Source organism: Kitasatospora sp. NPDC059408 (assembly GCF_042751525.1).
In the GTDB taxonomy this organism is placed as follows: Bacteria; Actinomycetota; Actinomycetes; order Streptomycetales; family Streptomycetaceae; genus Kitasatospora.
In genome coordinates this window covers 1-40442 of the sequence record NZ_JBHYWI010000082.1, presented here as the reverse complement: position 1 = coordinate 40442, position 40442 = coordinate 1, and the positions used below count along the sequence as shown (strand labels likewise).

34 protein-coding genes and 2 pseudogenes are annotated in these 40442 nt (G+C 74.7%); 19 read left to right on the top strand and 17 right to left on the bottom strand.

Annotation, left to right across the window (positions count from 1 at the left end; genetic code table 11):
• Positions 1-145 precede the first annotated feature (145 nt).
• Positions 146-1597, bottom strand: coding sequence for a sensor histidine kinase (locus tag ACFXDE_RS36225; protein WP_380498662.1), 1452 nt, complete (start codon positions 1595-1597; stop codon positions 146-148).
• Between the two features lie 296 nt (positions 1598-1893).
• On the opposite strand from ACFXDE_RS36225, the gene ACFXDE_RS36220 reads away from it, so the two are divergent.
• The gene (locus ACFXDE_RS36220) at positions 1894-3420 is read left to right on the top strand and encodes an APC family permease (protein WP_380498661.1); all 1527 of its coding nucleotides are present in this window, start codon (positions 1894-1896) and stop codon (positions 3418-3420) included.
• A 32-nt stretch (positions 3421-3452) separates the two neighbouring features.
• On the opposite strand, the gene ACFXDE_RS36215 is transcribed toward ACFXDE_RS36220, so the two are convergent.
• The 4 genes from ACFXDE_RS36215 to ACFXDE_RS36200 all read right to left on the bottom strand — a co-directional run bounded on the left by ACFXDE_RS36215 (position 3453) and on the right by ACFXDE_RS36200 (position 6750).
• A complete protein-coding gene (locus ACFXDE_RS36215) occupies positions 3453-4178 on the bottom strand; it encodes a DUF2470 domain-containing protein (RefSeq protein ID WP_380498660.1) in 726 nt (241 codons plus the stop codon).
• A 120-nt stretch (positions 4179-4298) separates the two neighbouring features.
• Positions 4299-4706, bottom strand: a complete 408-nt coding sequence (locus tag ACFXDE_RS36210; protein WP_380498659.1) for a RidA family protein — start codon at positions 4704-4706, stop codon at positions 4299-4301.
• A 32-nt stretch (positions 4707-4738) separates the two neighbouring features.
• Positions 4739-5488, bottom strand: coding sequence for an IclR family transcriptional regulator (locus ACFXDE_RS36205; protein WP_380498658.1), 750 nt, complete (start codon positions 5486-5488; stop codon positions 4739-4741).
• Positions 5485-6750: a sugar kinase gene (locus tag ACFXDE_RS36200; RefSeq protein WP_380498657.1), complete on the bottom strand. Its 1266-nt coding sequence runs from the start codon at positions 6748-6750 to the stop codon at positions 5485-5487. The genes ACFXDE_RS36205 and ACFXDE_RS36200 overlap by 4 nt, the downstream gene beginning before the upstream one ends.
• Positions 6751-6973: 223 nt before the next feature.
• Here ACFXDE_RS36200 and ACFXDE_RS36195 point away from each other — a divergent pair, with 223 nt between their 5' ends.
• The 5 genes from ACFXDE_RS36195 (at position 6974) to ACFXDE_RS36175 (ending at position 13541) form a co-directional block, all read left to right on the top strand.
• Entirely contained in the window at positions 6974-8290 is a 1317-nt protein-coding gene (locus tag ACFXDE_RS36195) for an alanine racemase (RefSeq protein ID WP_380498656.1), read from the top strand.
• The gene (locus ACFXDE_RS36190; RefSeq protein WP_380498655.1) at positions 8290-9969 is read left to right on the top strand and encodes an amidohydrolase family protein; all 1680 of its coding nucleotides are present in this window, start codon (positions 8290-8292) and stop codon (positions 9967-9969) included. Before ACFXDE_RS36195 ends, ACFXDE_RS36190 begins: the two co-directional genes overlap by 1 nt.
• Positions 9966-10598 carry a bifunctional 4-hydroxy-2-oxoglutarate aldolase/2-dehydro-3-deoxy-phosphogluconate aldolase gene (locus ACFXDE_RS36185; protein ID WP_380498654.1) on the top strand — a complete coding sequence of 211 codons (633 nt, stop codon included), beginning with the start codon at positions 9966-9968 and terminating at the stop codon, positions 10596-10598. The genes ACFXDE_RS36190 and ACFXDE_RS36185 overlap by 4 nt, the downstream gene beginning before the upstream one ends.
• A 136-nt stretch (positions 10599-10734) precedes the next feature.
• A complete protein-coding gene (locus ACFXDE_RS36180; protein WP_380498653.1) occupies positions 10735-12312 on the top strand; it encodes an alpha-amylase family glycosyl hydrolase in 1578 nt (525 codons plus the stop codon).
• A gap of 155 nt (positions 12313-12467) precedes the next feature.
• Positions 12468-13541 (top strand): hypothetical protein, encoded by a 1074-nt coding sequence (locus tag ACFXDE_RS36175; RefSeq protein WP_380498652.1) that lies wholly within the window; start codon positions 12468-12470, stop codon positions 13539-13541.
• A 129-nt stretch (positions 13542-13670) separates the two neighbouring features.
• Here ACFXDE_RS36175 and ACFXDE_RS36170 read toward each other — a convergent pair whose 3' ends face one another.
• Entirely contained in the window at positions 13671-14402 is a 732-nt protein-coding gene (locus ACFXDE_RS36170; RefSeq protein ID WP_380498651.1) for a (2Fe-2S)-binding protein, read from the bottom strand.
• A gap of 209 nt (positions 14403-14611) precedes the next feature.
• Positions 14612-15181, bottom strand: coding sequence for a hypothetical protein (locus tag ACFXDE_RS36165; protein WP_380498650.1), 570 nt, complete (start codon positions 15179-15181; stop codon positions 14612-14614).
• A gap of 210 nt (positions 15182-15391) precedes the next feature.
• On the opposite strand from ACFXDE_RS36165, the gene ACFXDE_RS36160 reads away from it, so the two are divergent.
• On the top strand, positions 15392-16585 hold the full coding sequence (locus ACFXDE_RS36160) for a sensor histidine kinase (RefSeq protein WP_380498649.1): 1194 nt from the start codon (positions 15392-15394) through the stop codon (positions 16583-16585).
• Positions 16586-16727: 142 nt separating this feature from the next.
• Here ACFXDE_RS36160 and ACFXDE_RS36155 read toward each other — a convergent pair whose 3' ends face one another.
• Positions 16728-18311 carry a purple acid phosphatase family protein gene (locus ACFXDE_RS36155; protein ID WP_380498648.1) on the bottom strand — a complete coding sequence of 528 codons (1584 nt, stop codon included), beginning with the start codon at positions 18309-18311 and terminating at the stop codon, positions 16728-16730.
• 99 nt (positions 18312-18410) lie between these two features.
• Between ACFXDE_RS36155 and ACFXDE_RS36150 the strand changes: the two genes are divergently transcribed.
• Positions 18411-19094: a response regulator gene (locus ACFXDE_RS36150; protein WP_380498647.1), complete on the top strand. Its 684-nt coding sequence runs from the start codon at positions 18411-18413 to the stop codon at positions 19092-19094.
• Positions 19095-19492: 398 nt separating this feature from the next.
• Here the strand turns inward: ACFXDE_RS36150 and ACFXDE_RS36145 are convergent, their stop codons facing one another.
• Together ACFXDE_RS36145 and ACFXDE_RS36140 are read right to left on the bottom strand one after the other, a co-directional pair.
• Positions 19493-21157 (bottom strand): peptide-N4-asparagine amidase, encoded by a 1665-nt coding sequence (locus ACFXDE_RS36145; protein WP_380498646.1) that lies wholly within the window; start codon positions 21155-21157, stop codon positions 19493-19495.
• A 163-nt stretch (positions 21158-21320) separates the two neighbouring features.
• Complete coding sequence (locus tag ACFXDE_RS36140; RefSeq protein ID WP_380444916.1) at positions 21321-22226, bottom strand: LysR family transcriptional regulator; 906 nt, start codon at positions 22224-22226, stop codon at positions 21321-21323.
• A gap of 138 nt (positions 22227-22364) precedes the next feature.
• Here ACFXDE_RS36140 and ACFXDE_RS36135 point away from each other — a divergent pair, with 138 nt between their 5' ends.
• Positions 22365-23324, top strand: a complete 960-nt coding sequence (locus ACFXDE_RS36135) for a pseudouridine-5'-phosphate glycosidase (RefSeq protein ID WP_380498645.1) — start codon at positions 22365-22367, stop codon at positions 23322-23324.
• A 3-nt stretch (positions 23325-23327) separates the two neighbouring features.
• Positions 23328-24200, top strand: coding sequence for a carbohydrate kinase family protein (locus ACFXDE_RS36130; RefSeq protein WP_380498644.1), 873 nt, complete (start codon positions 23328-23330; stop codon positions 24198-24200).
• 43 nt (positions 24201-24243) lie between these two features.
• Here ACFXDE_RS36130 and polX read toward each other — a convergent pair whose 3' ends face one another.
• Positions 24244-26019, bottom strand: coding sequence for a DNA polymerase/3'-5' exonuclease PolX (gene polX, locus ACFXDE_RS36125; RefSeq protein WP_380498643.1), 1776 nt, complete (start codon positions 26017-26019; stop codon positions 24244-24246).
• A gap of 385 nt (positions 26020-26404) precedes the next feature.
• On the opposite strand from polX, the gene ACFXDE_RS36120 reads away from it, so the two are divergent.
• The 4 genes and pseudogenes from ACFXDE_RS36120 to ACFXDE_RS36105 form a co-directional block, all read left to right on the top strand.
• A complete protein-coding gene (locus ACFXDE_RS36120) occupies positions 26405-27223 on the top strand; it encodes a hypothetical protein (RefSeq protein WP_380498642.1) in 819 nt (272 codons plus the stop codon).
• Positions 27224-27352: 129 nt separating this feature from the next.
• Positions 27353-28003, top strand: coding sequence for an ArsR/SmtB family transcription factor (locus ACFXDE_RS36115; RefSeq protein WP_380498641.1), 651 nt, complete (start codon positions 27353-27355; stop codon positions 28001-28003).
• Positions 28000-29349: an MFS transporter gene (locus ACFXDE_RS36110; RefSeq protein ID WP_380498640.1), complete on the top strand. Its 1350-nt coding sequence runs from the start codon at positions 28000-28002 to the stop codon at positions 29347-29349. The genes ACFXDE_RS36115 and ACFXDE_RS36110 overlap by 4 nt, the downstream gene beginning before the upstream one ends.
• A gap of 99 nt (positions 29350-29448) precedes the next feature.
• Positions 29449-29826, top strand: a pseudogene (locus tag ACFXDE_RS36105) (hypothetical protein); the annotation flags it as partial.
• 46 nt (positions 29827-29872) lie between these two features.
• Here ACFXDE_RS36105 and ACFXDE_RS36100 read toward each other — a convergent pair.
• A complete protein-coding gene (locus tag ACFXDE_RS36100) occupies positions 29873-30631 on the bottom strand; it encodes a DUF6629 family protein (protein WP_380498639.1) in 759 nt (252 codons plus the stop codon).
• Positions 30632-30915: 284 nt separating this feature from the next.
• A pseudogene (locus ACFXDE_RS36095) lies at positions 30916-31755 on the bottom strand (DMT family transporter); the annotation flags it as partial.
• A gap of 424 nt (positions 31756-32179) precedes the next feature.
• Between ACFXDE_RS36095 and ACFXDE_RS36090 the strand changes: the two are divergent.
• Complete coding sequence (locus ACFXDE_RS36090; RefSeq protein ID WP_380444924.1) at positions 32180-32443, top strand: dsRBD fold-containing protein; 264 nt, start codon at positions 32180-32182, stop codon at positions 32441-32443.
• Positions 32444-32536: 93 nt separating this feature from the next.
• Here the strand turns inward: ACFXDE_RS36090 and ACFXDE_RS36085 are convergent, their stop codons facing one another.
• Positions 32537-34006, bottom strand: coding sequence for an MFS transporter (locus ACFXDE_RS36085; protein ID WP_380498638.1), 1470 nt, complete (start codon positions 34004-34006; stop codon positions 32537-32539).
• A 290-nt stretch (positions 34007-34296) separates the two neighbouring features.
• On the opposite strand from ACFXDE_RS36085, the gene ACFXDE_RS36080 reads away from it, so the two are divergent.
• Both ACFXDE_RS36080 and ACFXDE_RS36075 read left to right on the top strand, forming a co-directional pair.
• On the top strand, positions 34297-34908 hold the full coding sequence (locus ACFXDE_RS36080; protein WP_380498637.1) for a TetR/AcrR family transcriptional regulator: 612 nt from the start codon (positions 34297-34299) through the stop codon (positions 34906-34908).
• Entirely contained in the window at positions 34905-36368 is a 1464-nt protein-coding gene (locus ACFXDE_RS36075) for a PE-PGRS family protein (protein ID WP_380498636.1), read from the top strand. Before ACFXDE_RS36080 ends, ACFXDE_RS36075 begins: the two co-directional genes overlap by 4 nt.
• Before the next feature lie 76 nt (positions 36369-36444).
• Here ACFXDE_RS36075 and ACFXDE_RS36070 read toward each other — a convergent pair whose 3' ends face one another.
• Complete coding sequence (locus ACFXDE_RS36070; protein ID WP_380498635.1) at positions 36445-37344, bottom strand: alpha/beta fold hydrolase; 900 nt, start codon at positions 37342-37344, stop codon at positions 36445-36447.
• Between the two features lie 119 nt (positions 37345-37463).
• Between ACFXDE_RS36070 and ACFXDE_RS36065 the strand changes: the two genes are divergently transcribed.
• Positions 37464-37898 (top strand): MarR family winged helix-turn-helix transcriptional regulator, encoded by a 435-nt coding sequence (locus ACFXDE_RS36065; protein WP_380444932.1) that lies wholly within the window; start codon positions 37464-37466, stop codon positions 37896-37898.
• Positions 37899-38014: 116 nt separating this feature from the next.
• On the opposite strand, the gene ACFXDE_RS36060 is transcribed toward ACFXDE_RS36065, so the two are convergent.
• Positions 38015-38398 carry a hypothetical protein gene (locus ACFXDE_RS36060; protein WP_380498634.1) on the bottom strand — a complete coding sequence of 128 codons (384 nt, stop codon included), beginning with the start codon at positions 38396-38398 and terminating at the stop codon, positions 38015-38017.
• A 166-nt stretch (positions 38399-38564) separates the two neighbouring features.
• The gene (locus ACFXDE_RS36055) at positions 38565-39491 is read right to left on the bottom strand and encodes an AEC family transporter (protein WP_380498633.1); all 927 of its coding nucleotides are present in this window, start codon (positions 39489-39491) and stop codon (positions 38565-38567) included.
• Between the two features lie 287 nt (positions 39492-39778).
• Between ACFXDE_RS36055 and ACFXDE_RS36050 the strand changes: the two genes are divergently transcribed.
• Entirely contained in the window at positions 39779-40231 is a 453-nt protein-coding gene (locus ACFXDE_RS36050) for an HD domain-containing protein (protein ID WP_380444931.1), read from the top strand.
• Positions 40232-40442 lie beyond the last annotated feature (211 nt).

The window sequence follows — 40442 nt, the reverse complement described above, 5'->3', positions numbered from 1 at the left end:
GGTCATGGCGGGTGACCGCTCGCCCGGTGGAGCGCCCCACCGCCGGCCTGGGGCGCGGGACACGCCCACCCCGCCCCGCCCCACGAGGACTCCTCGTGGGCCGGGCCGGTCGCTGTCTTCCGGCCTGCCGTTCTCGTCGCCGGCCTCAGCTCCGGTCGGCGCCGGCCGGCGGGGGCGTCTCCGGCGGCGGTGTGGCCGCGCCCGGCAGCCGGACGGTCGCGACGGTGCCGCCGTCCGGGCCGGCCGGTGCGAGCGCGACCTCGCCGCCGGCCGCGCGGACCGTGCGGGCGACGATCGCCAGCCCCAGGCCGGATCCCGGCAGTTGGCGGGCGGACGGGGAGCGCCAGAAGCGGTCGAAGACGTGCGGGAGGTCCTCGGCGGCGATGCCGGGGCCCTCGTCGCGGACGGCGAGTTCGCCGTCCGCCAGCGAGACGCCGATCCGGCCGCCGGGCGGGCTGAACTTCACCGCGTTGTCCAGCAGGTTGATCACCGCGCGCTCCAGCGCGTGCGGATCGGCGCGCACGTACCAGGGCGTCAGGTCCGCGCCGAACACCAGGCCGGGGCCGCGCAGTTCGGCCCGCTCGACGGCCCGGGCGGCGATGTCGTGCAGGGCGACGACGGGCAGCGGCTTCGCGCCGCGGGCGTCGGCGGGGCGGGACAGTTCGAGCAGGTCGCCGATGAGGGTGGAGAGTTCCGTCATCTGCGCCTTCATGTTGCCGAGGATCCGGGTGAGCGTCGCCTCGGGCAGCGGGCGGCCGGACTCCTGGCTGCGGATGAGCAGGTCGACGTTGGTGCGCATGGAGGCCAGCGGGGTGCGCAGTTCGTGGCCGGCGTCGGCGATCAGCCGGGCCTGGCTGTCCAGCGAACCGGCGAGGGCGGTGCTCATCGCGTTGAAGGCCTCGCCGAACCGGGCGATCTCGTCGTGTCCGGAGACCTCGATCGTCACGCCGGGTTCCTGGGTGCGGGCGATGTGCTGGGCCGCGCGGGTGAGGCGGTCGACTGGGCGCAGGGCGGTGCGGGCGATCCACAGGGCGCCCGCGGCGGCGAGCGCGATGACGACGGCCGCGGCGCCGGCGGTGATCAGGGCGAGTTCGGTGAGCGCGTCCTGCACCGGTTCGAGCGGCTGGGCGAGCGCCACGGCGGCGGTCGAGGCGGCGTTGTCGAACATCACCGGGCCGAAGCTGACCACGTAGACCCGCACCGGGGTGCCGTCCACGGTGTGGCCGTCGCGGAACAGCGAGGCGGCGTGCGGCCCGCTGCTCCCGCTCTGCGCGACGGGCAGGTCGTCCGGGGTGACGACCACGGCGCGGGGGTCCTTCTGCGGACAGGAGGTGCCGTCGGCGACGATCACCGTGGGGACGGTGTCCCCCCTGGGCATCCAGGGCTGCCCGGCCGCGCCGTTGCACCAGTCGTTCAGTGCCTTGATCTGCGCGCCGCTCGGCGGCCGGTCGCCCGGCATCCACGCGTGCGACAGCGTCTGGTCGACCTGGTTGACCATCTCGTCGCGTGCGACGAACCAGCCGGCCACCGCGCAGGCCACGACCGCCAGTGAGACCGCGGCCGCGGTGAAGAGCGCGAGCCGGCCGCGGAGCGTCATCCGGCCGAACCAGTGGGCCGTGCCCGGTCTTTCCCTGCCCGGTCTTTCCTTGTCCTCTGCCGTCATGGCTCCAGTTCCCCCGGCTGTTCGTCCTTCGTCGGGCCACGATCCACCGCGACCGTGAGACGGCGATGAGAGCCGGCTGACGTGGAGATCAAGACTGCGTCCGGTGGAGTGGCCGGACTGGTCGTTCGTTGACGATTTGTTCGGCGTGCGGGCCTTCGGCGTGCTGCGATGGCGCCGGTCGGTGCGGTGGTCGGGTGCGGTGGTCGGGCGCGATGGGCGGAGGCGGGCGGATGGCGGTCCAGAGTGGCGAGCGGGCGGCGGAGCGTGGGGTCGACCGGCTGAAGCCGGGGTCGGTGGGGCTCGTGGGGGTGGTGTTCATGGCGGTCGCCACCGCCGCTCCGATCACCGCGATGACCGGGAACCTGCCCATCGTCGTCGGGCAGGGCAACGGGGCCGGCGCGCCCGCCGCGTACGTGGTGGCGACGCTCGTGCTCACCGTGTTCTCGGTCGGGTACGTGGCGATGGCCCGGCACATCACCGCGGCCGGCGCGTTCTACGGGTACGTCTCGCACGGGCTCGGACGCGTGGTGGGGATGGCGGCCGGGCTGCTCGCGCTGCTCGCGTACGTCGCCTTCGAGGCCTCCGTCGTCGGCTTCTTCGCGTACGCGCTGCGCGGGCTGGTGCGGGCGCAGCTGGGAGTGGACCTCGGGTGGGGGTGGTACGCGGCGGCCGGGCTGCTGGTGATCGGGGTGATGGCCTGGTTCGACCTGCACCTGACCGCGCGGGTGCTCGGGGTGGCGCTGGTGCTGGAGGTCGGGGTGCTGGGGGCGGTGTCGCTCGCGGTGCTGGCGGCCGGCGGCGGGCCGGACGGGATCGTCGGCGAGGCGGTGAATCCGCTGAACGCGCTGAAGGGGGTGGGGGGTTCGGGCGCCGCGGCGGCCGGGCTCGGGCTGTTCTTCGCGTTCACGTCGTGGGTGGGGTTCGAGTCGACGGCGATGTACGGGGAGGAGTCGCGCGATCCGAAGCGGGTGGTGCCGCGGGCGACGCTGGCGTCGGTGGTCGGGGTCGGGCTGTTCTACGTGTTCGTGTCCTGGATGATCGTGTCCGGCAACGGGGTGGAGCACGCGGTCGCGGTGGCGAGCGGTGCGGTGCCGGGCAAGGACGGGAACAGCCTGTTCTTCGACCCTCTGGGCGCGCACCTCGGGGCGTGGGCGGTGCGGGTGTTCCAATGGCTGGTCGTCACCGGGTCGTTCGCGTGCGCGATGGCCTTCCACCAGTGCGCGGCGCGGTACCTCTACGCGATCGGGCGGGAGCGCTTCCTGCACCCGGCGCTCGGGCGCACGCACCCGCGGCACGGTTCGCCGCACGTCGCCTCGGTGGTGCAGTCGGGGATCGCGGCGGGGTTGGTGCTCGCCTTCCTGGCGGCCGGTATGGATCCGTACCTGCACCTGTACACGCTGCTGGCGCTGCTGGGGACGATGGCGATCCTGATCGTGCAGACGCTCTGCTCGTTCGCCGTGGTCGGGTACTTCCACGTGCTGGGGAGGCACCCGGAGACCAGGCACTGGTTCCGGACGCTGACGGCGCCGGTGGCGGGCGGGGTGGCGATGGCGGGGGTGGTCGCGCTGTTGGTGGTGAACCGGGGCACCGCGGCGGGCGCGGCCGCCGGGACGCTGCTGTTCCGGCTGATCCCGTACCTGGTGATCGGTGCCTTCGCGGGCGGGATCGTGCTGGCGCTCGTCATGCGGTGGCGGCGGCCGGAGCTCTACGCGCGGATGGGGCGGATCGTGTTGGAGGATGCGGCGGAACGTGATTGACGGTCCGTCAGGTTTTTTGGGGTTGACGGTTCTCAGGTGCGGTGGGCGGGCAGCGCGTGCTGGGCGGCGGCCAGCAGGTCGTGCATGCGGTGGCCGAAGTCCTCGGTGTCGGTGGCCGGTTCGGGGAAGACCAGGCGGACGTCGCGGTGGCCGTGCGGGTGGTCCAGGCGCAGCACCAGGCCGTAGCGGTCGAGGGCGAGCGGGCGCACGGCGGGGCGGCCGGCGAGGAGTGCGGGGTCGAGCAGCCGGGTGAGGACGGCGAGCGCGTCGGCGTGGTCGTCGGCGAGGTGGGTGAGCAGGCCGGCCTCGGTGCGGGCGAGCGGGTCCGGGGTGACGAGGGCGAGTTCGGCGGCGGTGACGGCGCCGGTGCCGTACGGGGTGGACAGGACGGCGTGGGCGGTGTCGACGCGCAGGTGGACGCTGAGGCCGTCGTCGGCGAGGTGCGCCAGGCGCAGCCGGCCGGCGAGCGAGAGGCGGCCGCGGATCCGGTCGCGGACGGCGACGGGGGAGACGTCGGTGACGTCGAGGACGACGGCGAGGCCGTCGGGCGCGTCGACGGCGGCGAGGGTCAGCGGGGCGTCGATGGGCGCGCGCAGCCGGAGCCGGGAGCCGTGGACCGCCACCGGGCCGGCGAGGTCGTGGTGCTCGCCGAGGGCGCGGACGGTGAGCGACGCGGTGGCCGTGAGCAGGCTGTGGACCCGCTCGGCGGTGGTGGGCTCGGCGGCCTCGTCGGCGGGGTGCTGGCGCGCGGTGGCCATGCGGACCTCCTGTTGGTTAGGTGAGCCTAACCTAAGGGTGGCGGGCGCCGGTGGCAAGCGGCGGGTCCGGACCGCGTGAAGCGTCCGGGCCCGGCCGTCGGCCACTTCTTCCGCGGCGTGTCAGGAGACGACGGCCTGTGCGTCGATCTCGACCAGCATCGGCTCCTGCGGCAGCTCGACGAAGATCGTGGTGCGGCAGGGCTTCACGCCGCCGGGCTTGATGTTCTCCGCGATGAACTCCCCATAGACCTCGTTCATCGGCGCGAAGTCGGCGCGCTTGGTGAGGTAGACGCGGAACATCACGACGTCCTCGATGCTCGCCCCGCCGGCCTCCACGATCGCCTTGACGTTCTCCAGCGTCCGCCGGGTCTGCGCCTTCACGTCCCCGTGGTGCAGGTACTCGCCGGTGGTGGGGTCCTGCGGGCCCTGGCCGGAGACCTGGAGGATCGGGCCCTTGCGCACGCCCTGGGAGAACAGCCAGGCCGGGGCGGGTGCGCCGTCGGTGCGGATCTCGGTCTTGTCGCTCATGCTCATCCTTCGCTCGTTCTTTTGACGGAGTGTCAGATCTGTTCCGGTCGACCGCAGTCAGCCGAGATGGCGCGGGTGGTGGCGAGCAACTGCGGTAGCAGGTCCAGCACTTGCTCGTACGAGAGGAGGACGTCCGGCACCGAGATCGACGCGGCGGCGACGACCCGGCCGCTCGCGTCCCGGACCGGCGCGGCCACGCAGTTGATGAAGGCCTCGTGCTCCGCGTGGTCCTGCGCCCAGCCCTGCGCGGCCACCCGCTCCAGTTCGGCGAGCAGCGCCTCGGGCGACGTGAGGGTGTTGGCCGTGTGCGGGGTGAAGTCGACGCCCGCCACGACCCGGCGCCGCTTGGGCAGCGGCAGGTCCGCCAGCAGCACCTTGGAGACGGCGGCGCTGTGCAGCGCGGCGCGCAGGCCGATCCGGGAGTACATCCTGACCGGGTGGCGGGAGTCGAACTTGTCGATGTAGACGACCTCACCGCCCTCGTACGCGGCCAGGTGGACGGTCTGGCCGGTGGCGGCGTTCAGCTCGGCCAGGTGCGGGGCGGCGATGCGGCGGATGCCGCGCTGCTCCAGGGCGAGGCCGGACAGGGCGAACAGGCCGGCGCCCAGGTGGTAGCGGTAGCCGGCGTCGCGGTAGACGAACCGTTCCGCTTCGAGGCTCTGGAGCAGGCGCAGCACGGTCGTCTTGTGCACGCCGAGCACCTCGGCCAGCTGGTCGAGGGAGCGATCGCCCTCGCCGAGCTCGGCGAGGATGCGCAGGGCGCGGCTGACGGTCTGGCTCATCGGGCTCCGCTCGGGGTGGTCCGGCTCCGGTCCGGGGTGGTCGGGTCCGGGGTGGTCGGGTCCGGGGTGGTCCGGTCCGGTGCGGTCCGGCTCGCCCGGGAGTCGAGCGCGGGGCTGCTGATGGCGCTCGCCGTGACGCGGGTGGCGGCCCAGGCGGCGGGGGCGGCGTCGAGCAGGGCGGCGACGACGGGCGCGGGCGGCAGCTCGGCCTGGTCGCCGTGGGTGGTGAGCGCGCAGGCCGCGCTCAGGTGGCCGAGGCGCAGCCGGCGGCGCTGGTCCAGGCCGCGGAGCGTGCCGGCGAGGTAGCCGGCCGCGAAGGCGTCGCCCGCGCCGGTGGCCTCGACGACCTCGACGGCGAGGGCCGGTTCGGTGACGGCGGAGCCGTCCCGGCCGAGCGCGGTGACGGCCCGGGCGGCGTCCTTGACGACGATGGTGGCGGGCGACGGGAAGCGGCGCCGCAGGACGGCCGGGTCGCCGGTGCCGAACGCGGCCTCGGCCTCGTCGGCGCCGAGCAGCAGGACGTCGGCGGCGTCGAGAAGCGGTGGCAGGACGGTCGGGTCGCGGTCGCGCCAGAGTGCGGGGCGCCAGTTGAGGTCGAAGCTCACCAGGCGACGGGGGCGGGTCTTCTGGGTGTCCGGGGTGTTCGGGCTCGTCGGGTTGGTCGGGCGCGTCGGGCTCGTGGGGTTGTCCGGGCTCGTCGGGGTGTCCGGGTGGCTCGGGCGTGGGCCGACGAGCAGGGCGCGCAGGAGGGCGAGGCAGTCGTCGGAGAGCGCGGCCGTGATGCCGGACAGGTGCAGCAGCCGGGCGCCGGCCAGCAGGCGGGCGGCCGTCGGATCGTCCAGCAGGGCCGGGGAAAGTGCGGCGGCGGCCGAGCCGCGGCGGTGGTAGTGCAGGCGGCTGCGGCCCGGGCCGAGGTCGTGGTGGTGGCCGGTGGATCCGCCGACCTCCTTGAGGTAGAGGCCCGTCGGCCGGTGCGGGTCCACCGCGACGGCCGAGACGTCGACCCCGCGGGCGGCCACCTCGGAGACCAGACGGCGGCCGAAGCCGTCGTCGCCGACCCGGCTGATCCACGCGGTGGGCACGCCGAGCGTGGCGAGGGCCCCGGCGACGTTGGACTCCGCGCCGCCGACCGACAGCCGGAAGGTGTCCACCGCCTCCAGCGGGCCCGGACGGTCCGGCAGCAGGACGGCCATCGACTCGCCCACGCAGACGGCGGTCGGCGGGCCGGGGCGCGCCGGGCCCGGGGCGTCCTGTGGCGGCATCTGCTGGGCTCCTCGTCTGCGACTGTGCCCGGGGCGGCGGCATCGGACCGGCTCCGACGGCTTTCGACGGCCTTCGACGGCTTTCACCGGCTGAGGTCGGTTCCGCTCACCGTGGTCCGGGGGCGGTTCCGTTGACCGTGGTCCGGCGCCGATGCTAGAACCGTGATGCCAGCATGTGCAACCCTCGTTGCGCATGCTGCAACCTGGCTGATGGAGGAAGACAGTGGGGCAGACCTTCGCACGCGGCGCATTCGCCTGCGCCGGCACCGGTCCCGGCATCGACGCCGCCGCGGTCGCGGCGCTCGCCGACGAGGTGCTGGACTGGCGGTTCAAGGCGGTCCCGGCCGACGGGCACGGCCGTACCGTCCGGGACTGGCTGGCCACCGGGCCCACCCTGAGCGGGCTCGGCACCCCGCTGCTCACCCTCGACGCCGCCGCCCTCGACCACAACCTGCGCACCATGGCCGACTGGTGCGCCAAGGCGGGCGTCGCCCTCGCCCCGCACGGCAAGACCACGATGGCGCCCGCCCTCTGGAAGGCGCAGCTGGACACCGGCAGCCACGGCATCACCCTCGCCAACCTGCCCCAGGTCCGCGTCGCCCGCGCCTTCGGCGTCCAGCGGATCCTGCTCGCCAACACCCTGCTCGACCCGGTCGGGCTGCGCTGGCTCACCGGTGAACTCGACGCCGACCCGGAGTTCGGCTTCGTCTCCTGGGTGGACGGCGTCGAGAGCGTCCAGCTGATGGACGAGGCGCTGCGTGCCGCCGGGGCCGAGCGGCCCGTCGAGGTGCTCGTCGAACTCGGCGGCCCCGGTGGGCGGACCGGCGCCCGCGGCGTCGACGCGGCCTTCGAGGTCGCCGCCGCCGTCCTGCGCGCCCCGACCTTGCGGCTGGCCGGCGTCGGCGGGTACGAGGGAGCGCTCGCCCACGACGCGACGGCCGAGAAGCTCGCCACCGTCCGCGGCTACCTCAAGGCGCTCGCCGACCTGCACGGGCGGCTCGCCCGCGCCTACCCCGACGACGCGCCGCCGATCGTCTCGGCCGGCGGCAGCGCCTACTTCGACCTGGTGGTCGAGGAGTTGGCCGCGCTGCCGGACGCGTTCACCGTGCTGCGCTCGGGCGCCTACGTCGCGCACGACGACGGCTTCTACCGCGGCATCTCGCCGCTCGTCCGGGGTGCCGGGGACGCTCCCTTCCGGGGCGCCCTGCACGGCTGGGCACGCGTGGTCTCCCGGCCCGAACCGCAACTCGCCCTGCTGGACGCCGGAAAGCGCGACCTGCCCTTCGACGAGGGCATGCCCGAGCCGCAACTCGTACGCGGGGGCGCCGGATTGACCGACACAGCGGCCCGGATCACCGCGCTCAACGACCAGCACGCGTTCCTGCGGGACGCCGGCGACCTCGCACCCGTCGGCGCGGTGCTGCGCCTCGGCGTATCCCACCCGTGCACCGCCTTCGACAAGTGGACCGCGATCCCCGTGCTGGACTCCGCGGACGCGGCCGAGCCCAAGGTCACCGGGCTGGTCAGGACGTTCTTCTGATGAACCGGGGCGAGGGCGGGGAGCCAGGCGGGGCGGTCGTCTTCCGGGGCGCGACCGTCGTCGACGGCACCGGCGCGGAGCGCTACCGGGCCGACGTCCGGATCGCCGACGGGCTGATCGCCGGGATCGCGGCCGGGCCGGACGGCGGGCGAGGGGTCGGGCCGGACGGCGGGCGCGGGGCCGGGTCGGACGGCGGGCGCGTCGTGGACGCCGACGGGCTCGTCCTCGCCCCCGGGTTCATCGACATGCACGCCCACTCCGACCTCGCCCTGCTGCTCGAACCCGAGCACCCGGCCAAGGTCACCCAGGGCGTCACCTGCGAGGTCCTCGGGCAGGACGGACTGTCGTACGCCCCGGTGGACGACACCACCCTGCCCGCGCTGCGCCGCCAACTCGCGGGCTGGAACGGCGATCCGGCGGACCTCGACTGGGACTGGCGCGACGTCGGCGGCTACCTGGACCGCCTCGACCGCACCCGGGCCGCGGTCAACGCCTGCTACCTCGTCCCGCACGGCTCGCTGCGCATGCTCGCCATGGGCTGGGCCGACCGCGCGCCGACCCCGCTCGAACTCGACCGGATGCGCCAGGAGTTGGCGCGCGGACTGCTGGCCGGGGCGGTCGGCATGTCCAGCGGGCTGAGCTACACGCCCGGGACGTACGCGGACACCGCCGAGCTGGTCGACCTGTGCACGGTGGTCGCGGCCTACGGAGGTTTCCACGCGCCGCACCAACGCTCCTACGGTGCGGGTGCGTTGGAGGGGTACGCGGAGATGGTGGAGATCTCCCGGCGGAGCGGGTGCGGACTGCACCTGACCCACGCGACGATGAACTTCGGCGTCAACGCGGGCCGGGCCGGGGAACTGCTGGACCTCGTCGACGCGGCGCTCGCCGACGGCGTGGACCTCACCCTGGACAGCTATCCGTACCTGCCGGGATCCACCACCCTGGCGGCCCTGCTGCCGAGTTGGGCCACCGAGGGCGGCCCGGCCGCGACCCTCGCCCGGCTCGCCGACCCGGCGGCGTGCGAGCGGATCCGGCACGCGGTGGAGGAGACGGGCAGCGACGGCTGCCACGGCGTGGTCACGGACTGGGCGACGATCCAGGTCTCGGGCGTCCGCTCGGCCGAACTGGCGGACGCGGTCGGCCGGACGGTCGCCGAGCTCGCCGCCGAACGGGGGAGCGGCGGCACGGACGTCTTCCTCGACCTGCTGCGGCGGGACGAACTGGCCACGACGATCCTCCAGCACGTCGGCCACGAGGAGAACGTCCGGGCGATCATGCGCCACCCCGCGCACACCGTGGGCAGCGACGGGTTGCTCGTCGGCGCCCGTCCGCACCCGCGGGCCTGGGGCACCTTCCCTCGCTATCTCGGCCACTACAGACGGGAGTTGGGTGTGCTCACACTGGAGGAGGCGGTGACCCGGATGACCGGGCGACCCGCCGCCAGGCTGGGGCTGCACCGACGCGGCCGGATCGCGCCCGGCTACCACGCGGACCTGGTGCTCTTCGACCCCGAGCGGGTCCGCGACGCCGCCACCTTCGAGCAGCCCCGGCTGCCCGCCGAGGGCATCGAGCACGTCTACGTCAACGGCACCGCCGTCGTCCGGCAGGGCCGCACCACGGGCGCCAGGCCCGGGCGAGCCCTGCGCCGCACCGATCGAGGAGCCCGAGCCCTGTGACCTCCCCCGCGCCTTCCCCCCTTTCCGCTCTGAGCGACGACCGGGTCCTCGCCGTGGTCCGCGCGCCGCGGATCCCGGACGCCGCCGCGCTGTGCGCCGCGCTCGCCGAAGGTGGCATCACCTGGACCGAATTCACGTACACCACACCGCATGTGACGGAGTGTCTGTCCGCCGCCTCCAAGGCCGGGTGGCGGGTCGGAGTGGGGACCGTCCTGACCGCGGAGCAGGCCGAACGCGGGGTCGCGGCCGGGGCGTCGTTCCTCGTCACCCCCGGCTGCCGGCCCGAGGTGGCCGCCGCCGCGCACGCCGCCGGGGTGCCGGTGGTGCTCGGCGCGCTCACCCCGACCGAGGTGGCCCACGCGGTCGACCTGGGCGCGGCGGCCGTCAAGATCTTCCCGGCGAAGGCGTTCGGGCCCGGCTACTTCAAGGACCTGCGCGGCCCGTACCCGGACGTCCCGCTGGTCGCCTCGGGCGGGGTGGACGCGGGCAACGCCGCCGCGTTCCTCGCCCACGGCGCGTTCGCGGTCTGCGCGGGCACGGACGTGGTGCCGCCGGACGCCGTCGCGGCGGGGGACTGGGCGGAGATCACGCGCCGGGCCCGGGCTTTCACGCAGGCCTGCGGACGGTAGGGCGGGGCGCGCGGCGGGCTCGCCGCCGGGGTCCCGGCCGCGAGGTCGGCGCGCTGGTGCGGCGCACTGTCGGGGCGGGCGGGATTGCGCGAGAATCGGGGGACCCGGCCCCGGACCCGGCAGGAGGACCCAGCCCATGACCTCGACCCGCCCCGGCCCCGACTGGCTGGCCGACGCCGTCCTCTACCAGATCTACCCCCAGAGCTTCGCCGACTCCGACGGCGACGGCATCGGCGACTTCGGCGGCATCGCCGAGCACCTCGACCACCTCTCCTGGCTCGGCGTCGACACGGTCTGGCTCAACCCCTGCTTCGCCTCGCCGTTCCGCGACGCCGGCTACGACATCACCGACTACTTCACCCCCGCCCCGCGCTACGGCAGCACCGACGGCCTGGTCGCCCTGGTCGAGGCCGCCCGCCGCAAGGGCATCCGGATCCTGTTCGACCTGGTCGCCGGCCACACCTCCGACCGCCACCCCTGGTTCCTGGCCGCCGTCGACGACCCGGCCGACCACCGCTACATCTGGTCCGACCGGCAGACGGACGGCTTCGTCGCCTCGCCCGGCAGCCGTCCCGGCTTCTACCGGCCGAACTTCTTCGACTGCCAGCCCGCCCTCAACTTCGGCTACGCGCGCCCGAGTTCCGACGAACCCTGGCGCCAGCCGGTGGACGCGGACGGGCCGCGCGCCAACCGGGCGGCGTTGCGCGACATCATGTCCCACTGGCTCGGCCTCGGCGTGGCGGGCTTCCGCGTCGACATGGCGTACTCGCTCGTCAAGGACGACCCGGACCGGACCGAGACCGGGAAGCTCTGGACCGGCCTGCGCGATTGGCTCGACCGCACCCACCCGCAGGCCGCCCTGTTCGCCGAGTGGGGCGACCCGGCCGCCGCCCTCTCGGCCGGCTTCCACGCCGACTTCTTCCTCCACTTCGGCGGCGCCGACCGCGGCCTCCCGCTGCGTTCCCTCTGGAACAACAACGGCGGCACGGTCGAGGAGTTCTGGCACCAGGGCGCGTGCTACTTCGAGGCCGACGGCCGCGGCACGCCGCAGGTCTTCCTCGACGCGTGGCGCTCGGCCGCCGAGCTCACCGAGGACAGCGGCCACATCGTGCTGCCCACCGCCAACCACGACTTCTCCCGCCTCGCGACCGGTCCGCGCACCGCCGAGGAACTGCCCGCCGCCTTCGCGTTCCTGCTCACCTGGCCGACCCTGCCCGCCGTCTACTACGGCGACGAGATCGGCATGCGGTACGTGCCGGGCCTGCCCGACACCGAGGGCAGCGTGCTCGGCCCGCGCTACAACCGGGCCGGCTCGCGCACCCCGATGCAGTGGACGCCCGGCCCGACGGCCGGCTTCTCCACCGCCGCACCCGAGCGGCTCTACCTGCCCGTCGACCCGGACTCGCACCGGCCGGACGTGCTCACCCAGCGCGCCGACCCGACCTCGCTGCTGCACACCGTCCGGCGGCTGATCGCGCTGCGGCGGGCGCACCCGGGGCTGGGCGCGTCGGGCGGGGTGGACGTGCGGCGTGCCGGGTACCCGCTGGTGTACACGCGGTCGGGGCGGTACCTGGTGGCCGTCAATCCGCGGCGGGAGCCCGGTGCGGTGCCGCTGGGGGAGGCCGTCCGGGCGCTGGACGCCCAGGGCGTGCGGGTCGTGGACGGGGAGCTGCGGGCGGACGGGTTCGGGTACGGGGTGTTCGAGCTGGTGTGAGTCCGGGGCCTCCGGGGCCCGCTTCCGATCGATGTCGGATAGTTGTAAGCTACATCCATAGATGGTTGCATTTACCACCTTCATTGGTTGTATGTGCCACTTATCTCTTCACGTAGCACAGTGTCACCGCGTCATCGGAGGACGGTACGAACGCCATGAGCAGCACACCCCGGAACCCCGCCGCAGCGCCCGCCCTGGGGCACTCGCTCAAGCACCTCGCCGTCCACCTGATCACCCCGCTGCTGATGTGCCTCGGCATGGCGCTCGCCTACCAGGGCGCCTTCCACCAGCCCGAACCGCATCACCTCAAGGTCGCCGTCGTCGGCACCACCCCGCAGGCGCAGGGCCTCGCGCAGGCGATCCGCGCGAAGGCCGGGGACGCCCTCGACGTCCGCACGCTGCCCGACCGCGCCGCCGCCGAGCAGCGGCTCAAGGACCGCGACCTGGTCGGCGCGTTCGTGCCGGACGCCCGCAGCCCCGAACTGATCGTCGCCAAGGGCGACTCGGACACCTCGGTCGTCGCCGCCACGGCGGTCTTCACCGGCGTCACCGACCGGCAGGGCGTCCCGCTGCACGTCACCGACCTCACGACGCCCACCAAGGGCGACCCGACCGGACAGGGACTGTTCTTCCTCCTGGTCGCGCTGAGCATCGGCTCGTACGCGAGCGTCGCCGTGATCGGCGCGGCGGGCGCGGCGCTGGGCATGCGGATCCGGGCGCTCGTCGGCCTCGTGGTCTCGCTCGTCGTGAGCGTGATCGGGATCGTCACCGCAGGCCCGGTGTTCCACGTCGTCGACCACGACGCGGCGGTGGTGTGGGCGCTCGGCTGGCTCTACTCGGCGGGTGTGGTCTTCATCGGCATCGGTCTGCACACCTTCCTGAAGAAGTGGACCACGCTCACGATGATGGTCCTGTTCGTGATGCTCAACTTCACGACCTCCGGGGGCATCTACCGCCCCGAGCTGCAGAACGCCTTCTTCGGGACCCTGCACGGCTTCTGGACCGGCGCCGGCTTCCTGGAGGGGGCGCGCAGCATCCTCTACTTCGACGGCGGGGCCGGCCTGGGCGGGCACGTCCTGGCGCTGGTGGTGTGGCTCCTGCTCGGCGGGGCGGCCATGGTGGCCGCGGCCCTGTACGAGCGGCGCGGGCGCCGCCCCCTGGAGGCTGCGCGGGGTGAGGAGGCGGACGTCGAGGCCGAGGAGGAGATGGAGGAGGCGGTCGCGGTCTGACCGCGGACGGATGAGGACTTCGCCCGGTGTCAGGGCATCGGCACCGGGCGGGGGATCGACGGCCCGCGCCCGGCCCTGGACAAACCGGGGGTGGGCTGCTGCGTTCTCGTCGCCGTGGCCGCTATCGACTCAGGGTCTCTTGGCGGACGGCGGGCGGGTGAAGCAGCAGTCCCCGCACACGCCGGCGCCCGGGCCCACGCGGTAGTACAGGCAGCAGCTGCGGCGCCGGAACGCCGTGCCGTGCGGGCCCGTGCGGAGTGTGCCCGACCCGGCGAGTGGCGGCTGGTCCAGCAGCTCGGCGACCAACGTGCGGGCGGCGTCCGGGGCGTGACCGTCCAGGACGCGCAGGGTGCCGGCGAGGGCGGACGCGGAATTGCCGAGCAGCAGTCGGGCGGAGAGCGGGACGACGGCGCGGACGGCGGCGGCGAGGGGCTCCAACTGGCCGTAGACGATGGCGTCGTGGAGTTGCTGCGGGAGCGTCCCGGTGGCAGGCCGGCCCTGTGGTGTCCGCTGTGGCGTCCACAGGTCCATCGGGCCCTGGTCGGGGATCCGCATCCACGCTTCCTCCAGTGACGGCACCGCCCCGAGCAGGACGGCCGCGCCCACGCCGACCGACCAGAACCGCGCGGCCAGGCCCAGGTGCAGGATCGACGCGGCGACCCGGAGCTCGGTGGTGCCGAGCCGCCGCGCCACGACGTGCACCCGCGCCGCCAGCGGTCCGTCCGGCCCGCCGTCGTACAGCTCCCGCAGCGGCCGGTAGCCCGGCGGCGGGGTGTCGTCGGCGGAGGTGGCCGTGCCGAGGGCGAAGTACGGGCCGACGGCGGCGAGCCGGCGGAGGTCGGCGGCGGGCGCGGGGTTCACCGGCCATCCCCTGCGTGGTCGGTGAACCCCGCGCCCTGGTCGGAGGGTTCGGAGGGTTCGGAGGGTTCGGAGGGTTCGGGGTGTTCGGCGCGTGCGGCGCGCTCGGCACGTACGGGGTGTGTGGCACGTTCGCCGTGCCGGTCGCCGGACGGGGTGGTGCGGGCGGTCATCGGGCGGGCCTCCGAGCTCGGTCGGGCGGCCCGGCGGGCTCAGCCCCGCACGGTGAAGCCGCCGCTGGTGGTGGGGAGGAACGCTACCGTGCCCTGGCAGTCGGACACCGGCGCGCCGAACATGCCCCACACCCAGCCGACCCGGCCCGCGTGCCGCCCGTTCCCCTGCACGGTGAGCGCCACCTTCGCGCCCACCGGCGTCCGGCCCGGGAACCACGGCGCCTCGCCGCTGGTCACCACGCCGGTCGCGATCGCCTCCCGGCCGCCGACGCCCAGGCAGGTGATGTCGCCCGAGAAGTCGGCGACCAGCCGGCCGTCGGTGTGGACGTGGGTGACGTGGAAGTGCCCGCGGGTGGTGCGGGGGTCGGTGTTGACGTCGGCGCGGGCGTCCACCTCGATCCGCACGGCGTCGCCCTCGAAGCCGGTGAACGTGGTGGTCAGGACGGTCCCGGCGGCGCCGTGGACGCTGACCGGCCCGAAGTCGTCGGAGTGGGTGTCGAAGGGCGTGCCGGCGGGCGTGCCGGCGGTGGCGCTCGCGGGCACGGCGGCGGTGATCGTCGCGGCCAGGAGGCAGAAGGCGGCTGCGGCGGTGGCGAGGCGGCGGTTCATGGTCCGTCCTCCTGTGGGCGGGTTGCGTGTGGGCGGGTCGTGTGTGGGTGGGTTGTGTGTGGGTGGGACGCGGTGGCAGGTGCGTCGGGAACCACTCTGCTCGGTGCGGGTCTGCCAAACCTCCCGCTGTGGAGTGGAGTTGCCTCCACCGGGAGGAGGAGGCCGAATCCCCCGGCATCCCCCGGGAGAGCTGCCCGTAGGCTCGCGTGTGTGCGTACCGATCTCCCGTCCGGCGTCGGCCGGTTCCGTCGTGTGCCGGCGCTGATGGCCGGGGTGGCTTTGCTGCTGCCCGTCGTGCTGGCGCACCCGGGCGAGCACGGGGCGGCGTTGCTCGTCGCCGTGATGGCGGCGGTGGTGACGGTGGCCGCGCAGATTCCGTGGCCTGCTGGGCGGATCGCGCTCGCGGCCGGTGCGGGGGCCGTGGCAGGCCTGTCACTGCTGCTCGACGTCGGGTACTCCGGGCCGTACCGGCTGCCCGCGTTCTGGCTGCCGTTCGAGTGGCTCGCGCTGCTCGCGGTGCTGTTCCGGGTCGTGCGACGGGTGCCCGGGCGGTGGGTCGGCGTGGTCGGCGCGGCGGTCGGGTGCGCAGCTGCGCTCCTGCCGCTGCGCTTCACCCTGCGGATGCCGCACGGCAGTTGGGCGGGGTCGCTGATCGCGCTCCTGCCGGCGCTGCTGCCCGCCCTCGGGGTGGCCGGGGCCTCCCTCTACCTGCGCGTGCTGGACGCCCGGCGGGAACGCGCCGTCGACCGGGCGCGCCGCGAGCAGCGGCTCGAAGTCGCCCGCGGGCTCCACGACTTCGTCGCCCACGAGATCACCGGGATCGTGCTGGAGGCGCAGGCGGGCCAACTCGGGCCGCAGGACGGGGAGGAGACGGCGGCCCTGCTGCGGCGCCTGGAGGAGGCGGGCCTGCGGGCGCTCGACTCGATGGACGAGATGGTCGGTGCGCTGCGCGACCCCCAGTCCGGCGAGGCCGTCCGGGAAGCGCGCCGGTACGGGCCGGCCGACCTGCCCGAACTGGTCGCGCGCTTCGACTCGGCCGGGGGCACGCGCGCCACTGTCCACCTGCCGCCGGACCCGGGTGCCCTATTGGCGACCGAGGCCGGGGCCACCGTGTACGCCGTCGTGCTGGAGGCGCTGACGAACGTCCGCCGGCACGCTCCGGGGGCGGGCGCGGTGGTCGTTCGGGTGAGTGGCGCGGTGGGGATGGAGGTCGAGGTTTCCGTGACGAACGACGGCGGTTCTCGTGCTCGGCGGGGCCGCAGGCTGCTGCGCCGCCGCCCCGGCGCGGGCGGCACGGGCCTGGTCGGTCTCACGGCGCGGATCGCCGCCCACGGCGGGACGCTCATGGCCGGGCCGCACGGAGCTGGTGGCTGGCGCGTCGTGTGCACGCTGCCGGGGCGGTAACGGGGCGTGTGCTGGGCGCGGGAGGGGGCGGCGGACGGCGGACGGATGACGGCGAACAGAAAACAGATGACAGATAACAGATGTTGAAAGTTGTCATCTGTTATCTGTTCGCCGTCAGTCGTCCGGCCCCGCCCCCGCTCCGTCAGAGCTCGCGCCCGCCGCCGCGGGAGCCGCGCGGGCGGGTGAGCGTGAAGCGGTCGACGGAGACGAGGTCGCCGTACGGGCCGCTGACGGAGTAGTAGGTGACGTTGATGCTGGTGTCGCCGCCGCGCTCGCCCGGGTCGACCTCGAACGCCGCGAAGCCGTACGGGTTGTCGGCGTCGCGGAAGGCGGACCACGGCGCGTCCTCGATCACGTACAGCGGCGGGCGCTTGCCGGTGGCGGGGTCGACCGCGCCGACGCCGGTGATGACGCGGGCCTTGGCCGGGCTGAAGAACAGATGGTTCGAGGGGGCGGACGTGCCGCCGCCACCGATGACCATGTGGACGGTGCCCCGGGTGGTGTCGATCGTCCCGGTGTCGGTCGCGACCGGGATCGGCGTGCGGGTGTCGGTGGGCTGCTGGCCGCGGATCGGGTGCGAGCGCTCGTAGTGGTGCTCGTGGCCGCACACGACGAGGTCGACGCCGTACCGGTCGAACAGCGGTACCCAGGACTCGCGGATGCCGAGGTCGGCGCCGTTGAACTTGTCGGCGGTGGAGATCACCACCTGGTGCATGCAGACGACGATCCAGTCGATCTCCGGGTCGGCGTCGGCGGCGGCCAACTCTCGTTCCAGCCAGCGCTGCTGGGCGCCGCCGGAGTAGCCGTGGACGTAGGAGTTGCCGGCGTCCTGGTAGGCGACGTCGTCGTTGTTGAGGCTGATGACGCGCACCGCGCCCGCCGTGAACGCGTACCAGAGGCCGCGTAGTTCGTCGTCGGAGCCGGAGGACGGCAGGTCGAAGTAGGCCTGGTAGGCGCCGTAGCCGATCGGGCCGTTGCCCTTCTCGTTCTCGTGGTTGCCGGCCGCCGGCATCCAGGGGCGGTGGCGCGCGGAGCGGGAGTTGTTCTCGAACCAGTCGGACCACGTGCGGACGCGGTCGGTGGCCAGGTTGGCGTAGCAGAGGTCGCCGTTGACCAGGTGGAACAGCGGCGCGACACGCTCGACCCCGGCGGTGGTGTCGCCGGCGGCGAGGCTGCCGAGGTTGTCGTTGGCCCAGCCGTTCGCGGTCTGCTTGCCGAGGGTGGGGGTGCCCTGGTCGCCGAAGCTGGTGAAGGTGAAGGCGGCCCGGCCGCGCGGCGCGGTGCGCACGGTGCCGAGCTCCGGGGTGGCGCCGTCGTGGACGGCCGCGTACACGTAGTCCGTGTCGGGGCGCAGGCCGCTCAGCCGGGCGTGGTGCACCTGGACCTCGGTGCCGGACTGGGCGTCGCGGTAGGTGGTGGTCGACGCGTCCTCGCTGCGGCCGAAGCCGCCGTGCGAAGTGCCGTACATCACCCTGGGGTTGGCGACGGACGCGGTGGTGTGCCAGGACACCACGACCTCCCGCGAGGCGTCCGCGCCGAACTGGAGGTGCAGGCCCGCGACGCGCGGCGCACCGGAGCGGTCCGGCCGTTCCCACAGCAGTGGGGAGGCGGCGGCCGGCGTCGCCGCGACGCCGGAGAGGGACACGGCGCCGCCGAGCCCGAGGCCGGTGGCGCCGGCCAGGAGACCGCGCCTGCTGACGGGGGGACGTCCACTGGATGCGTTCATGCCCGCCAGCCTGACGGTCCGCAGGTGAACCACGCCGGGTTTCCGGCGTGAACACTCCGGCCCGTCCGGCAACGGCACCCGCGTGGGAGACTGCCGGGCGTGACGAGTACGAACGGGGCTCCGGGGGAGCGGCTCATCCGGACGCTGATCGCGGACGATCAGGAGGCGGTCCGGCGCGGGGTGCGGCGGATCCTGGAGGCGCAGCCGGACATCGAGGTCGTGGGGGAGGCGGCGGACGGGGTCGCGGCCGTCGAGCTGGCCGCGCGGCTGCGGCCGGACGTGGCGCTGGTGGACGTCCGGATGCCGCGCATGGACGGGCTGGAGGTGACCCGGCGGCTCGCGGGGTCCGTGCACGTCGTGGTGCTGACCACCTTCGACCTGGACGAATACGTGTACCCGGCGCTGCAGTTCGGCGCGTCGGGGTTCCTGCTGAAGCGCTCGGGGCCGGCGCTGCTCGCGGAGGCGGTGCGGGCGGCGGCCGGGGGCGAGAGCCTGATCAGTCCGTCGGTCACCGTGCGGCTGCTCAGGCACGTGACGGCGCCGCGCCGGGGCGCCGGCCGTCCGGCACCGGTGGTGGCGCTGACGGAGCGCGAGGTGGAGATCGCCGGGCAGGTCGCGGCGGGGCGGACGAACGCGGACATCGCCGCGGAGCTGTTCATCTCGGCCGGGACGGTGAAGACGCACGTGGCCAGCATCCAGCGGAAGCTGGGGGTGCGGAACCGGGTGGGCATCGCGGTGCACGCCTGGGAGATGGGGTTCGCTGTGCCCGGCCGGCAGGAGTGAGCCAGCAGGGGCGAGTCAGCAGGGGTGAAGTCGGCAGGGGTGAGTCAGCAGGGGTGAGCCGGCAGGGCTGAACTCGGCAGGTGTGAGTCGTCAGCGGTGAAGTCGGCAGAGGGCGTGAAAGAGCGGTCCACGGAGCCGAGGGGCTGCTCCGTGGACGCGCGGAACCTGCGAGGCGGAGGGGCCTCCGGACATCGCGTCCTCCGGCCGTGGGTTGTTCGATCGTCGACCGAGGTAGTTCACAGCGGCAGACCCTGATCCGTCTCGATCTGTCGCCACTGCCTCCTGCGGTCGAACTTCCTCGTCTACCTCGCAGGTCCATCTCTCATCATGCGCTTCCCCGGCGCCGTGCACCAGGGTTTTTCCGCCCGAATTGGGACGATTTTCGCGGCGGGTGACCGCTACGACACGGGCCAGCCGTCCACCGTGGTGATCGTCCGCCGGTACGGCCCGTCGGGCCCGGTGCTGCGGTAGTCCTCGGTGCTGCCTCCGGTGCGGACGGTGCGGTCGCCGTCGTGGCGGTGGGCGGTCGGACGCAGCGCGTGGTCGACGGTGGCGACCGAGGTGACGTGGCCGCCGGTGGCCGCGGTGGCGACGCGGTGGTAGTCGAGGTCCATCGAGGTCACCTGGTCGGTGTTGCCGGCCGCGTCGCGGGTGAGGCGGTAGGTGACGTCGAGCGGTTCGGACTCGTGGACGGTGGTGGTTCGGTGCGGGCCGCCGCCCCAGGTGGCGGTGGAGCGGGTGAGGTCGGTGCCGTTGTGCAGGGTCACGTCGTTGCCGCCGTCGCGCAGTTGCTGGGTCGAGCCGAAGGAGAGGTCGTCGCGGACCTCGGTGGTGACGCGCCCGTGCGAGGTCTGCACCCAGCCGCGCGCGAGGTCGTGGCGCCCGGCGCCGACCGTCCAGTCGCCGCTGCCGCCGCCGTGGTCGGCGAGGGCGGTGGTGACGGCGGCCTCGGGGGCGACGCGGTAGTCGGTGAGCTGTCCGGTGGTGCGGTCGGTGCCGTGGTCGGTGTCGGCGAAGAGGTTGACCTGGCCGGTCCAGGCGTCGTTGCTCTGCGCCTCGGCGGCGTTGACGGTGATCCCGACGCCGTGCGGGCGGCCGTCGAGGAGCAGGCCGACGTACGGGGTGAGGTCGAGCCGGTAGGCGGGCAGGTCGAAGGCGAAGATGCTCGGGACGGGCCGCCACAGCAGCGGGTCCCAGCCGCCGGTGTAGATCACCGGGTAGGGCCAGACCGCGCCGGCGACCCGGCCGTCCACGGTGAGCCGCAGTTCGCGGAACGGGCCCTTGCCGCACGCGCCGAGGCCCGGGTTGGCGCTGACGAAGGCGTCGGGCGCGGAGGCGTACGCGAACTCCTCGCAGGCGCCGCCGCCGCGGGTGTAGACCTCGGCGGTGAGGCGTTCGAGGTTCTGCGGGAAGGTGATGTCCCGGGTGGCGGTGGGGGTGGCCTGCGTGAGCGAGAACGGGCCGGTGGTGAGGAGCCGGTCCGCGGTGTGCGGGGCGGGCCAGCGGGTGGACGCGGTGTAGAAGGTGAGGCTCGCCGAGATCGTGTAGACGCCGGTGTAGGTGGCGTCCGTGACGTTGGCGAGGTCGAAGCTGAACGGCTGCGGGCCGCCGGCGAACAGCGGCGCGTAGCGGGTCACGTCGTGCTCGACGTTCCAGCGGATGCCGTCCTTCGACGGTTCCGGGGTGGAGGACAGCAGCACCTGGACGCCGCCGATCCGCACGCTGAAGATCCGGTCGAACTGCCGCCCGGCGACCTGGCCGTGGAGGTCCAGCACGACGGCGGACCACGGCCCGGCGCAGTCGGCGGGCGGGGTGAGGGCGGCGTCGTACGGGGTGTCCGGCGGGTTGCCGTAGCCGTTGCGGAACTCGCGCTCGTGCATGACCTCGACGGTGCACGAGCGGGTGTCGGGCCGGGTGAGCGGCTTCTCGGCGGTGTACGGGTCGTGGTAGCCGGAGCCGAAGTCGGCGTGCGCGGGGCCGGCGGCGGTGACGGCCGCGGTGAGGGTCAGGACGGCGGCGCCGAGTAAGCGGGCGGCGCGGCGGAGCAGGGGGCGGACGGCCAACGGGTGTCCTCGGGGCTCGGGTCGGGCGGCCCACGGCGTGGTGCCCGCGGGCCGGGTGGACGGTCCGCGCATCCTTCCGGCGGTGGCATGTGACCGTCAAGGTGTCCGCGGGGCCGTCAAGGTGCTCCCGGGGCCGTCAAGGCACATTTCGGCGAGGTCGGCTTCAGCGGTCCGCCTCCAGCGCCGCCGCCTCCTGCCGGATCAGGTCGCGCAGCGCCGCGAGCCGGGGCCGGCGGTCGTCGAGGCGCCACTGCATCTCCAGCGGCAGGGTGGCCCGGCCCTCCAGGCGGACGGTGGCGACGTCGCCGGTGAGGTGGCCGGTCATCGAGCCGGGGACGAGCGAGAACGCGCGGTTGCGGGCGAGCAGGTAGAGCCGGGAGCCGACGATCCGCGGCGGGCTGACCAGCACCGGCGGGTCCACGCCGCGGTCGGCGCACAGGCCGAGGACGTGGTCGTAGTAGCGCGGGTGCTGTTCGCGCGGCCACAGCAGCAGGGGCAGGTCGCGCAGTTCGGCGAGCCGGACGGCGTCCCGCCCGGCGAGCGGGTGGTCGCGGCCGAGCGCCACCCGGACCGGCTCGTCGGCGATCCGTTCCAGCCGGTAGCCGGGCACCTCGGCGAGGAAGCGGCCGAGGCCGATGTCGGCGAGTTCGGCGGCCAGGGTGGCGGACACCTGCCCGGTGTCGACGGCGAGTTCGGCCGCCACCAGCGCGGGCAGCTCCTGTTCGGCCCGGCTGATCACGGCCGGTAGGAGCCGGTTGACCACGCTCGGCGAGGCGACGATCCGGGCGGTGCCCAGCCGGGACTCCTCGTGCAGCCGCACCCGGGCCAGCAGCGCCCCGGCCTGTTCGAGCAGCCGGGCGCTCTCGGCGGCCATCACCTCGCCGGCCTCGGTCAGGCGGACCGACCGGCGGCTGCGGTCGAACAGCTCGACGCCGACCGTCCGCTCCAGCCGGGCGACCTCCTGGCTGACCGTCGGCTGCGAGACGTGCAGCCGCTCGGCGGCCCGGCCGAAGTGCAGCGTGTCGGCGACGACGAGGAAGACCTCCAGCTGACGCAAGGTGAAACCCATGGTCCGAAGCCTAGGTCAAACCCATAGTTCAAAGCCTATGGGAAGGGGCAGTACTCATTCTGGATCCCGATCCGAGCCGTCCGTACGCTGATCATCACCTTGCCCCGCCGCAGTGGCATGTCACAGAGAGCGTCCACCATGACCGGACTCACCACGCCCACCCCCGAGGCCACCCCCAGCCCCGAGGCCATCCGGGTCTCCGACGAGGTCGCCCGGGCGGTCGCCGAGGGCACGCCCGTCGTCGCCCTCGAATCGACCATCTTCACCCACGGCCTGCCGCGCCCCCGCAACCTCGCCGTGGCGCTGGAGGCCGAGGAACGGCTGCGCGAGGCGGGCGTCGTCCCGGCGACGATCGGCGTCCACGCGGGCGTGCCGACGGTGGGCCTGAGCACCGAGCAGATCACCGAACTGTCCGCCACCGACGGCATCGACAAGGTCAGCCTGCGCGACCTCCCGGTGGTCGCGGCGTTCGGCCGGCACGGCGGCACCACCGTCGCCGCCACCGCCTTCCTCGCCCACCGCGCGGGCGTCCGGGTGTTCTCCACCGGCGGCCTCGGCGGCGTGCACTTCGGCGCCTCCGAGAGCTTCGACGAGTCGGCCGACATGACCACGCTGGCCGCCACCCCGGTCACCGTCATCAGCGCCGGCGTGAAGTCGATCCTCGACATCCGGGCCACCCTGGAGCGCTTCGAGACCTTCAACATCCCGGTCATCGGCTACCGCACCACCAAGTACCCCGGCTTCTACGTCACCGACTCCGGCCACGAGATCGCCTTCCGCGTCGACTCGCCCGAGGAAGCCGCCCGCGTCATCGACGCGCGCGACGGCCTCGGCCTCCCGCAGGCCGTCCTGATCGCCAACCCGGTCGACCCCGCCGAGCAGCTCCCGCCGGAGGAGCTCGACGGCATCCTCGCCCGCGCCTGGGCCGAGGCCGACCGCCGGGGCGTCACCGGCAACGCGTCCACGCCGTTCCTGCTCGACTTCATCCAGCGCGACACGCAGGGCCGCAGCCTGGAGGTCAACGTCGAGGTCTACCGCGGCAACGTCCGCCTCGGCGGCGAGATCGCGACCGCGCTCGCCGCCGCGCGAAAGGCCTGAGCCGTGCTGGGGGTGCTCGGCGACCTCGTCGAGGACGTCGTCGTGTGGGTCGACGGCCCGCTGCGCCACGGCACCGACTCCGCCGCGCGGGTGTTCCGCCGGCGCGGCGGCAGCGCCGCCAACGTCGCGTGCTTCGCGGCCGGGCAGGTCCCGGCCCGCTTCATCGGCTGCGTCGGGGACGACCCGGTCGGCGACGGCGTCGTCGCCGAACTGACCGGCCACGGCGTGGACGTGCGCGTCGAGCGGCGCGGCCGGACCGGCAGCGTCGTGGTGCTCATCGACCGCGACGGCGAGCGCACCATGCTGCCCGACCGGGGCGCCGCCACGCTGCTGGACCGCGTGCCGGACGCGTGGCTGGCCGGCCTGAGCCACCTGCACGTGCCCGCCTACTCCTTCGACGGCGAGCCCGTCGGCCGCAGCGCCGTCGACGCGCTCGCCCGGGTGCGGCAGGCGGGCGGCACCACCTCGGTGGACGCCTCGTCGACGGGCATGCTGGAACAGTTCGGACGGGAGCGGTTCCTCGGCCTGCTGGCCGAGTTGGCGCCGACCTTCGTGTTCGCCAACCGCTCCGAGTCCGCCTACCTCGGACTGCTGGCCGACGGGACGCCCGGGCCGGAACGGGCCCGTCTCGCCGCCACCACGGTCGTCACCAAGGCGGGCGCCGACGCGACCACCGTCGACGTGCCGGGCGAGCCGCCGTTCACGGTGGCGGTGCCGCCGGTGGCCGACGTGCGCGACCTGACCGGCGCGGGGGACGCGTTCGCGGCGGGGTTCCTCGCCGGCTTCCTGGACACCGGCGACCTCCACCTGGCCGCCGGGCTCGGACACCGCAGCGCGGCGCGCGTGCTCGCCTCGCCGGGGGCGTCGTTCGGCTGACCTCCCCGGGCGGTCCTGGTGCGGCGGGGCCGCCCGGCGGTTCTCAGCGCAGCGCGTCCTTGCGGAGGAAGCGCTTCAGCCGTTGCCACGTCCAGGTGTTGACGACGTCCTCGGCGGTGAGCCACGCGCGCTGCGCCGTGCCGATGCCGAACCGCGGGTAGGCCAGGTGCGGCGTCGCGTGCGCGTCGCTGTCGATGCTGAAGCGCACGCCGTGCTTCTTCGCCCGCAGCACGTCCTCGTCGCGCAGGTCCAGGCGCTGCGGGGAGCTGTTGATCTCGATCGCCGTCCCGGTGCGCGCGGCGGCCTCGAACACCGCGTCCAGGTCGACGTCGATCGGGCCGCGCCGCCCGATCCTGCGGGTGGTGAGGTGGCCGATGACGTGCACGTACGGGTTCTCGCAGGCGCGGACCAGGCGGCGGGTCTGGGCGGCGCGGTCGAGGCCGAAGTGCGAGTGCACCGAGGCCACGCACACGTCGAAGCCGGCCAGGAACTCGGGCGGCCAGTCGACGCCGCCGTCCGGGCCGATGTTCAGCTCGGTGCCGTGCAGGAGGCGCAACTTCTTGTGGCGGCCCGCCAGTCGGCGCAGCTGCTCGCGCTGGGCGAGCATCTTCTCGTCGGTCATCCGCTGCATGACGAGGTCGGGCGCGTGGTCGGTGACGGCGTAGTAGGCGTAGCCGCGGGCGGCGGCGGTGTCGATCATCTCCTCCAGCGTGGCCAGCCCGTCGGTCAGGTCGGTGTGCGTGTGGAGGTCGCCGCGCAGGTCCGACTCCTGGACCAGGTCCGGGAGTTCGCCGCGCAGTGCCGCCTCGACCTCGCCCCGGTCCTCGCGCAGCGGCGGCGCGATCCAGGGCAGGCCGAGCGCCGCGTACACCTCGTCCTCCGTCGCGGACACGACCTTGGCGCCCTCGGCCGCTCTCCCCTTGGTCCTGCCGTCGGCCTTGCCCTCCGCTTCGCCGCCCACCTCGAAGAGGCCGTACTCGGACAGCTTCAGGCCGGCCCGGACGGCCATCGTGCGCAGCTTGATGTTGTGCGCCTTCGACCCGGTGAAGTAGACGAGCGCCGCACCCCAGTCCTCCTCGGGCACCACCCTCAGGTCCACCTGGACACCGCCGGTGGTGAGCACCGAGGTCTTGGTCGGCCCGCTCGCTATCACCTCGGCCACGTAGGGGAGTTCGGTGAGCGCGGCCATCAGCGGGGCGGAGTCCTCGGCGGTCGCGAGGACGTCGATGTCGCCGACCGTCTCGCGCATCCGGCGCAGCGAACCCGCGTACGCGCAGCGGGTGCAGCCGGGCACGGCGGAGATCGCGGCCACGAGCTGCTCGGCGAGCTCGGTCGCGGCGTCCAGCAGGGTGCGCCCGCCGGACTGCCGCATCAACTCGATGCCGTGCAGGATCTTCTCGCCGCTGCGCTCGCCGAAACCGGCCACGCCGCCGAGCCGGTCGCCGCGGATCGCCTCGGCCAGCTCGTCGACGGACGCGATCCCGAGGTCGCGGTAGAGGGCGAGGGCGCGCTTCGGGCCGACGCTGGGGACGGCCATCATCTCCCGCACACCGGACGGGATTTCGGCGCGCAACTGCTCCAAGGCGCCGATCCGACCGGTGGAGAGGTACTCGGCGACCTTCTCCGCGGTGGACTTGCCGACGCCGGGGATCTGCTGGAGGCCCTTGGCGTCCAGTCCGGCGACGTCCTCCGGGTGACCGCCCACCGCGCGTGCGGCCTTCTCGTAGGCGCGGGCCCGGAACGCGTCCCCGCCGGTGATGTTGATCAGGTCGGCGTACTCCTGGAGCAGCTCCCGCACCTGGTCGTTGAGCCGGGGCATGGGGCCAGTTTAGGGTGGGGGGTCGACGGCCCGCCTGTGCTGGATTCCGGTCTCGCTCCCGGTGCGCTCGCTGCCGTGTTCTGCTCTGGTTCTCCGGTCGGTACCTGCCTCGTTCTCGGCCGATTCTCCTGTCGGCACCTGCCTCGTCCTCGGCTGGCTCTCCTGTCGGCGCCTGTCCCGTTCTCGGCCGGTTTGCCCGTTCCCCGCCGGTCGGGGGGTGCGCGACCGGCCGCTCGGCGGGGGAATGCGCCCGTTTCGCGCCCCCTGGCCCGATTGTCACCCGGGCGGAGGGGGCGCAGGCTGGGCGGGAGGGCCTGGGAAGCGGCCCGCTCCGGCCGGCCGCGGTGCTGACGACGGCCGCCGGTGATGTGCGAGGGGCAGGGCGATGACACGCGGGAAGCTCTGGGGCTACGTCGCGTCGGGGGCGCGGGTGCTCGGTGCCTTCGGCGGTTCCGACGGCCACGGGCGGCCGGGCGGGTTCGGGTGGTCCGGGGCGTTCGGCGGGTTCGGGCGGCCGGGACCGTTCGGGCGGCCGGGCGGATTCGGGCGGTCGGGCGGCGCCCGGAGCGTGGGCACGGGTGGCCGGGACGGTGCCGCCGGAACGTTCCACCCGGGGGTGATGGCCGGGCCGCGGACGCTCTCGCGGCCGGAGCTGGTGCGCCTGGGCTGGACGGACCGGAAGACCGGGTGTGAGCCGCAGGCGCGGCACGTCCAGGTCGCCGAGGTGGTGCGCCGGGTGGTCCGCGGCGGCGGGCGGTCGGCGGCGGTGACGGTCCGTGTCGCGCCCGGGCTGCCGGTGGTGGCCGGGGACGCCCGGCGGCTGGAGGCGGCGCTCGGCGGGCTGGTCGACCACGCGGTCCGGCGCAGCCCGGTCGGCGAACGGGTGCTGGTGCGGGCGGAGGCGGTGGCCGCGCCGGCGCTGCCGGGGCTGGGGGCGTTGGGCTCGGGCCTCGGGCCGGGCACCGGGGGCGGCCCCGGCGGGTTCGGGCGGACGCGCGGGCGGGTGGAGATCCGGGTCGCGGACCGCGGCGCGTGCGAGCTCCCGGAGGCGCGGGAGTGGCTGCTCGCGGGCGCGCGGCCGGACGGGCCGGTCGGGCCCGCGCTGCACGGCCTGGTGCTGTCGTCCGGCGGGCGGGTCGCGGTGGAGGCGACGCCCGGGGGCGGGCTGACGGTGGTCCTGATCCTGGCGGTCGCCCACGAGTGACGCGTCCGGTGGAGTTCGGTGACGCGCGGGGTGGAGTCCGGTCCGGTCCGCGGCGCCTCGCGTGGATCGCAAAGAATTCTTCGCAAAAAATCCTTTGCAAAGAATTCTTTGCGGTCCTACGCTCATGCCATGACCGATGACCGTGGCTGGATGCACAGTGACGACCCGCACGCCGTACTCACCGCCAAGGGCATGCGCGCGATGGCCCACCCCGTGCGCATGCAACTGGTCGGGCTGCTGCGCAAGCAGGGCCCGTCCACGGCGACGAGGCTCGCCGAGCAGCTGGGGCTGAACTCGGGGGCCACGAGCTATCACCTCCGCCAGCTCGCCGCCGCGGGCTTCGTCGAGGAGGATCCCGGGCGCGGCAACGCGCGCGAGCGGTGGTGGCGGTCGGTGCACACGCTCACGGTCTGGACGGGGGAGGACCAGGCGGACGAGGAGCCGGAGACGGTCGTCGGGTACCTGCGGTCCGTCCTCGCCGCGCACACGTTGACCGGGCAGCGCGCGCTCAACGCCTTCGAGACGATGCCGCGCGAGTGGCGCAAGGCGGTCGACCTGAGCGACCTGGTGCTCCGCCTCACGCCGGAGGAGGCCGGGCAACTGGCCGACGAACTGGCCGCCGTGGTCGCGCGCTACCGGCGGCTGGACGCCGAGGGCCCGGTGCCCGGGGGCGCCGAGCCGGTGGCCGTCGTCGTCCACGTGCTGCCCGAGCCGAAGGCCACGGCGGACACCGATCAGGTGGACGGCCAGGAGGACGACCAGGAGGGGGAGCAAGGATGACCACCGCTGCCGCCGGCCCCGCGCGGAGCCTCCGGCCGCTGGTCGGGGTGCTGGCCTCCTCGGCCGTCTCGCTGACGGGCACCCGGGTCTCGGCCGTCGCGCTGCCCTGGTTCGTCCTCGCGACGACCGGCAGCGCCACCATGACGGGTCTGGTCGCCTTCGCCGAGATGACGCCGTACGTGCTGGTCAAGGCGTTGACCGGGCCCCTGGTCGACCGTCTCGGCCCGCGCGTCGTCTCCTGGACGACGGATGCCGTGAGTGCCGTCGCGGCCGGACTGGTGCCGCTGCTGCACGCGCTGGGGCTGCTGCCGTTCGGGCTGCTGCTCGGCATGGTCGCGGTGATCGGCGCGATGCGCGGCCCGGGGGACCTCGCCAAGTCCGTCATGGTGCCGGAGGCGGCGGACCGCGCGCGGGTGCCGCTGGAGCGCGCCACCGGGCTCTCCGGCGTCACCGAGCGGCTTGCCTCCACGCTCGGCCCGGCGGTCGGCGGCGGGCTCGTCGCGATGGCGGGCCCGATGGCCGGCCTGGTGGTCAACGCGGCGGCGTTCGCACTGGGTTCGCTGATCATCGCCCTCGCGCTGCCGCGCGGGATGGGGCGGACGGCGGCCCCGGCCGCCGGGGCCGGTGCGGCCGGACCGGGTGCGGTCGAACCGGGCACGGCCGGACCGGGCGGCGGCGGGTACTGGCGGATGTTCCGCGAGGGCTTCGCCTTCCTGCGTGCCGAACCGCTGCTGCTCACCGTGATCGTGACGATCGGCATCACCAACCTGCTGGACGCCGGCTTCGCGACCGTGTTGGTCCCGGTCTGGGCGCAGGACTCCGGCCACGGCCCGGCGGCGATCGGCCTCACCGGCAGTGCCATGGGGATCGCGGCGGTGGCCGGCAGCCTGATCGCGGCGGGCGTCGCCCACCGGCTGCCGCGCCGCGCCGTCTTCTTCGCCGGCTTCCTGCTCGCCGGGGCACCGCGCTTCCTCGTGCTCGCGTCCGGCGCCCCGCTGTGGACGGTGGTGGCGGTGTTCGCGGTGGCGGGTTTCGGCTCGGGCTTCCTGAACCCGATCCTCGGCGCGGTGCTCTTCGAGCGGGTGCCCCGCCCGCTCCTGGGCCGCGTCCACGCCCTCGGCGACTCCCTCGCCTGGGCCGGGATCCCCCTCGGCGGCCTCCTTGCCGGCGCGGCGGTGGCGCTGGTCGGGCTGATACCCGTGCTGGTCGCGTCCGGGGTCCTGTACTTCGTGACCACGGGCGCGGCCGGCCTCCGCCGGGAGTGGCGCGAGATGGACCGCCTGCGCGGCCGCGCCCCGGCGGTGGCGGATGAACCCGACCGGGCAGCGGAGCCCGTGCGGGGGTAGGCGGAGCCGTGCGGCAGGGGGAGGCGTCGGTGAGGGGCTGGGGGCTGTCGGTGGGGCGGCGCAGTGTGCGGCTCGTACGAATCGGAAGGGGGTGCGGCCATGGCTGGCAGAGCGCTTGGCCAACTGAGGCAACTGCTGGGCGAGCCCGCGACGTGGGGGTCGGCGCAGCCTGAACTCTGGGCGGCCTCGGAAGCCTGGCTCGGGTTCCGACTACCGACGGACTACAAGGCCTTCCTGGACCTCTACGGCTCGGGCACGGTCGACGAGTACCTGCAGTTGGAGCGGCCGATGGAGGGGAGCGCAGAGGAGGCCGAGCGGCTCTGGAAGCACGGGTGGCCGCGAGGGCCGGAGGACCACGAGCGCTTTCCGTGGCCGTTCCATCCCGAGGCGGGCGGGCTCGTCCTGTGGGGGGCCGACGAACAGGCCAACACGTATTGGTTCCTCGCCGAGGAACCGGATCCGGACGACTGGCGGATCATCGTGTGGAGTGAGTGCGGCGAGTGGTTCGAGACCGCGGGGACGTTCACCGAGTTCCTGGTGCGGTGCTTCGACCGGGTGGACCGGCCGCCGTTCCTCGCGCACGACTGGCCCCGGAAGGACGCCCGCTACCACCCGGCGTCGGCGCGTACGGAGGGCGGCCCGCCCAGTGCACGAGTAGCACGCTGACCAGCGCCGCGAGGGCGCACCACGTGGAGAGGAAGGCGATCCGCCAGAGCAGGGCGCAGAGGCCGGCGGCCAGGCCGGTCAGGAATCCGAGGCGGCGCAGGTCGCGGTCGCCGCTGATGAGGAGGGAACCGATGGTGGTGAGGAGGTAGCCGGCCAGGAGGACGGCCGGGTGCGGCACGCCGATGCCGTACGTCAGGGTGTGGCCGTGCTCGGTGGCCACGACCGGGTGGGCGGCGACGGCGATGGCGAGCGGGACGGTGACGACCGTGCCGAGCAGGGTGAGGCCCGACAGCACGCGACGGGGGTCCGGTCCGGCCGGGTGGCCCGGTTCGGTGCTCGCGCACCACACGGCGGCCGGGACGTACACGGGCAGGAGCGGCAGGGCGATCGCCGCCCAGGCGGTGCGCGCCCAGCCGGCGAGGGCGGCGGGCAGATCGCCGTCCGTGCCGAGCCAGACGACCGCCTCGATCAGCTGGTGGGCGCCCAGCACGAGCGGGAGCGCGGCGAGCGGCAGCCGCTGCGGGCGGCCGGAACGGCGGGCGCGGACCAGGCACGCGACTCCGAGGCCCACGACGACCCCACCGGCCACCGCGTCCGCCTGCGCGCTCCAGCACATCCGGCCGCCTAACCTTTCGCCGGGCCGTCGGGTGGGTCGTCGCGTGGGTCGTCAACAGGGCCGTCCGCCGGGCCGTCGTCCGTCCGGTTGTCCGCTGGGCCGTTCACGTTGCGGCCGGTCGGGCCGACCGTCCGGCTGTCGGGGGTGCTGCTCGCGCCGCCGTCCGTCCGGATGCTCGCGTCGCCGTCCGTCCTGCCGTCGGGGGCGCCGCTCTCCGGGGCGCCGTCGTCGGGGCGGTCGTCCGGGGGCGCGCCGATGCTCTCCAGGGTGTCGCGGACGGTGCCGGGCATCGCCGGGTGGCGGCCGATCACGATCACGCCGACCACGATCGCGACCAGCCCCAGGGACTCCCAGGCGAGCGCGCCCGGGGTCACCCGTAGCCGGTCGCCGAGGAAGCCGACCGCGCAGGCGATCCCGGCGATCGGCTGGGCGGCGGTGAGCGCGGGCAGGGACATCCGCAGCGGCGCGGCCTCGAAGGCGCTCTGCACGAGCAGCAGCCCGATGACGCCCGCCACGATCACGGCGTACGGCTGCCAGGTGCGCAGCACGGCGGAGAGCCCGTCGTGGTCGAGCCGTTGGGTGGTGGTGCGGGTCAGTGCGTCCTGCAGTCCGTACAGGAGGCCGGCGGCGAGGGCCAGCAGCGTCGCCTCCTCGAAGAGCGGCAGTTTCCGGGCCGCCGACACCAGCAGCAGGACGAGTCCGACGACGGTGCCGACCACCAGCCAGTGCCGCAGTTCCCCGGCGGGCGCTCCGCCCCCGGAGGGCTGCCCGGCCACGATGAACGCCGTCACCCCGAGTCCCAGCAGCAGGACTCCGGCCCAGCCCGATCGGCCGAGGGTCTGACGGGTCAGCATGCGGGAGAGGGCCATGGCGAACAGGAGGTTGGTCGCGAGCAGCGGTTCGACGAGCGACACCTCGCCCTTGTTGAGCGCGAGCGCGGAGAGGATCAGTCCGCTGACCATGAACCCGGTGCCGAGCAGCCATTCGGGCATCCGCATCAGGTCCAGCAGCAGTCGCCAGTGCAGCATGTCGGCACGTGGGGCCCGCTGCGCGGCGTGCTGCTGGAGGACGAACCCGAGGCCCAGGCAGCAAGCGGCGCTCAGAGCGAGGAGGAAGACCGCCACGGAGTGACCACCCGGTGTGTCGCTGCCCCGACGTCGCCGATCGCCGGTTGCCGGTCGCCGTTCGGCGGATCGCTGCCTGCGCCGCGTCGGCGGTCCTGGGGTCGGGCAGCGGTCGCGGCGCCTTCCGTCAGCGTACCGCCGGGGCGCCGACGGGGCCGTTCGACGGCGGGACGGTCCAGCGCGGGACCGCCCAGCGCGCGACCCTCGAATGCGGGACCGCCCAGCGCAGGGCCGCCCAGCGCAGGCCCAGGCAGCGCAGGGCCGCCGTAGCCGGTCGGACCCGTAGCCGGTCGGACCCGGAGCCGGCCCCCGCGCTTGCCGGGGTGGGCGCGGCGGGCGCACGCTGGTGTGAGCGGCCGCCCGCGGTGCACCGTCCGTGCCGGCCGGGACAGGCGCGACGGGGGCCGGTGCCAGGAGGTGTGGCATGCACAACCAGTGGGACGTGGAGCTGAGCTTCGACGAAGACGGCGTGCACACGACGTGCGAGGCGAGGCTGACCGGCGCGAGGGCCCCGGGCCTCAGCGCGCACGGCGAGTCGGTGAAGAGCGCGGACGACCGTCCGCTCGCCAGGATCGGCGAGGAGGTCGCGGCCTCGCGCGCCCTGGAGGAGCTGTCCCGCAAGCTGCGGGTCCAGGCCACCGGGGAGATCGAGGACGAGGGGCACCGCCCCGGCTACCTGATCTACTGAAGCGATCCACTGCATCGGTGGCTGAACTCGCCCCCGGCGCAGCCGGGTTGGGCCGCCGCAGCGCCCGGGCTGGTGCTGCGGCGGCCCGGGGAGTCACACGCCCGCCGCCTTCCGCCGCGGCGGCGCCGGGACGAACACGACCGCGATCAGCGCCGCCACGGCCAGCAGTACGGCGGTGACGACGAACGCCCGGTCGTAGCCCGCCGCGAGCGCTGCCGGAGCGGAGTCACCGGCCGCCGCGGCGTGCCGCGTCGCCGCGACCGCGAGGGTGGAGAGCACGGCGAGGCCGATGCTTCCGCCGCACTGGCGCCCGGCGTTCAGCAGCCCGCTGACCAGCCCGGCCTCGCGCGGGTCGACGCCGGACGTGCCCATCGCCGTGTTGGCCACCATGCAGATCCCGACGCCGGCGCCGGCGACCACGGACGGCCCGACGAACGCCGTCAGATAGCCGGACGAGACCCCGAGCCCGCTGAACCACAGCATCCCGAGCCCGGCCAGCACCAGCCCGCCGGTGAGCGTCGCCCGCCCGCCGAAGCGGGCGCCCAGGCGGCCGGCCGTCATGCTGCCCGCCATCGTCCCGGCGCAGAACGGCAGGAAGGCGGCGCCCGCGGCGAGTGGCCCGTAGTGCAGCACGTTCTGCAGGTGCAGCGAGCAGAAGTAGAAGCCGACCAGCATCGCCGCGCCGACCAGGGTGACGATCAGGCTCGCGACCCACGCCGTCCGCACTCGCAGCACGCCGAGCCGCACGATCGGCGCGGACGCGAACCGGGCCTCCCAGCCGAGGAACGCGAGGCCGAGCAGCACGGCGGTCCCGAGGGTGGCGATGGTCCGGGGCGAGCCCCACGGGTGTCGGTCGGTCGACATCAGCCCGTACACGAGCACGCTCATCGCACCGGTGCCGAGGGCGGCGCCGACCACGTCGAGTCGTCCCGCGCGCGGCGGCCGGGCGGTGGCGACGGAGCGCGACGCGAGGGCGGCGGCCACCAGGACGAGCGGGGCGTTCACGAAGAACACCCAGCGCCAGTCGAGCAGATCGGTCAGCACGCCGCCGAGCAGCACGCCGAGCGCGCTGCCGCCCGCCGTCACCATCGACCAGACGCCGAGCGCCCGGGCCCGGGCGGCGCCCTCGGTGAAGGTGACCATGATCAGGGTCAGGCCGATCGGGGCGAGGACGGCGCTCGCGACGCCCTGTCCGGCACGCGCGGCGATCAACTGCGCGGGCGTCTGCGCGAAGCCGCCGAGCACGGACGCCACGCCGAACAGGACCAGTCCCGCGAGCAGCGCCCGGCGGTGCCCGGCCAGGTCGGCGACCCGGCCGCCGAGCAGGAGCAGCCCGCCGAACGCGAGCGCGTAGGCGTTGACCACCCACGGCAGCGCGCTGTCGGCGAAGCCGAGGGAGCCCCCCATGGCGGGCAGTGCGATGTTCACGATGCTGGCGTCGAGCGTGACCATCAGCTGGCACAGGCACGCGGTGGCGAGGACGAGGGACTTGCGCGGGCCGCCGGGCCCGGGCGGCGCGGCGGTGGTCGTGGTCAACGGTGTGGAGAGGACTGATTCGGGCACGGCGACCTCCGAATGCGAACGTTGTTCGCGTAAGGTAAGCCTTACTTGCATGGGTCGGCAAGCGCGCAGGTGGGAAGCCCAGTCCAGCGTGGCAGGATGACGGGATGCCAGGACGGGAGAGGCCAGAGCGGGAAGTGCCTGAGCGGGCGACGCTTGAACGGAACGTGCCCGAGCGGGTGAGGTCGGACCGGGAGGCGCCTGAGCGGGGGGCGTCACCGGACGGAGCACCGGCCGCCGAGCGAGGCCGGTACGGCCCACGGCGGCCCCGGCCGGGCCTCACCACCGCCGCCGTGGTCGCCGCCGGGCGCCGCGTGATCGAGCGGGACGGCATCGACGCCCTCACCATGCGCGCGGTCGCGGCCGAACTCGGCACCGCCGCCGCCTCGTTGTACCGGCACGTGGCCGACCGCGACACCTTGCTGCTCGCCGTGCTGGAGGAGATCGCCGCCGGCCTCCCGGTGGACGTCCCCGGCGCGGAACCGACCGCCCGCCTGCTCCGCCGCCTGCTCGGCGCGCACGACTACATGGCCGGCCACGCCTGGGTGCTGCACGTCCTCATCCGCGGTGAACTCGTCGCCGAGAACGCCCTGTCGTTCAACGACGCCTGCCTCGCCGACCTGCTGGCCGCCGGGCTCCCGCCGGCCCGCGCGGCCTCCGCGTTCCGCTCCTGCTGGCAGCTGGTGCTCGGCGAACTCCTCTCCGAACACCCCGTCAGCCCGGCCCGCCGGCCCAATCAGCGCGCCGCCGCCTTCGCCGCCGCGGATCCGCAGGCGCTCCCCGCCCTCACCCGCGTCCACGCCCAGGTCCCCGACCGGGGCCCGGGCACTCGCTGCGCCGACCTCCAGGACGCCCTCGCCGCCCTGATCACCGGCCTGACCGCGGATTCGAAGGGCGCCCGGTGACCCACGAGCCCCTCGCCCCCGACCTGCGCGACGCGTGGGCGCACGGCCTCGCCGCCAATCCGGCCCTGCCCGACGCCTTGTGGCCCGCCCTCCTCGACGCGTATCCCGCCCTCCTGTGGAGCCCCCGCCCGCCCGTGGCCGTGGCGGCCGCGCTCGCCCACCCCGAGTGGAAGGTCCGGGCCCGCGCGGCCGAGTCCCAGCCGGGCATCACCGCCGACCAGTGGGTACGGCTGATCCTGGACGAGCCGGATGCCCGGCGCCGCTGGACCCTCACCGTCATGGCGGCCGACCGGGCCGCCGAACTGCCCGTCGACGTACTGCGGCAGCTCGCGACCGACCCGTCCGCCCGGGTCCGCGCCGAGGCGGCCCGCCTTCCCGGGCTGCCCGTCGCGCTCGCCGTCCGGCTCGCCGGTGACGCGGACCCGGCCGTCCGCGCCGAGGCCTGCCCGGCGGCCTGGCCGCACCTGGGCGAGGAGGCCCGGCACTCACTGCTCGCCGACCCGGCCGACCGGGTCCGTGAGGTCGCACTGCTTCTGCACCACGCCGATCACCCGATGCCCCGCGACGTGCTCGCGCTCTTCGGGAGCCGCGACGTCGTACTCGCGACCTGCCGCCTCGAACCGGACCTGGCACGGGAGTCGGCCCGGACCTTTCCGGCCCGCGAGCGGGGGGCACTCGCCCGCAACCCGCACCTGCCCGCGGACGTCGTCGACCTGCTGGCCGAGGACGAGGACGAGGACGTGCGCTTCACGGTGTCCGTCCGGCCCGATCTGACCGAGGAGCGTCGCGCCGCCGTCCGCGTCGACCTTGAGGAGCACGAATACCATCATGCGCTCCCCTGGGTGCTGGCCCGGCAGGCCGACCCGGACGCGATGCGCGAACTGGCCGCCTCCGCCCACCCCACGATCCGCCGTAGCGTCGCCCGCGCCCGCCGGCTCCCGCCCGACGTCGTGACCCGGCTCGCCGCGGACGAGGACCGCGTCGTCCACCTCTTCCTCGCCGAGTCCTGCGACGACGCCCCCGCCGAACTCCTCCTGGACGTCTGGCGCTGGTGGACCGGCAGCCTCTCCCACCCCGACCGCCCCCACGGCCACCCGAACTTCCCCCGCACGGGCCTCCTGCGCTTCGCCGACGATCCCGACCCCCACATGCGCAGCCTGGCCCTCGACGACGAGGAATCGCCCCCCGCCCTCGTCGAGCGCTTCACCCGCGACCCCAGCCCCGAAGTCCGCCGCAGGGCGGCGACGGACCCGCGCCTGACGGAGGAAGCCGTCCGGCGCCTCCTGGACGACCCCGACGTGGACGTCCGCGCCGCCGTCGCAGCTCACCCCCGAGTCCCCGCCCAGCAGTTGGCGAGCTCGCTGCACGACCCGCGCACGGCCACGGCCGCCGCCCGCAACCCGAGCCTGCCCGCCGACGCGATGGCCGAGATGGTGGACCGGCTGACCCGCGCCGCCTGAGGCTCCCGGCGGCAGCCGGGGCCGGCGCCCGGCGTGGTCCACGAGTTCGTGCGCTACTCGCCCGCGTGATCGAGTATCAGCCCTTGGTCCGCGACAGGAACTCCGTCAGCCGCCGGTTGACCTCCTCCGCCCCGGCTGCCGGCAGGTTGTGGTGGGCCAGGCCCGGGAGGACGGTGACGGTGGCGTCGGGCAGGGCGCGGCGGGTGGCGTCCGCGACGCGGTGGGCGTCGTGGGCGCGGCTGCGTTCGGCGAACAGGGCGAGCGTCGGGGCGGTGAGCGTGCGCAGGCGGTCGGCGTTCGGGCGGGGGCCGGTGACGATGCGGGAGGCGGGGAAGTCGGCGTACCCGAGCGCGTACACCTCGCGGCAGTCGGCGTCGAGGCGGGGCGTGTCGCCGCTCTCCCAGGCGAGGTAGGAGCGGGCGCGGTCGGCGGTGCGGCGGGGGAGGAAGAGCGGCAGGGCGCGCAGCAGGTAGCCGGGGCGGAAGCCGGCGAAGACGTTGTTGGGGTCGAGCAGGGCCATGCGTCCGACCCGTCCCGGCGCGTGGAGCGCGTACTCGGCGGCGGTCCAGGCGCCGTAGGAGTGGCCGCAGAGGTCGGCCTCCTGGACGCCGAGCCCGTCGAGGACGGCGTCCAGCCACGCCATGAGCCCGGGGACGCCGCCGAGCGCGGCGCCGTCGTGGACGCTGCGGCCCGGGTCGCCGATGAGGTCGACGGCGAGGACGCGGTGCCCGGCGGCGGCCAGGGCGGGGGCGATGGCGAACCACATGGCGGACGTGGCGCCGCCGCCGTGGAGCAGGACGAGGGGGCGGCCGTCGCGCGGGCCGCAGGCGTTGACCCGGGTGGTGCCGTGGGCGGTGCGGACGTCGACCGGCTCGACCGGGAGGGGCCAGCGGGCGAGGAGCGCGTCGTACGCGGCGAAGAACGGCGCCGTGCGCGCGGCCGACGCGGACGGTGAGGCAGGTGCGGTCGCAGACATGGCGGGCCTCCGCTGGGATGATGGAATCACTCGCTGCACAAGTATCTCGCTCAGCGAGAGAATACGGCACCTGGGGGTGCCGAGGAAGGAGGCCGGGGTTGTCCGATGTCGAGGAGCCGATGCGGCTGGTCCACCTGTTGCGCGGACTGACCGTCGAACTCGACCTGTTCGGGGCCGAGTTCGCGGCGCGCAACGGGCTGCACCCGACCGATCTGCGGGCGCTGATCCACCTGCTGGACGCGGCCAGGGCCGGGGAGGTGGTCACTCCGGGCCGGCTCGGCGAGGCGCTGCGCCTCAACTCGGCGGGCACCACCGGGCTGGTGGACCGGCTGGAGCGGCTCGGCCTGATCCGGCGCGAACGGGACCCGGGGGACCGGCGCAAGGTGCGGCTGGTGGTCGAAGAGCGTGCGATGGAGCTCGGACAGGGCTTCTTCGGCGGGCTGATCGGCGACCTGGTGGGCGCCATGGGCCGGTTCGACGCGGCGGAGCTGGCGACGGCCCGGCGCTTCCTGCTGGCGATGACGGAGGTGGTGGCGGCGGCCCGCGGGGCGTGAGCCCGGAGCCGCCGGCGGGAGGGCCGGAACCCGGCCGGAACGGGGTGCCGGCCCGGGTCGGCACCCGGCCGGAACCTGGTTCGGAACCAGAGCCGGCACCAGAGTCGGAGCCGGTTTCAGAACCAGGTGTCGCCGTAGTGCGGCCCCGGGTGGCCCTCGCGCAGCAGGCAGATGTCGGCCTCGCGCGGTGGTTCGGGGCCCTCGAAGGGCGCCTCCTCGGGGCAGCGGGCGGCGACCTCGACGGCGTACTCCGGCCAGGACGCCCAGTGCAGGTCGTAGCCGACGCCCTGGACGAGCGCGGAGTGGGAGCCGCCGTGGCCGGCGGTGAGCTCGCAGCGCAGTCGCGGCTCCATCACGAAGGCGGCGCGCGGGACGCGGTTGAAGTGGTCCACGTCGGCCTGCGGGAGCGTGACGACGGCTGGGCAGTGGCGGTGTTCGACGAGGTCCGGGGGGCCGGCGAGGGCTGCGGGTCCGGCGGAGGTGGAGTCCGGTTGGCTCATGGCCGCCAGCATTCCACCGGCGGTCGGCGAGGGGCGGCGGAACCACCGTTCTGTACGCATCAGGCGGGCCAACTGTCGTGTCGTGTACGGGCAGTGGTCACTTGTGCGGGTCGGGTAGTGGAACGGGTGGGGCCAGTGGTGCCGAGGCGTCGCACGAGGCCAGGAGTCACGCGGACCCGAGCGACCAGCTGATCACCGACAGCGTCGCCATCGACACCAGCGTCGACCACAGCACCGCGTCCCGGGCGAGTGCCGTGCCCTGCCCGTACTCGCGGGCGTAGACGTAGACGTTCTGCGCGGTCGGCAGCGCGGAGAAGAGCACGACGGTCAGCAACTGGTGCGGCGGAAGGTGGAGCACGAAGGCGGCGACGGCGTACGCGGCCAGCGGCTGGACGAGCGTCTTGACCAGGACGGTCAGTCCGACCTCGGCGCGACGCGAACCGGCGTCCGCGGGCGGGCGGTTGTGCAGCGAGATGCCGAGGGCGACGAGGGCGGTCGGGACGCCGGCGCCGCCGAGGAGTTCGCAGGAGTGGTTCAGCTCGGCGGGCAGGTGCAGGCCGGTCGCGGAGGCGACGGCGCCGAGCGCGGTCGCCAGCAGGACGGGGTTGCGCAGCGGGAGGGTGAGCAGGGCGCGGAGCCCGGCGCCGCGGCCGTCGAGGACGGCGAGCACGGCTGGGGTGACGAACAGGATCTGGAACAGGACGACCGCCGCGACGAACGAGGCGTCGCCGAGGACCTGCATCGCCACGGGTATGCCGAGGTTGGCCGAGTTGACGTACCCGGCGGCCATGCCGCCGATCGCGAGCTCGCCGGGCTTGCGGTGGAACAGCAACCGCCCGGCGAGCAGTCCGAGGCCGGTCGCGAAGGCGGTGCCGGCGGCGAAGGCGAGCATCGAGGCGTTGGCGAACCGCTCCAGCGGGGTGCGGGCGATCATCAGGAACAGTGCGGCGGGCATCGCCACGTGGAAGACGAAGCGGCTCAGCACCGCCTCCGCCTGCGGGCCGAGCAGTCCGGACCGGCCGACGAGGTAGCCGACCCCGGTCAGGGCCCAGATGGGCGCGAATCCGGAGAGCAGGGGGTGCAGGGCGTGCATGGTTCCTCGGATCGCTCGTCGCCCGGGCCGACGGGGGTCGCCTGCTGCGGCGCGGGCTGCCTGGTTCGGCGTGGGTCGCCTGGTCCGGCGGGGGTCGCCCGCCCGGGGCAGTAAACCAGCCGCGTCAAGCGGCCGATCATGGACCCGGTCGTTCGCGGCCCGGCTCCGTGGAGGCGCGGCCCCGGCCCCGCGATGTCGCGGCCCGGCCCCGGCGGTGTCACGGCCGGCCCCGTGGTGTCGCTGCCCCGGCCACCGCCGGTGTCGCGGGCGGGTCCTACGATGAGCCGATGGACTATCTGAGCCTGGCCGAGGTGGAGACGATCGCACGGCGCGCGCACGAGGGGCAGGTCGACAAGAACGGCCACCCCTACAGCGAGCACATCGCCGCGGTGGCGCGGGGGACGGCGGAGCGCGGCGGCAGCGAGGCGCAGATCGCGGCGGGCTGGCTGCACGACACCGTCGAGGACGACCGGCTGAGCCGCGAGTGGCTGGAGGGCGCCGCGCTGGCGGAGTCCACCAAGGCGATCGTGGACGCGCTGACAAAGCGGCCGGGCGAGCCGGTCGAGGAGTACACCGCCCGGATCCTGGCCACGCCGGGGGCGCTGCTGGTCAAGCGCGCCGACCTGGCCCACAACTCGGACCCGGCGCGGCTCGCGGTGCTGGACGCGGCGACGGCCGAGCGGCTGCGCGCGAAGTACGCGCGGATGCGCGAGCTGCTGGGGCTCACCGGCGAGCTCTGACGGCGGCGCCCGGAGGCCGGCGAGGGTCGCCGCGACGGCCGGCGGGGGCGCGGAAGCCACGGAAGGGCGGAACGCACGGGTGGAAACCACGGAAGGGGCCCGGGCCCCCCGGTGGCGCGGGGTCCGGCCCAGCCCGGTCCCCCCCGTGGCCCCCCTCCGGCCCCCCGGGGGGGGGGGGGGTGGTGGGGGGGGGGGGGGTGCGTCGGGGCTG

What these genes read in the sequence shown, in the direction of transcription:
- ACFXDE_RS36050 (WP_380444931.1), top strand. Translation starts at nt 39,779, where the DNA reads ATGGACTATCTGAGCCTGGCCGAGGTGGAGACGATCGCACGGCGCGCG.
- ACFXDE_RS36205 (WP_380498658.1), bottom strand. Translation starts at nt 5,488, where the DNA reads ATGAGCCAGACCGTCAGCCGCGCCCTGCGCATCCTCGCCGAGCTCGGC.
- ACFXDE_RS36180 (WP_380498653.1), top strand. Translation starts at nt 10,735, where the DNA reads ATGACCTCGACCCGCCCCGGCCCCGACTGGCTGGCCGACGCCGTCCTC.
- ACFXDE_RS36120 (WP_380498642.1), top strand. Translation starts at nt 26,405, where the DNA reads ATGACACGCGGGAAGCTCTGGGGCTACGTCGCGTCGGGGGCGCGGGTG.
- ACFXDE_RS36070 (WP_380498635.1), bottom strand. Translation starts at nt 37,344, where the DNA reads ATGTCTGCGACCGCACCTGCCTCACCGTCCGCGTCGGCCGCGCGCACG.
- ACFXDE_RS36155 (WP_380498648.1), bottom strand. Translation starts at nt 18,311, where the DNA reads ATGAACGCATCCAGTGGACGTCCCCCCGTCAGCAGGCGCGGTCTCCTG.
- ACFXDE_RS36210 (WP_380498659.1), bottom strand. Translation starts at nt 4,706, where the DNA reads ATGAGCGACAAGACCGAGATCCGCACCGACGGCGCACCCGCCCCGGCC.
- ACFXDE_RS36090 (WP_380444924.1), top strand. Translation starts at nt 32,180, where the DNA reads ATGCACAACCAGTGGGACGTGGAGCTGAGCTTCGACGAAGACGGCGTG.
- ACFXDE_RS36190 (WP_380498655.1), top strand. Translation starts at nt 8,290, where the DNA reads ATGAACCGGGGCGAGGGCGGGGAGCCAGGCGGGGCGGTCGTCTTCCGG.
- ACFXDE_RS36175 (WP_380498652.1), top strand. Translation starts at nt 12,468, where the DNA reads ATGAGCAGCACACCCCGGAACCCCGCCGCAGCGCCCGCCCTGGGGCAC.
- ACFXDE_RS36225 (WP_380498662.1), bottom strand. Translation starts at nt 1,597, where the DNA reads ATGACGCTCCGCGGCCGGCTCGCGCTCTTCACCGCGGCCGCGGTCTCA.
- ACFXDE_RS36110 (WP_380498640.1), top strand. Translation starts at nt 28,000, where the DNA reads ATGACCACCGCTGCCGCCGGCCCCGCGCGGAGCCTCCGGCCGCTGGTC.
- ACFXDE_RS36135 (WP_380498645.1), top strand. Translation starts at nt 22,365, where the DNA reads ATGACCGGACTCACCACGCCCACCCCCGAGGCCACCCCCAGCCCCGAG.
- ACFXDE_RS36200 (WP_380498657.1), bottom strand. Translation starts at nt 6,750, where the DNA reads ATGCCGCCACAGGACGCCCCGGGCCCGGCGCGCCCCGGCCCGCCGACC.
- ACFXDE_RS36215 (WP_380498660.1), bottom strand. Translation starts at nt 4,178, where the DNA reads ATGGCCACCGCGCGCCAGCACCCCGCCGACGAGGCCGCCGAGCCCACC.
- ACFXDE_RS36115 (WP_380498641.1), top strand. Translation starts at nt 27,353, where the DNA reads ATGACCGATGACCGTGGCTGGATGCACAGTGACGACCCGCACGCCGTA.
- ACFXDE_RS36055 (WP_380498633.1), bottom strand. Translation starts at nt 39,491, where the DNA reads ATGCACGCCCTGCACCCCCTGCTCTCCGGATTCGCGCCCATCTGGGCC.
- ACFXDE_RS36140 (WP_380444916.1), bottom strand. Translation starts at nt 22,226, where the DNA reads ATGGGTTTCACCTTGCGTCAGCTGGAGGTCTTCCTCGTCGTCGCCGAC.
- polX (WP_380498643.1), bottom strand. Translation starts at nt 26,019, where the DNA reads ATGCCCCGGCTCAACGACCAGGTGCGGGAGCTGCTCCAGGAGTACGCC.
- ACFXDE_RS36100 (WP_380498639.1), bottom strand. Translation starts at nt 30,631, where the DNA reads ATGTGCTGGAGCGCGCAGGCGGACGCGGTGGCCGGTGGGGTCGTCGTG.
- ACFXDE_RS36220 (WP_380498661.1), top strand. Translation starts at nt 1,894, where the DNA reads ATGGCGGTCCAGAGTGGCGAGCGGGCGGCGGAGCGTGGGGTCGACCGG.
- ACFXDE_RS36060 (WP_380498634.1), bottom strand. Translation starts at nt 38,398, where the DNA reads ATGAGCCAACCGGACTCCACCTCCGCCGGACCCGCAGCCCTCGCCGGC.
- ACFXDE_RS36165 (WP_380498650.1), bottom strand. Translation starts at nt 15,181, where the DNA reads ATGAACCGCCGCCTCGCCACCGCCGCAGCCGCCTTCTGCCTCCTGGCC.
- ACFXDE_RS36065 (WP_380444932.1), top strand. Translation starts at nt 37,464, where the DNA reads ATGCGGCTGGTCCACCTGTTGCGCGGACTGACCGTCGAACTCGACCTG.